Raw genomic sequence first — 57671 nt, 5'->3', positions numbered from 1 at the left:
GGAGACAGACGCCGAGGCTACGGCGTAGGTCTCACTGCATCACGGCCATCGCGAGTGCCCGGCGGGCTCGCAGCTGCGCGCGCTCGGCGCGGCGCTGGAGCCTGCGGGCGCTGAGCAGGCGGGAGACCGCCCGCTCGCCGTCGGCCTCGCGAAGGCGTTCCTGATATTGCGCTCTGGCCAGTGCTTCTGGCATGAGTTGCATTTCGAGCTTCCTGTTCTGGCGCTCGTCGATGGCGCCGATTTCGGTGTGTGCGTACGGATAGTCGCTGGACGGGTTCATCGGGGACATGGCCGGGACCTGCTTCTTGGGGTCGTGCGCTGATGGGCGGGCGATGGTGCCGTGGCTGTTCATGCCACGACCGGGTTCTTCCGCGGACGACCGCGCGGCCGCTTCCGCGGCACCACGACGCCCTGGATGAACAGCTCGCCGCCCCAGACGCCCCACGGCTCACGCCGGTCCTTGGCGCCGGCCAGGCAGGCCTCACGCACCGGGCAGGTCTGGCAGAGCGACTTGGCGTACTCGACGTCGGCCGGCGACTCGGCGAAGAAGACCTCCGGGTCGTAGCTCCGGCAAGGGACGAGGTCGCCGAGGCGCTCGATGCGCTCGTCGAGCTCGGTAAGAGCAGTCAGCTGGGTCAAGGGGACCTCCGGGTCGGTGGGTTGTGAAGGCGGGCCTGCGGGCGGGAGGGGCTGCTCGTGCACTGGGGTGGACACGTGGTGCCTTCCTGTCTTCTGGTTCATCGGTCTCGGGTCGTGCTGGTCGGGCTGTTGGCCCAAATCAAAAGGGCCGCGGATCCCGGTGACGGGTTCCGCGGCCCTGGAAGGTGCCGGCGTGATCTTGGCGATCAGGCTGGATCTTTCCAGGGTTCGAGGCCGCGGTAGGCCCGCATCTTCAGGTGCTGCTTCGTCATGGCAGTCGTCGTACCGGAGGCAAAGCCGCCGATGACCCACGCCTGCTCTCGGAGGCCGGCACCCGTGGTCGCGAAGGCATAGGCCTGGGGGGCCTGCGCCGCTGCTGCTACGAGTGCCTTGGTCGGTCGGTCATTACGGATCGCACGGGAAGCGTCGACGCCGGAGAGCCCATTGCTGGACAGACCGGTGGCGCGAACCGAGGACTCCGCACTGACCAGGGCCGGGACGGCAAGCAGGCAGGAGGCGGCGGCACCGCGACCGTTGAGTTTCACGTTGATCGTCGACACTGGGCTCGCCTCCTTTCTGGATAGTCGTCTCGGTCCTGACCGGCTTGCGCCGGTCAAGGGGTCTAGTACAACACGGAACCGGGTGGCCCGGGAAGAGCTGCCCGCTTCCGTGCTCGGAAGGCTATGAGCCTTCCGAGGCGGCGCGCAAACTATTTTTCGCGGGATTTTCCCGCATCAGCCCTCGCCATCTTCCTCGGATGGCTCCTGACCTGCACAGATGGCGAGAACATCGTCGCCAAATCGGTTGAGTTTTCGTTGCCCCACACCCGAAATGCCGGACAATTCCGACGCGTTGGCGGGGCAGTTCTCGGCGATCGCCAGCAGCGTCTTGTCCGTGAAGACGCAGTACGCGGGCTGCCCGATCCGCCGCGCCACCGCCGTCCGCCAGTCGTGCAGCCGCTCGTACAGCCCCTCGTCCAGCTCGGCCGGGCAGTCCTCGCAGCGCATCAGCTTGATCTCGCCCGCCTGGGTGAGCGTCCGCCCGCACACCCGGCAGCGCACCTGCCGCCGCTGCCGCGGCGCCGCGGGCCGCTCGCGACCGGCACGGGCGCCGCCCGCCGTCCCCCGCTCGATGCCGCCCTGCCCGCCCGCGAAGCCACCACCGGGCCGCGCCCCCGCGGACCCGGGCCGCAGCCCGTCCAGGAACCGGCTGGGCCGCCGCGACGCCCGCCCCCCGGGCGAGCGCGCCACCGCCCACGACAGGCACAGGTGCTGCCGCGCCCGGGTCACCCCGACGTACAGCAGCCGCCGCTCCTCCTCCACCTGCTCATCGGTCTTGGCGTACGTGATCGGCAGCATGCCCTCGGTCAGTCCGACCAGGAAGACGGCGTCCCACTCCAGCCCCTTCGCCGCATGCAGCGAGGCGAGCGTGACGCCCTCCACGGTCGGCGCGTGCTGCGCCGCGGCCCGCTCGGCGAGCTCGGCCACGAAGTCGGCCAGCGACGCCGACGGCCGAGCCGCGCCGAAGTCTTCGGAGAGCCGCACCAGCGCGGCCAGAGACTCCCACCGCTCCCGTACGGCCCCGGAGCCGGCCGGCGGCTCCGGGTTCCAGCCGCCGCCCTTCATGCCGCCGAGCACCGCCCGCACCTGCGCCGGCAGGTCCGCCGCCCCGTCGAGCAGCGCGTCATTGCCGCCGGCCTTGGCGGCACCGCGCAGCTCGACGCCCGCCTGCCGCACCTCCGGCCGCTCGAAGAAGCGCTCGGCGCCGCGCAGCTGGTACGGGACGCCGTGGTCCGCGAGGGCCTGCTCGTAGACCTCGGACTGGGCGTTGATGCGGTACAGCACCGCGATCTCGCTCGCCGGCACCCCGGAGTCGAGCAGCTTGCGGATCCGCCGGGCGGTGCCGTCGGCCTCCTCGGGCTCGTCCCCGTACTCGACATAGGCGGGCGCCGGGCCGGGCTCGCGCTGCGCGACCAGCTCCAGGCGGTGGGCGGCGGCGCGGCCGCCGGCCTGGTTCAGCAGCCCGTTGGCGAGGTGGACGACCTGGGGCGTGGAGCGGTAGTCGCGGACCAGCTTCACGACGGTGGCCTGCGGGTGCCGGTTGCGGAAGTCCAGCAGGTGATCGGGGGTGGCCCCGGTGAAGGAGTAGATCGTCTGGCTGGCGTCGCCGACCACGCACAGCCCGTCCCGGTCGCCGAGCCACAGCTCCAGCAGCCGCTGCTGCAGCGGGCTGACGTCCTGGTATTCGTCCACCACGAAGTGCTGGTACTGCTGCTGCACCTGTTCCGCGATGTCCGGCCGGTCGCTCAGCACGCCGACCGTCAGCAGCAGCACATCCTCGAAGTCGATCATCGTGCGCTCGCGCTTGAGCTGCTCGTACGCCCGGTAGATCCCGGTCAGCTCGGCGGCGTCCCGCGGCGCCTCCCGGCCGGCTTTGAGAGCCGCCGCCGCGTAGTCCTCGGGCACGGTCTGGGTGACCTTCGCCCACTCGATCTCGCCCGCCGCGTCGCGCAGCTCGCCGCGGTCGAGCCGCAGGCCCTCCCTGGCCGCGGCCTCCGCCACCACCTGGATCTTGCGGTCCAGCAGCCGCGGCAGCTCGCCGCCGACGGCCTTCGGCCAGAAGTACTGCAGCTGCCGCAGCGCCGCCGAGTGGAAGGTCCGCGCCTGCACCCCGGCCGCGCCGAGCTGCCGCAGCCGCCCGCGCATCTCCCCCGCGGCCCGGTTGGTGAAGGTCACCGCGAGCACGCTGGCCGGCTGCATGATCCCGGCCCGCACCCCGTACGCGATCCGGTGCGTGATCGCCCGGGTCTTGCCCGTACCGGCGCCGGCCAGCACGCACACCGGGCCGTGCAGCGCCGTGGCCACCTCGCGCTGCTCCGGGTCGAGGCCGTCCAGGACGGCGTCGGCGGAGTCGGGAGCCTCGGGGAAGAGGGTGGCGGACGGGGGCTGCGGTGCGGATGTCACCCCGCCATGCTGCCAGGTCCCCGGCCGGGAATGGCGGGCCCTCCGGATACGTTCTTCCACTGCAATCACGCACGGCGACTTTGAGGAGAGCGTGGACCCATGGCGGGCACTGTGACGATGTACAGCACCACCTGGTGCGGCTACTGCCGCCGGCTGAAGAGCCAGATGGACCGCGAGGGCATCGCCTACACCGAGATCAACATCGAGCAGGACCCGGAGTCCGCCTCGTACGTCGAGAGCGTCAACGACGGCAACCAGCTGGTCCCGACCGTCGTGGTCGTCCCGGAGGCCGGCGGCGAGCAGCGCGCGATGGGCAACCCGCCGCTGAAGTGGATCAAGGAGTCGCTGGCGGCGTAAGACAGGCTCTAAAGCCCACGCTTCGGCAGCGGGCTGCCGTACCAGCGCTCGATCAGGCGGGCCGCAATCGAGATCCCGTAGGGAGGCAGCACCTCCCCGGACTCGAAGGCGGCCCGCAGCTCGTCCCGGGAGAACCAGCGGGCCTCGGAGATCTCGTCCCCGTCCACCTGGATCTCGGTGGTCTTCGCCCGCGCCGTGAAGCCGAGCATCAGGCTCGACGGGAACGGCCACGGCTGGCTGGCCAGGTACTCCACCTCGCCGACCTCGACGCCGACCTCCTCGAAGACCTCGCGCCGCACCGCCGCCTCGATCGACTCCCCCGGCTCCACAAAGCCGGCCAGCGTCGAGAAGCGCCCGTCCGGCCAGTGCACCTGCCGGCCCAGCAGCACCCGGTCGTCCTCGTCCGTGACCGTCATGATCACGGCGGGGTCGGTACGCGGATAGTGCTCGCCCCCGCAGGCCGGGCAGCGCCGGATGTGCCCGGCGGCGGCGATCTGCGTGCGCTCCCCGCAGCGGGAGCAGAAGCGGTGGCTGCGCTGCCAGTTCTCCAGCGCGACCGCGTGCACCATCAGCGCCGCGTCCCGGTCGCCGAGCAGCATCCCGGCCTCGCGCAGCCCGGCCGGGCGCGCGGAGGCGTCCATGCGCCCCGGGAGGCTGTCCTTCTGCAGCGCGAAATAGCGCACCCCGTCCTCGTCCGTGCCGAGGAAATAGCGGTGCTGCTCGGTGAAGGGCGCCTCGAAGGACGGGATCATGACCAGCTCGGTCCGCCCGTCCGGGGTGTCGTCGATCAGCACCTGCCCGCCGGAGACCACGAAGACGCGGGTGGTCGGATGGCTCCAGGCCGCCCCCAGCCAGGCCTCGTCGAGGCGGTGGTGGGCGGCGCGGTCGATGCCGTTCGCCCCGGTCAGCGGCGGCACGAGCGCACCCTGCGTCGGTACGGTGGTCACTCCTGGACTCCCTCTCCCCCTGCGGTACGCACGTCGGCCAGCTCGCCCCAGAGGTGGGCGGCGGCCTCGGCACCCTTCATCAGCAAGTCGGTCTCCACCTTCTCATTCGGCGCATGCCAGCCGTCCGACGGCACGGAGATCCCGAGGAACAGCACCGGCGCACCGAGCGCGTCCTGGATGTCCGCGGCGGGCCCGGACCCGCCCTCCCGCGTGAAGCGGATCTTCGCCCCGTCGAAGGCCCGGCTCATGGCCCGTACCAGCGCCTGCAGCGCGGGGTCGTCGAGCGGGGTCAGACAGGGTCTGGTGGCGCCCAGGAAGGCGAGCTCGTGCCGGATTCCGTCCGGGATACGGGCCGCCACCCACGCGCGGACGGCCTCCTGCACCTTCTCCGGGTCCTGTCCCGCGACGAGCCGGAAGGAGAGCTTGAGCTGGGCGGTGGCGGGGACGATGGTCTTGCCGCCGGGGCCCTGGTAGCCGCCGCCGATGCCGTTGACCTCGGCGGTCGGCCGGGCCCAGATGCGCTCCAGCGTGGAATAGCCGGCCTCGCCGCCGGTGCCGTGCGAGTGCGCGGTGCGCAGCCAGCTGTCCTCGTCGAAGGGCAGCTCGGCGAAGAGCTCGCGCTCGCGGTCGGTGAGCGTGACGACGCCGTCGTAGAAGCCGGGGATGGCGACGCGGCCGTCCGCGTCGTGCAGTCCTGCGGCGAGGCGGGCGGCTTCGGTGGCGGGGTTGGGGACGGCGCCGCCGAAGGATCCGGAGTGGATGTCCTGGTCGGGCCCGTAGAGATCGATCTGGCAGTCGGTGAGGCCGCGCATGCCGGTGCAGACGGTCGGGGTGTCGGCGGCCCACATCCCCGTATCGGAGACGATCACGACATCGGCGGCGAGCCGGTCGGCGTGCTCGCGCAGCAGCGCGGGGAAGTTCGGCGAGCCGGACTCCTCCTCGCCCTCGATGAGCAGCTTGAGGTGCACGGCGGGGGCGCTGCGCCCGGTGGCATGCAGGTGGGCTTTCACGCCCAGGGTGTGGAAGAGCACCTGCCCCTTGTCGTCGGCGGCGCCCCGCCCGTAGAGGCGAGCGCCGTCCTCGCTGGGGGTGGCCTCGAAGGGCTCGGTGTGCCAGCCGTCGGCGCGATCGGCGGGCTGCACGTCGTGGTGCCCGTAAACGAGAACGGTGGGCGCTCCGGCGCCCGCGTCGGCGGGCCACTCGGCGAACACGGCGGGCAGCCCCGCACTCTCCCACACCTCGGCGACGGGAAACCCGGTGTTCTTGAGCCTCGCCACCAGCCACTCAGCACTCCGCCGGACGTCCCCGGCGTGCTCAGGATCGGCGGAGACGGACGGGATCCGGATCCACTCGGCAAGCTCGCCGAGGAACCCGTCGCGATGGGCGGAGACGTAAGCCCGGACGTCATTGTCCGGCGCGGGGGTGGTGCTCATGGTCTTCAAGCGTAATCGCTGCTGGAAGTGGCTTGATTATCACCAGCCGGTGCCCCATTCACCCGTTCGGAGCAAACCTCCCTTTCGCCGTAGAACTCGTCGTTCTACACTGCCATCATGGAGCGCATCCCGGTACGTGAGTTGAATCAGAACACCAGCGCCGTGCTGGCCCGGGTGCAGCACGGTGAGACCTTGGAGGTCACCGTGAGCGGCACGCCCGTAGCGCGGCTCGTCCCTATCACCCCGGCCCAGTCGATGGTCGACCGGATGGTCGCCGAGGGCCGTGCCCTCGCCCCCACCTCGTACGGCCCCGTCCCGATGCCCCCAGCGCTCGGCGACCCGGAGATTGATTCCGCCGCGGCCCTGGTGGACATCCGGGATGAGGAAAGCCGGTGATCTACCTCGACTCCGCGGCGATCGTGAAAATGGTCCGCCGTGAGCCATGTACTGAAGAGCTCGTGGAGTGGCTCAACGCGCGCCCGGATGATCCGCTGGTCGCCTCGGCTCTGGTAGACGTCGAGGTGCCCCGGGCACTGCGGCGCGCGGCGCCACGGTCGCTGGCCGGAGTTCCCAGCACGCTGGCACGCCTCTACCGAGTCGAGATCGACGCCGCTGTACGAGCCACAGCGGCCGCGTATACGGAACCGATGCTCAGGTCCCTGGACTCCGTCCACCTGGCCACGGCACACCTGCTCGCCGACCAGCCCGGCTCCGAGTCACTGACCTTCGTCACGTACGACAAGCGACTGCTGGCGGCGGCAGCGGACATCGGTCTGGTAACTGCAGCGCCTGGGGCCTGAGGTCAGCGGCCTGTCGCACCGTCGATGTGTTCGCGGAGGATGTCCGCGTGGCCCGCGTGCCGGGCGGTTTCCTCGATCATGTGGACGAGGATCCAGCGCATGGAGGCGGGGGCCATGCCCGGGCGGACGGAGCGGGTGCCGGGGGTGTCGAGGTCGGGGGCCTTGGCGATGACCTCGTTGGCGCGGGTGGTCGCGGTGCGGTAGGCGGCTACGAGATCTTCCGCGGTCTCCTCGGCCTTGACCGGGGCGTTGTGGTCGACCTGGTCGTCGCCCTCGCCCGCGTAGCCCCAGACGAACCAGTTGTGCTCGACTCCGGTGAGGTGCTTCACCAGGCCCAGGAGGCTGGTCCCGGACGGCACCCCGGCGGCCCTGGCCTCGGCGTCGGGGGCGCCCAGGGCCTTGCGGGCCACGGCCTCGCGGAGGTAGTCGAGGAAGCCGACGAGGGTGGTGCGCTCGTCGGCGTTACCGGCGGGTGGGGCTATGTCGCCGGTGGGGCGGTTGGCGTCGTCGTCCGTGCGATCAGCCGTGGGCGTGTTCGTCATGCGGGGACAGTAGCTGCTCCAATTCCGTGCGGCCCAGGAGGTTTTCCGGGTGCACGACCTCGCCCGTGCGGACGTAGACGAAGGCCGCCCGGACCCGCTCCAGCGGTACGTCCATCAGCTCCGCCCACGCCAGCCGGTAGATCGCCAGCTGGAGAGGGTCGGCGGTGCGGGATCTGGTGGTCTTCCAGTCGATGACCTCGTAGTGGCCGTCGTTCTCGTAGACCGCGTCGATACGGCCCCTGATCACCCGGCCGGCGAGGGTGAGCTGGAAGGGGGCCTCGATCCGGTACGGGGTGCGGTTTGCGTACGGGGTCTGGTCGAAGGCCGCCTTGAGCGCTGCCAGGTCGCGTTCGTCCGCGATCTCCGCTGCCTCGGTGGCGTCTGCGTCCTCCTCCACGCCGTCCTCGTCCGGGCCCGGCAGCGGGAGCGGCTGCGCGTCGAAGCGGGACTCCACCCAGGCGTGGAAGCGCGAGCCGCGGCGGGCCGAGGGCGCGGGCGCCTTGGGCATGGGCCGCGCCAGCTCCTGCGCGAAGCCGTCCGGGTCGGCGGCGAGGTGCATCAGCTGGGATGCGGTCAAGGTCGCCGGGAGCGGCACGTCGTGGACGGAGCGGCGCGCGGCGCGCAACTCCGCTTCGAGGGCCTCGATGTCGCGGTCCCAGGAGGTGAGGATGCGCTGGTGTTCGGCGGGGAGGGAGGACGGATCGTTGTACGGGGCGGGCTCGGTGTCGTGCGGTGCCTCGTGTTCCGGCTGCGGGCCGGGCTGTGGGTCCTCTCCCGGATCCGGCTCGTAGTCCGGCAGCGGTGGCTCGTCCAGGTCCTCCTCCGGCAGTGGCGGCTCATCCGGCAGCGGCACCTCCTCCGCCTCCGCGCCCGCATCCCCCGGATGCGCCCGCGCCCGCTCCAGCTCCGCCAGGTGCCGCTCCACCGCCGCCGCGGCCTCCCGCCGCCGCGCCGTCGCCGCCGGGTCCAGGGGCATCGGCCACTGCGCCGCCTCCTCCGCCGCGCGCAGCGCCGGGTTCTCCGCGTCCTCCTCCGGGGCGTCCGCCCACGCCTCGACCTCGCCCCACGTGCCCGCCTCGCAGTGCTCCCGCAGCGCCTCCAGGAAGCCGGACGGGCCCCGCGGGCGCTTCTGCGTCGGGCCCCACCAATGCCCCGATCCGAGCAGCAGCTTCCGCGGGCGGGTGAAGGTCACGTAGCCCAGGCGGAGCTCCTCCACCGCCTGGTGGTCGCGCAGCGCTGTCTTGAAGGCCTTGACGCCCTGGCGCGACCAGTCGGCCACCTCCGGCAGCGTCGCCGCGTCGCCGCGCAGGCCGTGCGGGAGGACCTTGGCCTGGGAGGCGTACGACTCGCGGGCATCGGTGTTCGGGAAGTGCGACGACACCAGGCCGGGGACGACAACCACATCCCACTCCAGGCCCTTCGACTTGTGCGCCGTCAGGACCTTCACCGTGTCGGAGCCGTCCCCCGGCAGCGCGTTGTCCAGGCCCTTCTCGTATTGCGCGGCCGTCCGCAGAAAGCCCAGGAAGGCCAGCAGCGTCGCGTCCCCGTCCAGCGAGGCGAAGTTCGCGGCGACGTCCAGGAAGTTGCCGAGCGTCTCGCGGCGCCGCGCCGCCAGCGCGTGCGGGGACGCCGACAGCTCCACCTCCAGGCCGGTCACCGCCAGGATCCGGTGGAGTACGTCCATCAGCGGATCCGCCAGCGAACGCCGCAGATCGCGCAGCTCAGCCGCCAGCCGCGCGAAGCGCACCCGCGCCTCCGGCGAGAACGGCAGCTCGTCCCCGGGGTCCGACCCCGCGTCCAGGAAGGTGTCCAGCGCGTCCGCCAGCGACGCCACCTCCGCCGGATCCACCCCCTCGACCGCCGCCGCCAGCCGCCGGTCGAGATCTTCCGCGTCCCGGGCCCCGGCGACGTACACCATGTGCCGCGCCCGCCGCCCGAGCAGCGCCAGATCACGCGCGCCGATGCGCCAGCGCGGGCCGGTGAGCAGGCGCACCAGGGACGCGTTCGCGGACGGGTCCTGCAGCACCTCGCACATCGCGACCAGGTCGGCGACCTCCGGCAGGTCGAGCAGCCCGGACAGGCCGACCACCTCGACCGGCACGTCCCGGCGCACCAGCGCGGCCTGGATCTCGCCGAAGTGCCCGGCGGTACGGCACAGGACGGCGATCTCGCCGGGCGGCGTGCCCGTACGCACCAAATGCGCGATGTGGCCGGCGAGCCAGTCCAGCTCCTCCGCGTGCGTCTCCAGCAGCGCGCAGCGTACGAAGCCGTCCGACTCCGCGCCGGGGGCCGGGCGGAGCGCCTCGACGCCGGCGTGGCGGTCGCGGAGCGGGGCCGCGAGGTCGTTCGCGAGGGACAGCAGGCGGCCGCCGCTGCGGCGGTTCTCGCTGAGCGCGTAGCGGGTGGCGGGGCGGCCGTCGGCGTACGGGAAGTGGCGGGGGAAGTCGTCGAGGTTGGCGACCGAGGCGCCGCGCCAGCCGTAGATCGCCTGGCAGGGGTCGCCGACCGCGGTGACGGCGTGCCCGGCGCCGAAGAGCGCCGCGAGCATGCGCCGCTGCGCGACGGAGGTGTCCTGGTATTCGTCCAGGAGCACCACGTTGAACTCCTGGCGCAGCAAGCGCCCCACCGCGCCGTGCCCCTCCGCGAGCCGCGCCGACAGCGCGATCTGGTCGCCGAAGTCGATCAGGTCGCGGCGCTGCTTCTCCTCGCGGTACGCGCGCACCAGCTGCAGCAGCTCGCCGCGGCCCTGGGCCGCCTTGGGGACTTTGCGGAGGTCGTCGTTGGTGAGCTTGACCCGGTCGAGCTCGCGCAGCAGCTCGGCGTCGTAACGCTTGAGCTCGTCCAGCCCGACGAGGTGCTCGCTCAGCTCGGCCTCCAGCGCCAGCAGGTCGCTGACCAGCATCGCCAGGGACTTGGTCAGCGCCGCGAAGGGGCCGGGGGCGGCGCGCAGCACCTTCGCGGCGAGCTGGTAGCGGGTGGCGTCGGCGAGCAGGCGGGCGCCTGGCTCAAGCCCTATGCGCAGGCCGTGGTCGGTGAGCAGCTGGCCCGCGAAGGCGTGGTACGTGGCGATGCGGGGCTCGTCGGCGGCCGCGTCGTCGGATACGTCCGGTACGTGCCCGGGCTCCTGCTCGGCGTCCAGCACGCCGGCCTTGCGCAGCGCCGAGCGGACGCGGTCGGTGAGCTCGCCCGCGGCCTTGTTCGTGAACGTAAGGCCGAGAACCTCCCCCGGGGCGACCTGCCCCGTGCCCACCAGCCAGACCACCCGGGCCGCCATCACCGTGGTCTTGCCGGAGCCCGCCCCCGCGACGATCACCTGCGGCGCGAGCGGGGCGGTGATGCAGGCGACCTGCTCAGGGGTGAACGGGATCCCGAGCAGCTCTTTGAGCGCATCGGGATGGGTGAGACGAGCGGGCACCCAAGCGAGGGTAGCGGCGCCCGCCGACACTCCGTGCGGGGACGGGTGAGGGCGGGCGCCGACCAAGCCTCAAGGCGTACGATGCGCTGCCGCGCGGACTCAGCGCAGCTTCGACGCGTCGAGCACGTCGCTCGTGGCCGGGGCCTTGGCCTTCACCGGCTCGTTGAAGTCGGAGAAGGTCGCGGTGCCGGGCTCGTCGCCCTTCGTCACCAGCTTCAGGACGTACGGCTTGCCCTCCGTGGCGACCTGGAGGGTGGTCGTCTCGTCCTTCTTCTTCTCCTTGATGGCGATGGTCTTGGTGCCGTCCACCGTGCCCTCTTCGCCCTTGGAGAGCTTGGCGTCCTTCGACTTCTTCATGCTCTTCTGGAACTGGGCCAGGTCGCAGGCGGACGTGAAGCTGTCGTCGCCGGGCTCCATCTTCATCCAGCGGTCGCCGAGCAGATTGACGATGGCGTCGGCCTGGGAGGCGCTGCCGGCGTTGTCCGTCCAGAACTGCTTGTCGGCCTTGATGTAGCTGTCCTCGCCGATCTTGAGGATCTGGGCGGTGCCGGTGCCCATGGAGATGGTGCCGGTGCACTTGCCCGCGCCCTTCTCCATCGACATCTTCATCGTCATCGGCTTGCCGTTCTGCGTCATCTTCGCGTCGAACGACATGGACTTCGCCGACTTCATCGCCTTGCGCGCCGACTCCTGGATCTGGTCGGCCGACTTGCTGGCAAGACCGTCGTCGTCGCCACCCCCGGAACAGCCTGCGAGAACGACGGTCGCAGCCGCGCCGATCGCCGCGGTCGCCAGGACGTGCTTCCTCAGAGACACGATCTTTACTCCTTGTTTACGCGTTGAAGACGGCCCATACCATCACACAAGGCGATGGCGCCGTTAATCGGAGGGCGTGCCTGGCCATCCCGTGCGCCACCCCCGCCGGACGCTCACTCGATGATCTGCCGGCCCTCCGGCTGAGCGCTGCACGAGCCGCGGAAGGCGCAGGTGGCGCAGTGGTCGCCGGGGGTGGGGCGGAAGCGCTCGTCGAGTACCCGCGCCGCGGCGGTGGCAAGCAGCTCGCCGACCCAGGCGTCCTCGGGCGGGTCCTGGCGTTGTACGGCCGGTACGGCGTCGCCGCCCTCGCGCTTGGGGGCGGGGAGGCGGAGGTGGACGAGTTCGGCGCCGCCGAGGGGCGGGGGCTCGCCGGCCGCGCTGCCCTCTCCGCCGATGATGTCGTCGGCCGCCCCCGCCCTGATCGCCTCCTGGTAGACGGCGAGTTGGGGGTTCGACTCGATCTCGGCGCCGGACGGCTTTGTCTTGCCGGTCTTGAAGTCGACCACGTACGCCCGGCCCTCGGCGTCCTCCTCGACCCGGTCGAGGCTGCCGCGGATGCGCACCTCGTACTCGCCGGCCTTCAAGGTCACGTCGAAGGGGTGCTCCGAGCCGACGACGGCGCGGCCGCCACGCTCCATGACATGCCAGCGCAGAAAGCGTTCGAGGGCTTCGCGGGCGGTCTGGCGCTCCTGGTCGCTCTTCCAGGGGGCGTCAAAGGCGAGGCCGTCCCAGACGGTGTCGAGGCGCTCCATGAGGACGTCGAGGTCGGCGGGGGTACGACCCTGCGCGACCTCGTCGGCGAGGGCGTGGACGACGAGGCCGAAGCCCTGGGCGGTGGAGGAGGGCTGCTCGGCCTTCACCTCGCGGCCCAGGAACCACTGCAGGGAGCACTTGTTGACCAGCAGGTCCAGCGCGCTGCCGGAGAGGGCTACGGGGGCGTCGCGGTCGCGGACGGGGATCTCGTTGGCGGTCGGCTCGGCGAGGCCCCACCAGCGGCTGGGGTGGGCGGCGGGGACCAGGGGCTGGCCGTCGTCGGTGAGTGCGGCCAGGCGGGCGAGACGGTGGGCGGCGGCCGCGCGGAGGGCCGGGTCGGCGGCTGGGTCGACCGTGGTGGCGCGGAGTTCGGCCACGAGGGCGGTGACCGAGAGCGGGCGGTGGGGGCGGGTGCGGATGTCTTTCGGTTCAATGCCGAGTTCGCCCAGGAAGCGGGAGGGCTGGTCGCCGTCTTCGGCCGGGGCCTGTACGGCGGTGGCGATGAGGCGGTCGCGGGCCCGGGTGGCCGCCACGTAGAAGAGCCTGCGCTCTTCGGCCAGGAGGGCGCCCGGGGTGAGGGGGTCCTCCAGGCGGTCGGGGCCGATGCGGTCCGCCTCGAGGAGCGAGCCGCGGCGGCGGAGGTCCGGCCAGAGGCCTTCCTGGACCTGGGCGATGACCACCAGCTTCCACTGGAGGCCCTTCGCGCGGTGGGCGGTCATCAGGCGTACGGCGTCGGGGCGGATGGCGCGGCGGGTCAGGACGTCGGCGGCGATGTCCTGGGCGTCGATTTCTTCGAGGAAGTTGAGGGCGCCGCGGCCGCCGGTGCGCTCTTCGGCGCGGGCGGCGGTTTCGAAGAGGGCGCAGATGGCGTCGAGGTCGCGGTCGGCGTTGCGGCCCGCGGGGCCGCCTCGGCGGGCGGCGCGCTGCAGCCTTGCCGGCCAGGGTGTGCCGTCCCAGAGCTGCCAGAGGGCGTCTTCGGCGGTGCCGCCGTGGGCGAGTGTCGTACGGGCCTTGGCCAGGAGGGTGCCGAGGCGTTGGGCGCCGCGGGCGTATGCCGGGTCGTGGGCGGCGAGTCTCGATGGCTCCGCGAGGGCCTCTGCGAGGAGCTGGTCGGAGGGGGGTGGGACCTGTGCGCCTGCGGTGCGGGCCTCCTCGCGGAGGGCTCGGCCGAGGCGGCGGAGGTCGGTGGCGTCGAGGCCGCCCAGGGGGGAGGTGAGGAGGGTGATCGCGGTTTCGGGGGTGAGCGCGGCTGGTCCTTCGTGTGGACCGGGGTCGGGGTTCCGCGACACCACCGAAAAACCGCTCTGGTCGGCCGCCGCCGGGCTCTGGGGTTTTTCGGCGGCGTCGCTCCACCCCGCCCCCTCGTCAGCGCTGGCGGGTGCGGTCAGCGCGCCCTCGGCCGCCGCGCGCAGCGCCAATAGGAGCGGGGCCACCGCCGGCTCGTGGCGGAGTGCCACGTCGGCGCCCGAGGTCTCCAGCGGGACGCCTGCGGCCGTTAGTGCCCGGCGGACCGACGGGATTGTGCGGCCGCCGGCTCGTACGAGGACTGCCATCTCGCTCCACGGGACCCCGTCCTCCAGGTGGGCTCGGCGGAGGATGTCGGCCACGCCTGCCAGTTCCGCGCTGGCGGTGGGGTACGTGTAGGCCTCGGCCGAGCCACCCTCCCGGATCGGGGCGAGTGACCGGTGGGCCCGTACCGACTCCGCCGGGAGCCGCGGGAGCGGCAGGCGCTTCGCCACCTCGCGGCTTGCCGCCAGCAGGTCCGCGCCCGAGCGGCGGGATGTCGTGAGTACGGCCACCGGAGCCGGGGTGCCGTCCGTGCGGACGAAGTCGTGGGGGAAGCCGAGGATGCCGTTCACGTCCGCGCCGCGGAAGGCGTAGATGGACTGGTCGGGGTCGCCGAAGGCGATCAGGGTGCGGCCGTGGCCGGCGATTGCGCGGAGGAGGCGGAGCTGGGCGGCGTCGGTGTCCTGGTATTCGTCTACGAAGACGGCGTCGTAGGCCGAGGCCAGTTGTGCCGCGACGGCGGCATCGCGCTCGGCCAGGAGGACCGCGCGGTGGACCAGTTCCGCGTAGTCGAGTACGCCCTGGGCGTCCAGGACGTCCAGGTATTCGGCGAGGAAGCCTGCCGCCGCCGACCAGTCCGGGCGGCCCGTCTTCGCCGCGAAGTCGGCGAGGGCCTGCGGGCCCAGGCCCAGTTCGCGGCTGCGGGCTAGCACGGCCCTTACCTCGTCGGCGAAGCCGCGGGTCGTCAGGCAGGCGCGCAGGTCGTCGGGCCAGCGGACCGTCGCGCGGGCCGCGGTCTCCAGCTCGGCCTCGCCCGCCAGCAGTTCGCGTACGAACAGGTCCTGCTCGGGGCCGGAGAGGAGGCGGAGGGGTTCGGTGAAGAGGTCGGCGTCGGTGTGGGCGCGGACCAGGGCGTAGCAGTACGAGTGGAAGGTGGTGGCCTGGGGGGCGCGGGCGGCGCCGATGCGGGCCGCCATCCGGTCACGGAGCTCCACCGCCGCCTTGCGGCTGAAGGTGAGGACGAGGATGCGGGCCGGGTCGGCGCCGCGGCGGATGCGTTCGGCGACCGCCTCCACGAGGGTCGTGGTCTTGCCCGTGCCCGGGCCCGCCAGGACCAGCAGGGGGCCCGCGCCATGGTCAACCACCGAGCGCTGCGACGCGTCCAAGGCAGGAGGAAGCACCGGTCCGGGGGCGGTGCGGACCAGGCGGTAGGGGGCCGTAGCTGCGGAGGGAGTGCTCACGTGGTTCGCCGGGTCGGTCGTGTGCGTGGAGTGGGTCGGGGCGAGGGTCGGGACACGGGGTGCGCGGGGCGGATGCCGAACGCTACTCCGTACGAGCCGGGGTCCGCGTCCAATGGTGGGGAGTGGCGGAAGCTGTCAGATGTGAGAGCCCTCACTGCCCTCGCCCGGCTCGCCGTCCCACCGGGCCCGCCGCATGTCGAGCCGCGGTATGTGCCCCTCGGCGGCGCGGCCCGCGGCGCGCAGCGGGGTGCCCTCCTCGCGGTAGTGGGCGAGAGCGCGCAGCTCCGAGCCGGGCAGCAGGCGGCCGTCGGCCCGTACGACACGCCACCAGGGCGCCGCCCCGCCGTACAGCGCCATCACCCGGCCCACCTGGCGGGGCCCGCCCTCGCCGATCAGCTCGGCGATGTCGCCGTACGTGGCCACCCGCCCCGGCGGGATGGTCTCGGCGGCGGTCAGCACCAGGTCGGCGTACTCGGGCAGCTCGATTTCGGTTCCGTGCTCGGCATCCACGCCGCTATCGTGCCGCACCGCTCCGACAGCACCGCCTAACGATTGGGCCCCGGATGCACTCATGTGTCACCCGCTCGTGCCACCATCTTCCGGTCGGTCAGACTTGATAAGAGACATACGCGACGACAAGAACGCTGCGGACGGCGCGAACGCCGCGCACGACGGAAGGGCCAGTACGGACGGCATGCGGAGCACCGGAGCCGATGCGCAGCCGCCCGAGGCGGAGCTCGCCACGGGGGAGGAGGGCGCGTCGGCGGCCAGCGCTGCCCAGCCGTCCGCGCAAGACTCTCCCGGCCAAGCGGAGCCCTCGGCCCACGAGCCCGCCACCACCGTCCGCGTCGCCGACGCCGTGGAGGGTGACGAGCCGCTGCTGCCCGCGCGGGTGCACCGGCCCTCCGACCTGATCCGGATGCTGCTCGGGCTGCTCGCCATCGCCGTGCTGCTGGCGCTCGCCGCGGTGGCGCAGCGGACCACGCAGGGCATCAGCGACGACATCAATCGCGCCGACGTCCCGGTGTGGATCAGCGTCGGCGGCTTCATCGCCTCCGTCGCCGTGCTCGCCCTCCCGGTGATCTTCGCGGTCGAGCGGCTGGTCAAACGGGACGGTCTGCGCATCGCCGACGGTGTCCTCGCGGCCGTGCTGGCCCATGGCGTATCGCTCGCGATCGCCCTGTGGGTGGCCGAGGCCGCGCCCGACTCGATCCTGCACGCGCTCACCAAGGCCGCGCCGAGCGGCGACGGCCAGACCGACCCCGTGCACGGCTACATCGCGCCCGTCGTGGCGTACATGACCGCCGTAGGCATGACCCGCCGCCCCGGCTGGCGGGTGCTGATGTGGGGGATCGTCGGGCTCGATGTGGTGGCGGTGCTGGTCGGCGGCTATACGACGCCGTTCGCGATCACGCTCACCGTCCTGATCGGCTGGACCGTCGCGTACGGGACGATGTACGCGGTCGGCTCCCCCACCGTCCGCCCCACCGGCCGCAACCTCCTCGCGGGCCTGCGCCGCATCGGCTTCCGCCCGGTCAGCGCGCTGCTGCCGGAGGAGCCGATCACCGGCGCCGCGCCCGTGGACGCGGAGAACGCCGACCGCGGCCGCCGCTACCTGGTCACCCGCGAGGACGGCGCCCCCCTGGACGTCACGGTCGTCGACCGCGAGCACCAGGCGCAGGGCTTCTTCTACCGCGCCTGGCGCCGCCTCTCGCTGCGCGGCATCTACCAGCGCCGCAGCCTGCAGTCGCTGCGCCAGGCCCTGGAGCAGGAGGCGCTGCTGGCGTACGCGGCCATCGCCGCCGGCGCGAACGCACCGAAGCTGGTCGCCACCTCCGAGCTCGGCCCCGACGCCGTGATGCTCGTGTACGAGCACCTCGGCGGCCGTCCCCTCGACCAGCTCGCGGACGAGGAGATCACCGACGAGCTGATGCGCGACACCTGGCGCCAGGTGGCCGCGCTGCAGTCCCGGCGGATCTGCCACCGGCGGCTGGACGGTGACGCGATTCTGGTGGATCGTTCCGGCACCGTCTTCATCACCGACCTGCGCGGCGGCGAGATCGCGGCGGGCGACCTGGTGCTGCGCATGGACATCGCCCAGCTGGTCACCACCCTGGCGCTGCGGGTGGGCGCGGAGCGGGCGGTGACGGCGGCGGTGCAGGTGCTCGGCCCGGACGCGGTCGCCGACAGCCTGCCGCTGCTGCAGTCGATCGCGCTGACCCGGTCGGCGCGGGTGGAGCTGCGGCGGCGTTCGCGGGAGCGGTCGGAGCGGCAGCGCGAGGCGGTGCTCGAGGCCTCGAAGGCCCGTAAGGAGATCAAGGCCAAGGAGCATGGCCGCAAGGCGCTCAAGGCCGAGAAGAAGGCGATCGAGGACGCGCTGGAGGAGACCCGCGAGGAGGATCTGCTCACCCAGATCCGCCACCAGGTGCTGCGCATAAGGCCGCAGGCGGCGGTGGAGCCGGCCCGCCTGGAGCGGATCAAGCCACGCACTCTGGTCACGGTCATCGCGGGGGTCTTCGCGGCGTACTTCCTGCTGTCGCAGCTGACCCACGCCAACCTCGGCACGATCGTCAGCGAGGCGAAGTGGCACTGGGCGGCGCTGGCGCTGGTCTTCTCGGCGCTGACGTATCCGGCGACGGCGCTCGGGCTGCTCGGCTTCGTACCGGAGAAGGTGTCGTACGTACGCACCGTGCTGGCGCAGGTCGCCGGCTCGTTCGTGAAGCTGGTGGCGCCCGCGGCGGTGGGCGGCGTCGCCCTGAACACCCGCTTCCTGCAGCGGTCGGGCGTGCGGCCGGGGCTGGCGGTCGCGAGCGTCGGCGCCTCGCAGCTCTTCGGGCTCGGCTGCCATGTGCTGCTGCTGATGAGCTTCGGCTACGTGACCGGCACCGAGCGGACGCCGTCGCTGTCCCCGTCCCGTACGGTCATCGGCGGGCTGCTGGCGGCGGCGGTGCTGGTGCTGATCGTCACCGCCGTACCGTTCCTGCGGAAGTTTGTGTCAACGCGGGTGCGATCGCTGTTCGCGGGTGTCGTGCCGCGGATGCTGGACGTGGTCCAGCGCCCGCAGAAGCTGATGTCGGGCATCGGCGGCATGGTGCTGATGACGCTGGCCTTTGTGCTGTGCCTGGACGCGTCGGTACGGGCCTTCGGCGGCGAGCTGTCCTTCGCGAATGTCGCGGTGGTCTTCCTGGCCGGGAACGCGCTGGGCTCGGCGGCGCCGACGCCGGGTGGTGTGGGGGCGGTCGAGCTCGCGCTCACGGCGGGTTTGACGGCGGCGGGCTTGCCGTCGGACACGGCGCTGTCGGCGGTGCTGCTGTTCCGCCTGCTGACGTTCTGGCTGCCGGTGCTGCCGGGCTGGCTGAGCTTCTCGCACTTGACGCGCAAGGGCGCGATCTAGCTTTCGGGCGCGTCGTGCCCACCCACCCGTTGCTGTGTGCCGGCGCTGCCGGACGCCGCCCCGTACTCCCTCATCGAAGCGGCCGCCGCCTAAGTCCGCTTGGCGGCCCGCGTGAAGTCCCCCCGTCCCACCCGGGCCGCGAGCGACTCCTCGGCCAGGCTGCCGTAGCCCGTCGCCGCCCACAGGCTGCGGTCCTTCGGCAGCTCGAAGTACGGGACCGGGCCGTCGTCGCGGCGCACCGTCAGCACCTCCGGCGGCACCTTCTCCGCCACCGCCGCCGCGCAGGCCGCGCACGCCGCCACGGCCAGCTCCTCGCGGCGGCCCAGGGGCCGCCAGCCCAGCCGCCGCACCGCCCGGCCGTGCAGCGGGTGGAAGAAGCACAGTGGCAGGCCTGGGCGCGGATGGCCGGGTGCCGTGGCCTCGCGGAGCGCGTCGCGGCCCTCGGCTACCAGCGCCAGCACCCCGGCCAGGTCGGCGAGGTCGCGGGCGCCGTCGAGGACCGTGCCCGCGGCGGCGTACGCGTCCAGCGCGCGGGTCAGCGCGGCGGCGCGCGCCTTTGTGCCGTCCGCCGCCTGTACCGCCTCGCCGAGCGCGATGACCTCGGCCTCCGCGTACCGCCGCAGCTCGGCCTCGTCCGCCTCCCGCGCCGCCGCGAAGACCTGCCGCGGGAAGGCGAAGGGCGAGGCGGCATGCGCGGCGAGCCCGCCCCTCCGTCGTACGGTCAACAGCCCTGCCCCGCCCAGCAGCAGGACGGCCCCCGCCCCGATCCCGCCGCCGTAGAACCACGGGGCGAGGCCGGACTCCTTGGCGTCCGACCCGCCGACCGGCTCGTCGTCGTCCCCGAGATCAGCCGTCGCCCGCTCGTACACCCGTCGCCCGTCGCCCTCCTCGATCAGCTCGACCGCCTTGTCCAGCCGGTCCGCGAGCCCCGCCTCGCGCATCCGCTCCAGGTGCCCGACCGCGCCCGCCGCATCCTCGGCCTGCTGCCAGTCCTCGGGCCACTCGTACGCGCGCAGCCAGACATCCATGCCGTCCAGCGTCACCACGATCAGGTCCCCGCCGCCCAGCCGCCGCCGCACATCCTCCGCGAACTTCTCCGAGTCGCCGTCGTACGCATCGCCCAGCACCAGCGGCGCGATCGCCACCTTGATGGGCAGCTTGGTCTTCTTGATCTGCCGCGCCAGCCGCCGCTGCCGCGCCTCGGGTACGGCGTCCGCCAGGCTCGGATCGATGGAGACCGGCGACTCCCGCAGCGCCTTGGCCGCGCGCTCGGCGGCGGGGGCAGGGGCGGGGGCATCCGCGTACGCACCCGGCGCGCACACCACCGGCAGCAGGACCAGCACGGCGGCGGCCAGCCACCGCCCGACTCGCATCCGTTCAGCGGACACCGGCATGCTCCCTCACTCGTCGGATCAGCGCGGACACCCCGTCGTGGGCGGCGGACAGCGGCGCCTCGACGTCGTCCTGGTACTGCCGGCCCGGCAGGGCCAGGGCCAGCGTGTGCGCGTGTTCCGGGTGCTCGCGGGCGTAGCCCCGGCAGGTGGCGCACAGCGGCACCGTCCGCAGCGGGCCGCCTGCCTCGATACGGGCCCGCTCCCGCCCCGCGGCCGGGCCGTGCAGCGGGTTGAGGCGGCAGTGTTTCCCGTGGTCGCGCGGGTCGTTCGCGGCCAGCGCCTGCCGCCCGGCCTGCGCCAGCACTATCGCCGCGGCCAGATCGGCGGGAGCCACGCCCGCGTCGACCCGGCCGTCGGCGTCGCGGTCGACGAGCAGCGTGGCCGCGTCCAGGCAGTCCCACACCCGGGTACGCAGCGGCCCGCGCGGCTCGGCCGCCTCGAACTCCCGGCCGAGCCCGTCGATTTCCGCCCCCGCCAGCCGCCGCAGCACATGCGCCCGCGGCTCGGGGTCGCCGAGCACGCCGCTCGGGTAGTGCGGCGGGGGCGGCACGTAACCCGCGATCATCTCGGCGAGCGGATCGGCCGGCCGCCGCCGTCGCCCGCGCGAGAAGACCAGCACCCCGCCGAAGACGAGCGCCGCGGCCCCGGCCCCGTACGCCACCGAGACCGGGAACGGCCCCGCGTACACGGACGCGAGCGCCGTCACCTGCTGCGGGTCGTCGGGCTTGTCCGGCGGGTACGGGAGCGTGTCCGGGCGGGTGCGGCGCGGGAGGCCGTCGATACGCGTCAGCAGTGCGCCGAGGCGCTTGCCGAACTGCGGCTTCATGTCGTCCTCGGGCTGCGCGATGCGCTCGGGGAGCTCCTGCAGCGGCGAACTGGCCACCTTGCCGCCGTAGTTAATGGCCCGCAGCTCGCCGGACATGATGGTGCCGCCGTTGGCGTCGCCCACCACATAGATGCCGTCCTTGCCGAGCTCGCGATGGAGGAGGTGGGCAAGGTATTCGGGATCGGCCTCGGACTCGTCCTCGTAGCCCATCGGCACCATCGCCACATACACCGGCACGTCGGAGCGCCCAAGCCGCCGCAGCAGCCCCGCCCGCTCGGCCCCGGTCAGCAGCCGCCGCGTCTCCTCGTCCTCGTACAGCGGCGCCTTCCGCAGCCCCGCCGCCACCCGCTCGGCGCGGGCGCGCAGCTCCGCGGCGGTGGCGGCGGGCTCGCCGCGGGAGCGGGTGTCGCCGAAGGCCAGCCCCACCAGGCCCGCGAGCAGCGCGCCGGTGACCACGGCGACGATCGCGGGGGCGGGGCGCGGCACGTACCACCGCGGGGCGGGCCGCCGCCGCGCCATCGGCAGCAGCAGGATCAGCAGCGGCAGGAAGCCGACCAGCACGCCGGAGAGCACGGACTGCACCTCCCTCTCCTCCGGGGAGGTGTGCAGATCGCGGTCGCGCTTCCGGGACCGCGGCTCGTCGCCGGTGAGGGCCTCCTCGGCGCGTTCGGCGACATCATCGGGATCGTCATCGAGCAGCTCGGTGAAGCGGCGCGCGACGTCCAGCGGCCCGGCATCGTCGGCGATGCCGGCGGAGGCCGCCGTCATGGCGTCGTCGGCGGGCGCAGCCACCCCGAAGGCCTCGGCGTCGTCGTCCATCGTGTCGGGCCCGAGCTGCACGTATACGCCGTCGCGGCCGAGCTCGCGGTGGACGGCGGCGAGCAGATCCAGGTCGCCGCCGAAGGAGCCGGCGATGACATAGACCGGATGGTCGGCCCGCTTCATGATCTTCTTGAGGGCCGGCCGTACGGACCGGGGCAGCACCCGCGGCGCCTGATCGCTGACGTACACGGGATCCCGCCGCAGCTGCTCGGCAAGGTACGCGGCCGCCGGCCGCACATCCCCGTCCGCCGCCCCGGCGGACACCCCACCGGACACCGCCAGCCATCCGGCCGCCGCCACCAGCACCACACATATCCGCCGCCGCCACCCGCGGCCCCCCTGATTCACCACGGCGAGCACCCTATCGACCGTCGGATCACACAAGCCGCCCGGGCAACTACCAGTCACATCCACCAAAGCACCTTGCAGATGCAAGGCCCACCCGCATATCTTGCCGCACATGCGGTCCTACACCATCGGCCAAGCCGCCCGCCTCCTCGGCGTCAGCCCCGACACCGTCCGCCGCTGGGCGGACGCCGAGCGCTTCGCGACCCGTCGCGACGGGGCGGGGAAGCGGCTGGTCGAGGGCGCCGACCTGGCCGCGTTCGCGGTGGCGCTGGCGGCGGAGGGCCACGAGGACGACGACGGGCAGCAGCACACCTCGGTCCGCAATGCCTTCCCCGGGATCATCACCGCCGTGAAGCTCGGCGACGTGGCCGCGCAGGTGGAGATCCAGGCCGGCCCGCATCGCCTCGTATCGCTGCTCACCCGGGAGGCCGTCGAGGAGCTCGGGCTGGCCGTCGGTATGGAGGCCGTGGCCCGGGTGAAGTCCACGAACGTCCACATCGACCGCGCCTGATGACCGGAGCCCCCGCCATGATCCGCAAAGCCCTCCCGGCCGCCCTCGCCGCCGCCCTCGCCCTCCCGCTGGCCGCCTGCGGCGACGACTCCGGCGCGCAGTCGAAGGACGGCGACACGACCCTCACGGTCCTCGCCGCCTCCTCCCTCACCGACGTCTTCGCCGAGGCCGGCAAGGCGTACGAGAAGGCCCACCCCGGCACGAAGGTGCGCTTCTCGTTCGCCGGCTCGCAGGAGCTGGCCGCGCAGGTGCGGCAGGGGGTGCCCGCGGATGTGCTGGTCACCGCCGACACTAAGACCATGACCGGCCTGAAGTCGGAGACGGCGACACCCCCGTCCGTCATCGCCAAGAACCGCCTCACGATCGCCACCACCCCCGGCAACCCGAAGCACATCAAGTCCCTCAAGGACCTGACGAAGCCGGACCTGAAGGTGGTCCTGGCCGCGGACGAGGTCCCGGTCGGCCGCTACAGCAAGCAGATCCTGGACGACCAGAAGCTGAAGGTGAAGCCGGCCTCCGAGGAGCCGAACGTCCGCGCCGTCCTCAGCAAGGTCCAGCTGCGCGAGGCGGACGCGGGGATCGTTTACGTAACGGATGCCGCGGTCGCGAAGGCGAAGACGGACACGGTGGCGATCCCGGCGGCGCAGAATGCGATCGCGTCGTACCCGGCGGCGTCTTTGAAGTCGTCCGAGCACGCGGACGCCGCGGCGGACTTCGCGAAGTGGCTGCGCGGCGCGAAGGCGCAGACGCTGCTGCGGCAGGCCGGATTCGACAAGCCGTGAGGCGCCTTCCCCCGGCGCCGCTCGCCGTCCCCGCACTGCTGGCGGTCGCGTTCCTGGCGCTGCCGCTGGCCGGGATCCTGGCGCGGGTGTCGTGGGCGGACCTGCCGTCCCGCCTCACTGACCCGGACGTGACGCAGGCGCTCGGGCTGTCGCTGCTGGTGTCGGGGTGGGCGCTGGTCCTGTCGCTGGTCCTGGGCGTGCCGCTGGCGTGGCTGCTGGCCCGCGCGGATTTCCGCGGGAAGGCCGCGGTGCGGGTGCTGGTGATGCTGCCGATGGTGCTGCCGCCCACCGTCGCCGGGGTGGCGCTGCTGCAGGGTTACGGTCGTCGCGGGGTGCTCGGCGGACTGCTGGAGTCGGTCTTCGGGGTGACGCTGCCGTTCAGCACGACGGGGGCGGTGGTCGCGGCGGCGTTCGTGTCGATGCCGTTTCTGGTGATCAGCCTGGAGGGGGCGCTCAACGGGCTGCATGTCCGGTACGAGGAGACGGCGGCGTCGCTGGGCGCGAGTCCGCTGCGCGTGTTCGCGACGATCACGATGCCCATGGTCGCGCCGGGGCTGATCGCGGGCGCCGCGCTGTGCTGGGCCCGGGCCCTGGGCGAGTTCGGCGCGACGATCACCTTCGCGGGGAATCTCCCCGGCGTCACGCAGACGCTGCCGCTGAAGGTGTACCTGCTCCTGCAGGATGACCCCGAGGGCGCGACCGCACTGTCGCTGCTGCTGCTGGCTATCGCGGCTCTGGTGCTGGTCGCCCTGCGAGGTCGTTGGCTGCCCGCGGGTGGAGACTCGGCTGTACCCACCCACCCGCCCGTTGCTGACAGCGACAGGGAAGAGGGGGTAGCTGGGCTGCCGAGGCCGGCGGCGCTGACGAGGGGGCAGGGTGGAGCGACGCCGCCGAAAAAACCCAGCACCGAGAACAAGCCGACCACCACGTTTTTTCGGTGGTGTCGCGGAACCCTGGCACCGGCCCCCGCGCCCGGGTCCGCCGAGCCCACACCCGCCCCGCCCGCACCCCTCCGCACCACCGTCACCGGCGCCACCACCGCCGACCTCGACCTCCCCCCGGCGACGACCGTCGCCATCGTCGGGCCCAACGGCGCCGGCAAGACCACCCTCCTCCGCGCCCTCCTCGGCCTCACCCCGCGCGCCCGCGCCGACCACCTCACCCTCGGCGACCTCGACGCCGCCGCCCTGCCGCCCCACCGCCGCCGCATCTCCTGGGTCCCCCAGGACGGCGCCCTCTTCCCCCACCTCACCGCCCTCGCCAACACCGCCTACGGCCTCCGCACCCAGGGCGTACCCAAGGCCGAGGCGCGCCACGAGGCGCAGACATGGCTCGACCGGCTCGGCGTCGGGCACCTCGCCCAGCGCAAGCCCGGCGCCCTCTCCGGCGGCCAGGCCCAGCGCGTCGCGCTCGCGCGGGCGCTCGCCGCCCGGCCCCGGCTGCTGCTCCTCGACGAGCCGCTCGCCGCCCTCGACCAGACCACCCGCGCCCACGTCCGCCACACCCTCCGCACGCACCTGCGCGACTTCCCCGGCGTCTGCCTCATCGTTACGCACGACCCGGTCGAGGCGGTCTCCCTCGCCGACCAGGTCCTCGTCCTGGAGGACGGCCGCACCATCCAGCAGGCGCCCCCGACGGAACTCACCCGCCACCCCCGCTCCCCCTGGGTAGCCCGCATGCTCGGCCGCAACGCCTGGCCGGGGACGGTCGCCGGGAACGGCGACGGCACCGACACCGGCACGGCCCTCGCCATCACCGGCACCGGCACCGAGACCGGCGGCACCATCATCACCGCGGACCAGAACCAGCCCGCCGCAGGCGAAGGCACCCCCGCCCTGGCCGTAGCCGCCCCCGAAGCCGTCTCCCTCCACCGCCACCGCCCCACCGACGCCAGCCCCCGCAACGTCTGGCCCGGCACCGTCCGCGAACTCACCACCCAGGGCAGCCGCCTCCGCGTCCTGATCTCCGGCTCCCCCGACGTCGTCGCCGAGGTAACCCCGGCGGCCGCGGCCGAACTCGGCCTCGCCGAAGGCGCGGAGATCTGGGTGAGCATCAAGGCGACAGAGATCAGCCTCATCCCCCTCTGACGCCCCGTCACTCGTACGCCCTCCCCAGCGCGCGCCCACCCCCACCCCACCCGACGATGGCAAGCACGCCATCGACTCGGGGAGCCACCGTGCAACGGACCGTCCGCGCCCGCCTGCTCATCGCCGTCACCGTCCTCTCCGCCGTGGCCGGCGGCTGCGCCAACTCCTCCAGCGACAAGGACGGCGGCCAGGACTCCGGCGCCGACATCAAGCCCGCCGAGCTCACCTGGAAGTCCTGCGAGGCGGGCGGCCAGACCGCCCCCAGCGGCCAGGGCGGCGGGGAGATCAAGTGGGAGTGCGCCAAGCTCCCCGTCCCCGTCGACTACGACAAGCCCGACGGCGACAAGATCGACCTCGCGCTGATCCGCACCCGAGCCACCGGAAAGAAGGACCGGATCGGCTCCCTCATCTACAACTTCGGCGGCCCCGGCGGCTCCGGCGTCGACACCCTCCCCGCCGCGGCCCCGCAGTACGACAACCTCCGCACCCGCTATGACCTGGTCAGCTTCGACCCCCGCGGGGTGGGGAAGAGCGAGGGCGTGCGCTGCCTGGGCGACAAGCAGCTGGATACGTACTTCGCGGCGGACAACACCCCGAACAGCGAGGCCGAGGAGAAGGCGTACTTCGACAACATCAGGAAGTTCAACAGCGGCTGCGAGGACAACGCCGGCAAGATCCTCCCGCACATCGGCACCGAAAACGCCGCGCGCGACATCGACCTCCTCCGCAAGGCCGTCGGCGACGACAAGACGTACTACTTCGGCACCTCGTACGGCACCGAGCTCGGCGGCGTGTACGCGCACCAGTTCCAGAAGAAGGTCGGGCGCGCCGTCTTCGACGCGCCCGTCGACCCGACCCAGGACTCCCTCGGCCGGTCGCTCGGACAGACCAAGGGCTTCCAGCTGGCGCTGGAGAACTTCACCAAGGACTGCGCGGCCAAGGGCGAGGAGTGCCCGCTGGGCGAGGACCCCGAGGAGGGGGAGAAGAAGATCGCCGATCTGCTCGCCCAGCTCGACAAGAAGCCGATGCCCGCCGCCCCCGGGCGCAAGCTCACCGAGTCGTTCGCCAGCGCCGGCATCGCCCAGGCGCTGTACTCGAAGGACTTCTGGCCGATCCTCCGCGAGGGTCTGGAGGAGGCGCTGGTCGACGACAGCGGCCGGACCCTCCTCGCCCTCGGCGACCTGCTCAACGGGCGCGAGCGCGACGGCCACTACAGCACCATGCAGTCGTCGTTCGTGGCCATCGGCTGCGCCGACTCCAGCGAGCGGCCGGACGCGGGTGAGATCAAGGACAAGCTGCCGGAGTTCAAGAAGGCGTCGCCGGTGTTCGGGGAGTTCATGGCCTGGTCGATGGGGTCGTGCACGGACTGGCCGGTGAAGGGCGCGTGGAAAAAGCCGGACGTGAGTGCCAAGGACTCGGCGCCGATCGTGGTGGTCGGTACGACGAACGACCCGGCGACGCCGTTCGCGGGCACGAAGCACATGGTGGACGCGCTGGGCGTCGGCCATCAGATCACTAACAAGGGAGAAGGCCACGGTGCGTACGGCCCCTCCAACCCGTGCGTGACCAGGGCGGTGGACGCGTACCTCCTCGAAGGGCGCACCCCCAAGGACGGCAAGACCTGCGGTTAGCATCGACGCAACGACGTACCTGAATCGAGCTATGGGGGGAACGTCCATGCGAAACCTGGCGTCGAAGGCGGCCACCGGGGCGAAAGCCAGGCGGTCCGCCACCGCCGGCATAGCGGGCGCCCTCACCGCCGCGCTGCTGCTGCTCACCGGCTGCAGCGGCGGCGACGGCGGCTCCGGGGACGACGACGGCGGCAAGCGCGGCAAGGGCGGCGGCAATGCCTCAGGACCCGCCCCCGCCTCCGGCGAGCTCGACCTCCCCACCTCGGTCCTGAAGCAGCGCATCGCCTGGGACCGCTGCGCCGGTCCCACCGTCAACCAGGGCCGCCAGCCCGGCGCCGAGGGCCCGCCGAAGGCCCTCGCAGGCACGGACTGGGAGTGCACCAAGGTCAAGGTCCCGCTGGATTACGACAACCCCAAGGGCAAGACCATCGACATCGCCCTGATCCGCGCAAAGGCGAAGGAACAGGGCAAGCAGCGCATCGGCTCGCTCCTCTTCAACTTCGGCGGCCCCGGCGGCTCGGGCATCACCACCATGCCGCAGGCCGCCAACCCCGACTACAAGAAGCTGAACACCCGCTACGACCTGGTCAGCTTCGACCCGCGCGGCGTCGGCGAGAGCGCCACGGTCAAGTGCCGCCGCGACGCCGACATAGACGCCTCCAGGGGCGTCGACGGCACGCCGGACGACCGCACCGAGTTCGCAAAGGCCGAGGCCGACCAGAAGGACTTCACGGCCGGCTGCAAGGAGCGCTCCGGCGACCGGCTGCGGCACATGACCACGACCAACACCGCCCGCGACATGGACGTGATCCGGCAGCTGCTCGGCGACGAGAAGCTGCACTACTTCGGCATCTCGTACGGCACCCAGCTCGGCGGCGTGTACGCGCACCTCTTCCCCAAGCGGGTCGGCCGCGCGGTCCTCGACGCGGTCGTGGACCCGACCAAGAGCGAGGTGCAGGGCAGCCTGGCGCAGGCGAAGGGCTTCCAGCTGGCGCTCGGCAACTACATGAAGGACTGCGCCAAGCAGGCCAAGTGCCCGACCGGCAAGGGCGGCGCGGCCGGCACCAAGGTCATCACCGACCTGCTGGCGAAGCTCGACAAGCAGCCGATGAAGACCCAACTCGGCCGCGACCTCACCCAGGGCGACGCCCTGACCGGCATCGCCTCGCTGCTGTACAGCAAGGACACCTGGAAGTACCTCACCCAGTCGCTGCAGAAGGCCGAGCAGGGCGACGGCTCGTATCTGCTGCTCTTCGCGGACGTCTACACGGGCCGCGACCAGCAGGGCAAGTACAGCAACGAGAACGAGGCGCACGCCGCCATCGCCTGCGCCGACACCACCGAGCGCTACGACGCCGACGACGTCAAGAAGCAGCTGCCGGCCTTCAAGAAGGCCTCCCCGATCTTCGGCGAGATGCTCGCCTACGGCCTGCTCAGCTGCTCCGACTGGCCCGCCAAGGGCGAGTCGAAGACCCCCGAGGTCAGCGCCCCCGGCGCCGCCAAGATGCTGGTCATCGGCAACACCGGCGACCCGGCCACCCCGTACGAGGGCGCCGCCCGCATGGCCGACAAGATCGGCGACGCGGCGGTGCAGATGACGTACGAGGGCGAGGGCCACGGCGCGTACGGCCAGGGCGACTGCGTGACGTCGGCGGTCGACGACTACCTGCTCGACGGCAAGGTCCCCGACGACGGGAAGCGCTGCTCGTAACGCCGCTATGCTCCCCGCGAGGCCACCGGCCGAGGGGGGGCAGACGGTTGAGCGCCGAGGAGGAGTTGTCGTCCGCGCCCCGCGGCGGGCCATGGCGGCTGCGCGGGCGCGGGCTGCGGCTGGTCGCGGCCGCGGTGGCCGGGGCGCTCGTGGGGGCCGCCGCCGTGGCGTGGCAGCAGCGGGCGGGGCCGTTCGCCGGGGACGCCGAAGCGCGGCTGTGCTGGGGTTCGTTGAGCCGCCAGGACCTGGCGCCGCTGATGCGGGAGCCGGACGGTGTCCAGGCCGTGGATGTCCCGGTGCGTGAGGACCGGGTCGGCCACGACGGGCCGACCGGCAGCTGCCATCTCACCGGACTCGACGGCGCCGCCGGCGAGTGGGCGATCACCGTGCAGGTGCACCGGCTCGACGGCCGCTACGGCAGCGGCGGGCGCTGGGCGGACGAGTTCCTGGCCGGGCGCCTCACGCCGCTCGGCGGCGGCCTCTCCGGGATGGCTTCCGACGGCCGCGCCTGGCTGACGTTCCCGGACGACTGCCGCGCCCCGGACGCGGGCCTCGCCCTGGGGCCGACGGTGGTGGACATCGCCGACTCCCGGCCCATCAGCGGGGACGAGTCCGACCGGCGGCGGCGGGACGCCCTCACCCGCCTGCTCATCAAGGTCACCAACAAGGTCACCGCCGCTCTCGGGTGCTCCGGACGCCTCGCCGACCCCGTCCCGCACATGGCCGCCCCGCCGCGCTACGACACGCACGAGCGACGGGACGCGCTGTGCGGCGTCAGCGGCGTCGCGCTGGCGGGCGGGCGCAAACCGACGGCCTACCCGATCCGCACCCCCGGCACCTGGCCGGTCCGCACCTGCGACCGCGACCTGTCGCTCGGCAGCCCGTCGCTGCGGCTGATGACGGTCGAGGACCCGCGGCTGGTGCGGATCTTCTACGGGCCGGAGTACGTCGGCGCCCGGGTGGATTCCGGCAACGACTCCGGCTTCGGCGGCATCGGCTCCAACCAGGCCTGGTTCCGGGCGCGTTGCGAGACCGGCGAGGCGCTGTTCCTCGTCCGCTCGAACGGGACGGGCCACCGGCCCGGCGACGTACGCGCCCTCTTCCCTCAATACGCCGAAGCGGAGGCGGACCGCATCGGCTGCGGTCCCCTCCGCCTCACGCTGCCGTGACGACGCTCGTCAGTAGACGGGCTTCTCCGGCTCGATCTGGTTCACCCAGCCGATCACGCCGCCGCCGACGTGCACCGCGTCCGCGAAGCCCGCGGACTTGAGCACCGCCAGCACCTCCGCCGAGCGCACACCGGTCTTGCAGTTCAGGACGATCTTCTTGTCCTGCGGCAGGTCCTGGAGGGCCTGGCCCATCAGGAACTCGTTCTTCGGGATCAGCCGGGAGCCCGGGATCGCGACGATCTCGTACTCGTTCGGCTCGCGGACGTCGATGAGGTCGATGTTCTCGCCCTCGTCGATCCACTCCTTGAGCTGCTTCGGCGTGATCGTGGAGCCGAGCGCGGCCTCCTGGGCCTCGTCCGATACGACGCCGCAGAAGGCCTCGTAGTCGATCAGCTCGGTGACCGTCGGGTTCTCGCCGCAGACCGCGCACTCCGGGTCCTTGCGGACCTTGACCTGGCGGTACTGCATCTCCAGGGCGTCGTAGATCATCAGGCGGCCGACCAGCGGATCGCCGATGCCGGCGAGAAGCTTGATGGCCTCGTTGACCTGGATCGAGCCGATCGAGGCGCAGAGGACACCGAGCACGCCGCCCTCGGCGCAGGACGGGACCATGCCGGGGGGCGGGGGCTCCGGGTACAGGCAGCGGTAGCAGGGACCGTGCTCGGACCAGAAGACCGACGCCTGGCCGTCGAAGCGGTAGATCGAGCCCCAGACGTACGGCTTGTTCAGCAGCACGCAGGCGTCGTTGACCAGGTAACGGGTGGCGAAGTTGTCCGTGCCGTCGACGATCAGGTCGTAGTCGGCGAAGATCTCCATCACATTCGAGGAGTCGAGACGCTCCTCGTGGATGTTCACCGTGACGTACGGGTTGATGCCGAGGACCGTGTCCTTCGCGGACTCGGCCTTCGAGCGGCCGATGTCCGCCTGGCTGTGAATGATCTGGCGCTGCAGGTTCGACTCGTCGACCTCGTCGAACTCGACGATGCCGAGCGTGCCGACGCCCGCGGCCGCCAGGTACATCAGGGCCGGCGAGCCGAGCCCGCCGGCGCCCACGGCGAGCACCTTGGCGTTCTTCAGCCGCTTCTGCCCGTCCATCCCGACATCGGGAATGATCAGGTGGCGCGAATACCTGCGGACCTCGTCAACGGTGAGCTCAGCTGCTGGCTCGACCAGGGGTGGCAGCGACACAGGGACGACTCCGTAGCTACAGGAAGCATGGTTGTTCTGCCTGTAACACTGCCACGCCCCTTCTCATTCCGAGACACCCTGTCCGATACGCGAGACGATTTCGTCCCAGTAACCGGGCAGCGCCTCCCAACTGCGGCGATCGGTGAAGAACACCGAGGCCGCACCCTGCCAGCGGGCAATACGCATCGCCTCGGTCAGATGCATACGCGGAATGCCATGCACCAGGTGGCAGAACTTCTCCGCCGGATAGTCCGCCGTCCACTCCGCCACCTGCGACCAGCGGTACTCCGTCCACGGCCCGGCAAAGGTGACCAGCTGATCGGCCGCCTCGGCGTAGCCGGGATACGGATGGGTGCCGTGCCCGAGCACGATGTGCGCGGCGCTCCCCGCGTCGGCCAGCGCACCGAGCGTCGTGGTCGTCCGCCGTACGTCCTGCAGCAGCGACCGCTCCGTCGGGCACCGGTCGAGATAGAAGCCGTCGACCTTGTACCACTCCAGGAAGCGGTGCGCGTCCGTGATCAGCTCCCCGAAGGGGCGCCGGGACCAGCGCAGATCGAGCTGCCCGAGCACCCGCACCCCGGCCGCGCGTAACCGGCCCGCGGCCTCCAGGCAGTGCGGGTCGGGGCGGGCTCCGGGGCCGTTGGCGACATTCAGCACCGCCCAGTGCACCGCGCTCCCGGCGCGGGTGAGCTCGCCCCACTCCATGGGCGCGACCAGAGGGTGCGCATAGCCCGGCACGCCGAGGCCGAGGCGGATGTCGCCGGGGCCGGGGCGCTGGGGCGCGTGCAGCGGTGCGAGCGACTTGCCGTATTTCTCGCTGTCGAGCCTATTCAGATACGGCACGCCGCCTCCATCCAGATATCCGCAAGAGATTCCTCGATTCCGATACGAGGCCGCCAGCCGAGGCGGTCCCGAGCTGTTCTGACATCCGCCTGCTGCCACGATCCGCAGCCGTCCGGATAGGGGTACGCGGCCGCGGCGGACACCGCCGCAGTCGATTCGGCGCCGAGAGCGCCGCTGATTGGTGAGGCCGGCTGCGGGATCGCCCCGCGGCCGACGCCGCCGTCGAGTTCGTGCAGCTGGCCGCCGTAGCCCGCGACCCTGGCGAGGGTGGCCGCCGCGTCACGCAGCCGTACGGCACGGCCGCTGCCGATGTTCACCGCGCCCTGGGCCGCGGACAGCGAGGCCGCGTGCACGGCCCTGGCCACGTCCCGTACGTCGATGAAGTCCCGCTGCGCGCCGAGCCCGCTGAGCTTCAGCTCGCCATCACCCGCTTGCATCGCCCGGCGCAGCGCCTCGGCGAGCCGGCCGAGCGGCGAGCCCGCCGGGGTGCCGGGCCCGATGGGCGAGAAGACCCGCAGCACGATCGCGTCGAGACCGGAGGAGAGCACCAGCTCGGTCGCGGACAGCTTGCTCACCCCGTACGGGCCGCCGGGCCGCGGCAGCGCGTCCTCGGCGGTGGAGGAGCCGGGCTGGCTCGGCCCGTACTCGGCGGCGCAGCCGAGCTGGACGAGCCGGGCGCTGATGGACGACCGCCGCATGGCCTCGCAGATCGTGGCGACCGCGACCGTGTTGTGCCGGATCAGGTCGCGGGCGCTGCCGCGGGTGGCGCCCGCGCAGTTGATCACCACGCCGGGGTGGACGGCGTCCAGGAAGCGGGTGAGCGCGCCCGGGCTGCCGGAGGCGAGGTCGAAGCGGACGTCCGCGTCGTCGCCGCGGCCGAGCGTGGTGAGCTGGACGGCGGGGTCGGCGAGCAGCCGGTCCGCGACATAGCGGCCGAGGAATCCGTTGGCGCCGAGCAGGAGAACCCTCATCGGTCACCTCCAGCGGCCGGGGACGCAGCTGCGGGTGGTGCGGGCGGTACTGGGGTGTGCATGGTGTTTTGCTCCTTGCGGTGGGCCGAGGCCCTGGTCAGTGCCGGGACGGCGCTCGCCAGCAGCGCCAGCGCGGCCGCGCCGCAGGTCACGGCGGTCACCGAGGTGACCCCGTACGCGGCGGTGAGTAGCTCGACCGGGCGGCCGAGCAGGCCCAGCCCGGGGAGCCGGGCGGAGACGGTGAGCAGCACCGCCACGACCTGCGCTGTCGCCGCCGCGTGGAGGGCGGCGGCAGCGCGGCGCGGCTCGCCGTGCACGGCGAGCAGGCGGGCGAGAAAGAGCAGCGCGCCGAACGCGAGCGCCGCGGTGGTCGCGGCGGTGGCGGACGGGGCGGCGTCGGGGTGGGGCACGTGCCCCGCGCCGGTGAGGAAGCGGGCGAGCGCGCCGTCGCTGAGGTGCTGGGCGGTGATTTCCAGGGCGAGGAGGGCGGCAAGCGCCAGGCAGAGCACGCCGGCGAGGAGCGGGCGCACCCGCGCCCCGTACTCCTCAAGATCCCGGGCGCCGGGGAGCGCGCGGCGCGCGCGGTCGGCGAAGAAGCGGGCGCACCAGGCGGCGACGGGCACTGACGCGGCGAGCGCGAGGGCCGCTGCCGCGGTGACCGGGGGGACGCTGGGCGCGCGGTCGGCGCCGGTGGCGCCGGACATGGCTTCCCCGAGCAGCCAGTCGCCGTAGAGGAGATAGCCGGTCAGCCAGAGCACGGGGGCGATGGCTTTGGGTGTGGGGCTGCCGGGCGGAGGGCTGAGCGGGCCGGTGCGTACGACGAGGTGCAGCACGGCGATGGTGAGCAGCGCTCCGGCGGCCGCCGCGGCGGCCTGGGCGGCGGGGGCGGGGAGGCGCGCGGCCGCGGCGGTCGTCGCCAGGGCGACGGCGAAGGGGAGGGTGTGGGTGGCCGGGTGGGTGGAACGGATGCCGGTGCGGGTGCCGCTGCGAGTGCCGCTGCCGCGGGGGTTGTCCGCTGCGGTGTCGTGGGGGTCGTGATCGCCGGTGCCGCCGGGCCTGGCGCCGCTGCCGCGGGAGTTGCGGCGGGAGTCGCTGCCGCGGGTGCGGGCGTGCATTTCCTCGGCGAGGGAGAAGATGTCGCGATGGCGGAGGCGGGCGGCGTCGCGTTCGGTGACGCCCCGGGCTTCGAGGCCGGCGGCGATGTCGAGGGGGTCTACGGCGCGGGCGCAGAGGTCGCGGTGGTGGTACATGAGCGCGCGCACGGGGTCGGCGGGCCCGCGACGCGCCTTGCGGCGGGCTTTGCCCTTCCGCGCCTCCGGCGCATTGACGCCCACCCGCCCACCCGTTGCCCGGCTGCGCCCGGCCTGGCGAGTCTGGTCCCGAACTGAGCGATCAGCAGCCTCGCCGGCCGCGGCCGGCCCATCCCCACCGGCATCACCGCCAGCAGCCTTCGCGGCCCCAGCCGCCCCACCGAAGGCCTCGGCCAGGCTGTCCATAAGGGAGCCGTCCGAGAGACCGCCGTCCAGGTCGGCTTCCTGGTCCTGGTCCTGGGCTCCGTCCCACTCCCGGTCCCGGTCTCCGTCCCGGTCCCGGTCCGCGTCCGAGCCGCCATCGCGGCCGCGTTCGCCGCCCGCTTCCCGGTCCTGGTCCAGGTCCAGGTCGGAGGCGTTCGCCTGCGGGTCGTTCGCCTGCGGGTCGTCCACCGCGGAATCGCCCACGGCGGCGTCCTCCGCCGCTGCGTCGCCCACCCCGGTACGCTCCACCGCGCTGTCGTCCACCGCGCTGTCGTCCTCATCCGGCCCGCCGGCGCCCCGCGCCGACTCCTCCGCCCGAGGGCTCCGCTCCCCCACGTCCCCGAAGGCCTCCAGGAAAGCCTCCGCCAGCGACGGTGGTACGGGCGGCTGGGGCGCGCGCACGCGCGCCGTCTCCCGGGCCGGGGGCCGGAGTTCGGTGCTCTCGGCCTCGGTGTCGGTGCCGTCGGCTGCGGCGCTGCCCATCCCGCTCCGGCTCCCGTTCCCGCTCACTTCGCTCACAGCTCCTCGTCCTCGCCAGCGCCCCCGGCGCTCGTCCGCGCCCCCGCGCCCACCGGTTCAGGTATGCGGGTCCGCTCCGTGGCGGCCGCCGCGGCGCCCCGGTCCGTACGGGACCAGCTCGGCCGCCGCGGCCCGCGCGACGCCGAGCGCCCCGGGAGCCAGGCCGCGAAGCGGCCATTGCGGCGGGACTCCGGCGTACGCCCCCCGGCCCAGCGGCCGGGCACCGACGCCTCCGCCGGGTGGGCGAAGGGCTGGATGTCGCCGAAGGCGGCGCCGCGGGCCGCGGGGGTGCGGACCGGGCAGTGCGACATCAGCTCGAGGTAGATGCCGCGGAAGGCGTCGATGTTCTGCTCGACAGTGAAGAGTTCGAGGGCGCGGGCGCGCGCCGCGGCGCCCAGCCGCGCCCGCCGGGCCGGGTCGCGGAGCATCGCGAGGCAAGCCTCCGCCAGCGCCCGCGGATTGCGCGGCGGCACCACCAACCCCGTACCGCCGATGATTTCGCGCACCGCCCCGACGTCCGTCGAGACGGTCGCCCGCCCGGAGAACATGCCCTCCGCCAGCCCCGCGGGAAAACCTTCCACCACACTCGACAGCACCAGCACGCTCCCGGCGGCATACGCGGCCGCCAGATCCGGCACCTCGGGCCCGCCGATCTCCTCGAACGACACCGGACTGTCCCCGACCGCGTGCTTGTGCACCGCCTCGTCGGGGAAGAGCTGCGCGGCGAAGGCGCGGCAGTGCGCGAGGTATTCGGGGGCGCCCGCGGCGCGCCCGACCGTGCCGATGATGCGCAGCTGCGCTTCCGGCTCTTCCTTACGGACCTCGGCGAAGGCGTGCAGCAGCGCGACCAGGTCCTTGCCCGGCTCGATCCGGCCCACCCACACGAGGGTCTTGTCCTCGGGGCACAACTCCCCCTCGCCCGCCGCCGCGAAGCGCCCGGCCCGCATCCCGGGATACACCGTGCGCTGCCGCGCCGGATCCGCGCCCAGGCGCTGCTGCCAGCGGCGGGCGTGGGTGTTGCCGGGGGTGAGCAGCGCGGCCTGGGCGTACACCTCGGCGGCCAGGTGCCGCTGGAAGGCGGCGAGCAGGGCCCGTACGGGAGCAGGGGAGGCGAGGTCCTGGGCGAGGTAGTGGCGGCGGAGCCGGACGCCGTACTCCGTCACCAGCAGCGGGGTGCCGAAGAAGTGCTTGGCGAGCAGCCCCGGCAGCGCGGCGGGCCCGCCCGACAGCGCATGGCAGAGGTCGACGCCCGCGAGGCCCCCGGCCGGATCGCCCTCGTCGCCGTACCACCCGGCGGCCAGCGGCCGCAGCGCCCGCTCCAACTGGTCGGTGACCGCCAGCAGATCGGTGACCTGCGCGGACTGCGCGGCGGCGGAGGCGCCGGGGGCATGGCAGGCGGTCTGCAGGATGCGTACGGCGTCTTCCGAGCGCAGCGCGCGGGCGAGACCCGCGCCGTGGTCGCGGGCGAGCCGGGCGAGGCCGTACAGCCCCTCGGTGAAGGCGGCGAAACGGTCCTCCTCGCCTTCGGCGCCCGTGATCGCCGTCGCCAGGGCGGTGAAGTGGCCGGCGAAGCGCTGTCGTTCGCGGCGGCCGAAGCCGCCGCGGTCGGCGGCGCCCCATAACGGAATCGCGTACACCTCGGTGAGGTGGTCGGGCAGCGGCGCCAGGCCCGCGGCCTCGAAGGCGGGGGTGGGAGTCAGGCAGTACGCCTCGAACTCGTGGTCCGTGAGCCCGCGCACGAGCCGGTCGCACCACACCCGCCCCTCACCCGCGGCATACGGGTAACCACTCTCCGCGAGTAGTCCGATCCGCACTTGACACCCCCTGCTCGGCTGGCCCCGGTCTCGGTCTGAACTGTCTGAACTGCCGCTCGGGCGGCTGGTGACAGGACGCTATGCGGGGGCAGGGGTGGTGCGGCGGACGGTTGTCCGTCGCACCACCGGAAGGGGTGAAAGGGCGTAACTTTCCGGCACCGGGGGCGTTGGCCACACATCCGGGCGGGGCGGCTCAAGCTGCGCTTATGCGGACCCTAAGCGACCCTCAAGCCAGAGTTTTCTTTCGTCGTCTGTGCAGACGGCACCAAGTCTCTGCGAGCGGCCCGGCGTTCGGCCGCGCGGCTTGGATCGAGTACGGGCACGGCTGCCAGCAGCGCCTGTGTATAGGGGTGCTGCGGGTCGTCGTACACCGCCTCCACCGGGCCCTCCTCCACGATCGCGCCTTCGCGCATGACCAGGACGCGGTCGCTCACCTGCCGTACGACGGCGAGGTCGTGGGCGATGAAGAGGAGCGCGAGGCCGAGTTCGCGGCGGAGGTCGGCGAGGAGGTCGATCACCTGGGCCTGGGTGGTGACGTCCAGCGCGGAGACGGGCTCGTCGCAGACGAGGACGCGCGGTTCGGGGGCGAGGGCGCGGGCGATGCCGACGCGCTGGCGCTGGCCGCCGGAGAATTCGTGCGGATAGCGGTCGTACGCGGCGGGGTCGAGGCCGACGCGGCCCAGGAGGTCGCGTACGCGTCCGCGGATCTGGGCGTCGGTGCCGTCGCCTGCGGCGCGGAGGGGGTCGGCGATGGATTCGCCGATGGATCGGCGGGGGTTAAGGGATGAGACCGGGTCCTGGAAGACCATCTGCCGCTGGGGGCTGATGGCGGTGGCGGGGCGCCCGTCGTAGCGGAGGGTGCCGGCGGTGGGCTCGAGGAGCCCGACGAGCATCCGCCCGAGGGTGGTCTTTCCGCTCCCGGACTCGCCGACGATCCCGATGGCCTCGCCGTCGTGAGCCCTGAGACTGACGCCGTCCACGGCGACGGTCCGATTCCGCCGCGCTCCGAACTCGCGCCGCAGCCGGCTCGCTTCGAGCAGGGGGCCCTTTCGGCGCTCCGCGCCGGGGGCTGCACCCACCCACCCACCCGCTGAACTCGCGGCGGCAGGAGGCTGACCGGGGGCCTCCCCCGCGCCGCTCACGCCATCGACCTCCGCGATTTCAACGGTCGGGCGAGCGGGAAACCCCTGCTGCGCCCCCGCCGCAAGCCCCGCAACACCCCCCTCCGCGAGCTCAGCAGGCGGGTGGGCGGGAAGACCCTGCGCCCCCGCCGCACGGCCCGCGCCACCCCCCTCCGCGACCTCAGCGGGCGGGTGGGTGGGAAGGGGCTCGAGGCGGGGGACCGCTGCCAGCAGCGAGCGCGTGTAGGGCTCGGTCGGTGCGACCAGCACCTCCCCCGTACCGCCGCGCTCCACCACGCGGCCGCCGTGCATCACCAGGACCTCGTCCACACTGCCCGCCACCACCCCCAAGTCATGCGTGACCAGCACCAGCCCCAGCCCCTCTGCCACCCGCAACTCGTGCAGCAGATCCAGAATCTGCGCCTGCACCGTCACATCCAGCGCCGTCGTCGGCTCGTCCGCGACGAGCAAGCGCGGCTCGCACGCCAGCGCCATCGCGATCAGCGCCCGCTGCCGCATCCCGCCGCTGAACTCATGCGGGCGAGACCGCGCCCGCCGCGCCGCCGACGGGATGCCGACCCGGTCGAGCACCTCCACCGCCCGCGCCCGCGCCGCCCGCCGCGAGGCATCGCGCCGATGGACCCGGTACACCTCGGCGATCTGGTCGCCGATCGCGTAGTACGGATCCAGCGCGGACAGCGGGTCCTGGAACACCATCGCCACCACCCCACCCCGCAGCGCCCGCAGTTCCCCCTCCGACGCCGCGCCCACATCCGTGCCGCCGACCGTCACCGTCCCCGACACCCGCGCACCAGTCCCCCGGTGCAGCCCCAGCAGCGCAGCCGCCACCGTCGACTTCCCGGACCCGGACTCCCCGACGATCCCCAGCGCCCCGCCGGGCGCCAGCCCGAACGACACCCCGTCCACCGCCCGTACGGGATCACTCCCCGTCACCGGAAAGTCGACCGTCAGGTCCGCGACCTCCACCAAAGACAAACCCGAAGACAAATCCGAAGCCACAGTCGAAGACGTCATCGCAGCGTCACCCTCCGGTCCGCAAGCGCATACAACAGATCGGCGAGCACATTCGCCACCACCACCGCCGCCCCCACGACGAGCACAACACCCACCACGACCGGCAGATCCACCTTCCTGATCCCATCGATCAGCGTCTTGCCGATCCCGGGGATCCCGAACAGCGACTCGGTCAGCACCGCGCCGCCCACCATCCCCCCGACATCCACCGCCGCCAGCGCGATCACCGGCGCGACCGCGCCCCGCAGCGCATGCCGTACGACGATGACCCGCTCACTCACCCCGTACGCGCGGAAGGTCCGGATGTGATCCTCCGCCAGCGTCTCGAGCGTCGCCGCCCGCGTGAGCCGCGCATAGCCGGCGGCCTGGAACAGCCCGAGCGTCAGCCACGGCAGCAGCAGATTCCACGCCCACTGCGTCGGATCGTCCGTGAAGGGCACGTACGACGGGAACGGCAGCCATCTCAGATACGCGCACACCGCCATCATCAGCAGCAGCCCGAGGATGAAGACCGGCGTCGCCGTCCCCGCCAGCGTCAGCCCCGTCAGCACCCGCTCCGTCACGCCACCACGCCGCAGCGCCGACAGCACCCCCGTCCCGATGCCGATCACCAGCATCAGCACGGCCGCCCCACCCGCCAGCGCCGCGGTCGCCGGAAAGCGCTCCAGGATCAGCTGAGTGACCTGCTGGTCGCTCTGGTACGACAACCCCAGGCAAGGCGCGTCGCAGTGCAGCACCGACGCGCCCGCCGAGTAGTCGCGCCCTGCGAAGACCCCCTTCAGGAAGTCCCCGTACTGCACGAACACCGAGTCATTCAGCCCCAACTGCCCCCGCACCTGCGCGATCTGCGTCGGATTGCAGCGCGGCCCGCACGCAAGCTTCGCCGGGTCGCCGGGAACCAGGTAGAAGAGCGCGTACACCAGCACCGACAAGAGAAACAGCACCAGCACCGCCCCGACCAAGCGGCGCAGCAGATAACGGGTCACCGTCCCGACCCACCCTTCCGAGTCCCCACCCGCAGCCGCCCCGCCTCACGCGGGTCGAGGGCCGTGCGCAGCGCGTCGCCGAGCACCGTGAAAGCGAGCACCGTCACGAACAGCAGCGCCGACGGCAGCAGCACGTACATCGGATCCGCCCGGAACCACGTCTGTGCGCTCGCCAGCATCTGCCCCCACGCGGGCGTCGGGGGCTTCACGCCCACGCCCAGGAAGGACAGCGATGCCTCGATGACGATGTTGATGCCGATGAGCAGTGCGCCGTACGTCGTCAGCGGCGCCGCCAGCGACGGCAGCAGCTCGCGCCGGGCCAGCCGCAGCCGCCCGGAGCCGCCGAGCCGGGCCGCGGCCACGTAGTCGAGGTTCTTCAGCGTCAGCGTCTGCGCCCGTACGATCCGCGAGGTGCCGCCCCAGTGCAGGAAGCCGATCACGAGGATCAGCAGCAGCGGGCGCGGGAAGCCCTCGGGCACGATCGCGGTCAGCGCCATGGCGATGACCAGCATCGGCAGCGCCAGCATCACGTCGGTGGCGCGGCTGAGCAGGGTCTCCAGGAAGCGGTTCCCGAGCGCCGCCGCCAGGCCGATCGCGGTGCCGATGGCGAGGTTGAGGGCGGTCGCGCCGAGGGCGACCAGCAGCGTCGTCCGGGCGCCGTAGAGGAGGCGCACGAACAGGTCGCGCCCCGTGCCCGGCTCCACCCCCAGCCAGTGGTCCGCGCTGACCCCGCCGAAGGAGCCGTGCGGGACGCCGCCGCGGGCGGAGTCGATGAGCGAGTCGTGGTACGTGTTCGCGTCCTGGCCCTCCAGCGCCGCGAGCAGCGGGGCGGCGAGGGCGAGGAGGACGAGGAGCGCGAGGACCGCGGCGGCGGCTACGGCCGAGGGCCGGGCGCGCAGCCGGCGCCTGATGTCTGCTGCCATGAACGCATGCCCTACTTGACCGCGACCTGGGAGATGTCGAGGACGCCGGTCCAGTTGCTGATCACGACGTTCTTGATGTCCTTGCCGTAGAGGCGCTTGTAGACCGGGTGGAAGAGCGGGACGTCGAGGGCCTCGGCGCCGATCTTCTTGTCCAGGGCGCCCCAGCGCACCGCGGCCTCCTTGAGGTCGGTCAGCTTGTTGATCTCGTCGATCTCCTTGTTGACCGCCGGGTCGTCGAGCTGGGCGTGGTTGTAGTTGGAGCCGTTCTTGACGATCTGCCGGCCGTCGAAGATCGGGGCCAGGAAGGGGCCGCCGGACGGCCAGTCGGCGCCCCAGCGGGAGATGTAGAAGCCGGGGGCGTTCTTGGCGGAGGTGTAGAGCTCGGAGTACTTGTTGGACTCGTAGCCCTTGAGCTTCAGCGTGATGCCCGCCTTCTTCAGCCCCTCCTGCACGGCGGTGGCGATCTTCGGGCCCTGCTCCAGATTGCGCTCGTCGGTGTCGTGGGCGAGCGTGATCGTCAGGCCCTTGCCGTAACCGGCCTTCTTCAGCAGCGCCTTCGCCTTCGCCGCATTGCCCGTCTTGCCCGCCGGGAAGTGGTCGTACTTCGAGTAGCCGAAGACCTTCTGGTTCGGCAGGAAGGTGGTGGCGGGCTCGGCGAGCGCGGAGCCGCCGGCGGCGTTGATGACCGAGGTGCGGTTGATGGCGTACGAGATCGCCTGGCGGACCTCGGGCTTGTCGAAGGGCTTCACCTTCGGGTTGAAGGCGAGGTAGGTGGTGTAGCCGAAGTGGCCGGTGCCGACGCGGTCGGAGAGCTGCTTGTCGCCGCCGATCTGGGCGAGCTCGGCCGGGCCGAGGTTGGTGTCGGTGGTGACGGCGCGCGCGTCGGCGCCGGTGCCGGTGGACAGCCGCTGGTTGATGACGGCCGAGTCGAGGCCGGACTTGACGTCGATCCGGTCCGGGTAGGCCTTGCGCTCCGGGTCGGTCTTCGCCGACCAGTGCTTGTTGCGCTCCAGGACGATGTGCTCGCCGTCGCCCTCGTTCTTGGCGACCTTGTACGGGCCGGACGAGACCGGGTGGTTCTCGTACTTGGTGCCCTTGTCCTTGGACTCGGGGACGGGGGTCGTCTGCGTCTGGGTGGCCAGCAGCGGGAACTCGCCCTCGGGCTTGTTGAGGTGGAAGACGATCGTCTTCTTGTCGGGCGTCTCGATCGAGTCGAGGCCCTTTTTGTCCTTGTACGGGCCCTCGTACTTGTCGCCGCCGATGAGCCAGTCCCGCAGATACGGGGCGCCGCCGCTCAGCTCCGCGGCGAAGGACCGCTCGATGCCGTACTTGATGTCGGCGGAGGTGATCGGCGAGCCGTCCTCGTACTTCAGGCCGTCCTTGAGCTTGTACGTCCACACGGTGGCGTTCTTGGACGGCTTGCCGAGGTCGGTGGCCAGGTCGGGGACGGGCTTGGCGCCGGCGGCGCCGTTCTCGCGGTTGCGGGTGGTGAGGGTGCGGAAGACCAGCGAGGGGACGTTGCCGCCGCCGGAGGTGTAGAGGCGGGCTGGGTCGAAGTCGCCCTGGCCCTCGGTGTTCAGGACGGTGAGCGTGCCGCCCTTCTGCGGCTTGCCGCCGCTGGCGGCGGAGCCGTCGCCGCCGTCCTCGGGGCCGGCGCAGGCGGCGGCGCCGAGGACGGCGAGGCCGGTGATGACCAGGGTCAATCTGCGGGATATTCGGCCGAGTTGATGGGAACGACGCATGTCGAAGATCGCCTTTCGCGGCAGGAGATACGAGCGGACTCGTACGCGAAGGCGGCGGCAGGGGACGCGAGGCCGCCTCCGCGGAAGTGAGAGAAGAAGTGCGCGGAGTGCAGGAAGAAGCGGCCTCAGCGACAGAAGATGTCGGCGACTGCGTGCGCGGTCACGCCAATGAGCGCCAGCTCAAAGCCGGCTGCGGCGGGACGCGGTCGCGGTGACATGCGGAGACAATGACCGATCACGGGCCGACCTGGCAAAGCCGTATCGGATAGCGAGATGAGCCGTCTCGCTATCCAGGATCAGCCGCGCTTCGGATACGGCCACGCATTCGGCTTGCACGTCGCGCCGTCCGTGCTCAGGAACTTGGTCTGCTGCATCATCACCGGCGCCGGCGCCCCGTCCTTGGGGCAGCCCACGTGCCCGTGCCCGAGCCGGTGCCCCACCTCGTGGTTGATCAGCATCTGCCGGTACGCGTGAATGTCGTCGCCGTACGTCTTCGCGCCCTGCGCCCACCGGTACGCGTTGATCATCACGCGCGTCGTGGACGCGGAGTCGCAGGAGACGTTCTGCTCCGCCGTGTCCAGCCCCGACCTGGCGCACCACTTCGCGGTGGTCCCGGGGCTGGCCAGCGTAATCACGAACTTCGCCTTGCCCGACGAGACCCGCTCGAAGGTGCGCTCGCCGTTGCCGCCCCAACTCCGCTTGTCGTTCAGCGTCTTGTGCACGGCGTCGGCGAAGAGCCGCGCGTCGAGGCCCATGCCCTCCTCGACGTCGACGCGATAGCGGATCACGGTGCCCTTGCCGGGGGCCTTCGCCGCGCCCGGCACGGTCTTGAGGTGGCCGCCGCCCTGCAGGTCGGCGGCGAGCGGGTAGGTCTGGCCCATCTTCTGGTCGTACGGCACCGCTGCCTGATGCGCGGGCTCGGTCGGCGTCACCCGGCCGTCGGAGCGGGAGGCGTCCTCGCCCACGGGCCGCTCCGCCTTGCCGGCCTGCGCCTGCGGCTCACCACCGTCGTCGCCGGTGGCCTGCACGGCTATCGCGGCGCCGAGCGCGACGGTCACGGCCGCGGCGGCGATGCCGGTGACGTAACGGCCGCGATTGCGGGGCTTGGGGCCTTCCAGGCGGTCGAGCAGCGGCGGCTCGTCGTCGTCGGGCGCGAGGGCCGGGCGGCGGCCGAGCTCCTCGGCCCGCTGCGGCCAGTTCGACCAGTCGTCGCGCGGGCGGCGCAGCGGCATGGTCGCGGCGGGGCCGTAGCCCGGATCGGGTACGGGTCCGCGCGGCGGCGCGGTCCGCGAGGGCCGGCGCGGCGGGTCGTAGCCGGGGTCGTCAAAGGCGGCGACGTAATCCGAGCGCGGCCCGGGTATGGGCCCGGCGTAGCCGCCATGCCCGCCGGCGAACCAGTCGTCGTCGGGGTGCGCGGGGTGCCCGCCGCGCACGGGGCGCTGGGGGCCGGTGTCGTAGACGGCGTGCGAGCCGGTGTCGTACGGCGCACCGGGGCGCCCCCCGCGGTCGCCCAGCGCAGTCTCGCCGCGCAGCGGATCGCGGGCGCGGGGTATGCCGCCGCCGGCGTCGTCGGCGCCTGAGGAGCCGTCGCCGGACCCCTTCTGCCGCCGTCTCGTGCCCGCACTGTGCCTGCCCACGTCCTAGCTCAACTCCCCACCCGGGTACCGGTGCCGCTGTGGCCTTCCGCCTCCGTCAGCGTCTCACCGATCTCTTCCGTTTCTGTATAGGACTCCGCCCCGGCCTCGTCGAGCAGCTCGCCGAAAGCCCGCGCGACTATGGCCGGATATTCCATCATCGCGACATGCCCGGCCTCGGGCAGGAACAGCAGCCGGGAGTCGGGGAAGGTGCGCGCGGCCTTGCGCGCCATCCGCGGCGCGACCAGCTGATCGCGGCCGCCGTACACGAGCAGCGTGGGCGCCAGCACCCGCTGCGCCTGCCGCCAGAGGCTGTGCTGCCCGGTGAGGGTGTACGAGCTGACGACGCCGCGGGCGGAGCGCTCCATGGCGTCCCAGTGGTACGGGAGGGTCTTGCGGTACTCGGCCTCGCGCAGCGAGGACTCGTACACCTCGGAGGTGACCCGCCGGGTGTCCCCGTAGCAGAGATGCAGCACACCGTTGACGTACTGCGTGACGGTCCACTGGCTCGTATAGCGCGCCCACAGCCCGGCGATGCCGGGGAGCGCGAGCAGCGCGGTGGGCACGGCGGTGCGCTGCGGGCGGCGCTCGGGGAGCGCGGGCGAGACGAGCGTGAGCGTACGCACCAGGTCGGGGCGGAGGGCGGCGACGCGGGTGGTGACGGCGCCGCCCATGGAATTGCCGAAGAGGTGTACGGGGCCGCGGCCGCTGTGCTCGAGATAGCTGATAACGGCGCGGGCGTGCCCGGCGAGCGAATAGTCGCCGTCGTCGGGCGGCGGGGAGTGGCCGAAGCCCGGCAGGTCGAGGGCCTCGCCGTCGACACGGTCGGCGAGCTGGTCGGCGAGGGCGGTCCAGTTGTACGAGGAGCCGCCGAGGCCGTGCACGTACAGCGCGGGCGGCAGCCCGTCGGTGGCGGGCAGGCGGCGGCGGATCTGCAGGGTGTAGCCGGGCAGGGCGACCTTGCGCTCGGCCGTGGTGCCGGTCTGCTCGCCCGCGGGCCGGGCGGGGGGCACCTCGGGCACGCCCGCGGCCGGGCCGCTGGGGGACGTGTCCGCTACGGGGGGCTCGGTCGACGGCATGGGGCAATGTTACGCAACGGTCACGCGATGGCTCGTGTGTTCGGCATCACAGGTCACCTCGCGGCTTTTGACGGGCTCTCTTACGCTCGTATGGAGGACACCCTGCAGCCAGAGAGGGGAGGAGATCATGCCTGCATTCCCGGAAAAATCCCAGTCCGCAGACCCGCAGGAACCTGACACCTTCGACGACTCCCTCGACCTCGACGCCGAGGCCGGCCGGGAGCGCCCCTTCGAGGTCCCCGAGGCGGATTCCGCCGAGCAGCACACCGACCTGCAGCAGCGCGGGGACTCCCCGGCGGCCGAGCGCGGCGACCAGGCGAACCCCGCCGATGTGGCGGAACAGGCGCGTGTGGTGGCGATGAATGAGGACGAATACCGTGACTCAGGCGGCTCGGGTGGCGAAGGGGACGCAGAGTAGCGCTGGGACTCCTGCGGCGTAAACGAGTTCGAATTACCCGTGATCTCGGCTTCCCTAGTCGTCGGCCCTCGTGAAATCCTGCGCCTTGCATGGGCACGTCTGGTTACTCAAAAGTACGATGGCGTGACGCGACGATCCCCGTCGCGTGGGAGCACAACCCGGGAGGCAACGCGGTGGCAGCCATCGAGCAGAGCGAGGCACGACCGCGGAGCGCCCGCCTGCCCCGCCGGGCGCGGCGGAACCAGCTCCTGGGCGCCGCCCAGGAAGTCTTCGTGGCGCAGGGCTACCACTCGGCCGCCATGGACGACATCGCGGACCGCGCCGGGGTCAGCAAGCCGGTGCTCTACCAGCACTTCCCCGGCAAGCTCGAGCTCTACCTGGCGCTGCTGGACCAGCACTGCGACGCGCTGCTGGCGGCCGTACGGGAGGCGCTGGCCTCGACAACGGACAACAAGCAGCGGGTGGCGGCCACCATGTCCGCGTACTTCACCTTCGTCGAGGACGAGGGCGGCGCCTTCCGCCTGGTCTTCGAGTCCGACCTCACCAACGAGCCCGCGGTGCGCCAGCGCGTCGACCAGGTCAGCCTGGACTGCGCGAAGGCGGTCAGCGAGGTCATCGCCGAGGACACGGACCTGCCGGAGAACGAGGCGATGCTGCTGGGCGTGGGCCTGTGCGGCATGGCGCAGATCACCGCGCGCTACTGGCTGGGCTCCGGGCAGAAGATCCCGCGGGACGCGGCGGCGAAGCTGATGAGCTCGCTGTCGTGGCGGGGCATCGCGGGCTTCCCGATGCACGGGCCCGAACAACACTGACGTGTTCGCTGCGGGCGTGACGGTTGCCGACCACCTGCAGCCCGGCCCGGGTTACTGTGTGCAGCGTATTCAGCACCACGCAGCACTACGCACTCTCGGAGGGACATGTCCGTGGAGGTCAAGATCGGCGTGCAGCACGCGCCCCGCGAGATCGCTCTGGAGAGCGGGCAGTCCGCCGAGGACGTCGAGAAGACGGTCGCCGAGGCACTCAGCGGCAAGACCGAACTCCTGACCCTGGTCGACGACCGGGGCCGCAAGGTCATCGTGCCGGCGGACCGGATCGCTTACGTGGAGATCGGCGCGCCGGCGGCGCGCAAGGTGGGCTTCGGAGCGATCTGAGCCGGCGCTCGGCTTGGCAGCGGCGGTGCCGCCCGGTTTTGTTGACCGGGGGCACCGCCGCTTCCGTTTGTCCGGCGAGCGGGCGGGGTAAATCGGGAGCGGTCCGATTTGCCCCACACTTGCAGGGAGGCGCCATGCTCCTCGAAGCGATGATCGCGGCGGTCCTCGGCCTGGCCGCATCCCTCGCCGCCCTCCGCCGACGCCCTGCGCGCTTCCGCCACCGGCGGCTGACGCTCGCCACGGGGCCCGCTGGCGCGGTGCTCGGCGCGGTCCTGTTCGACACGGCCACGGGCGGCGGCCCGCTCTGGGCGACATCGCTCAGCGCGCTCGCCTTCGCAGCCGCCTTGCTCTCGTTGCTGGTAACCGAGGGCGTAAGAGCCCCGCGCCCCATCCGCGCCCGCTAGCCATTACCGGTCCGCACCTGCCCTCCCGCCAGGCACCCCCGCCACCCCTGTCCGCGACAGCAACGGGTGGGCGGGTGGGAGGACCTACGCCGCCAAGCCCAGCGCAGCCATCCGCTTCGTGTGCGCCTCAGTGATCCGCGAGAACATCTTCCCGACCTCCGCCAGGTCAAAGCCCTCCGCGACACCCCCCACCAGCATCATCGACAGCGCATCCCGATCAGCCACCACCCGCTGCGCCTGACTCAGCGCCTCCCCCATCAGCCGCCGCGCCCACAGCGCAAGCCGCCCCCCGACCCGCGGATCGGCCTCGATCGCCGCCCGTACCTTCTCCACCGCGAAGGACGCGTGCCCTGTGTCATCGAGCACACCGAGCACCAGCGCGCGCGTATCGGAGTCCAGGCGGGCCGCCACCTCGCGGTAGAAATCCGCCGCGATCGAGTCGCCCACATAGGCCTTGACCAGGCCCTCCAGCCAGTCGGACGGCGCCGTCTGGCGGTGGAATTCGTCCAGTGCCGCGGCGAACGGGTCCATCGCCGCCACCGGATCCTCGTCGATCTCCCGCAGCCGCGCCCGCAACTGCTCGAAGTGCTGGAACTCGGCGGAGGCCATCGCGGCCAGCTCCGCCTTGTCCGCAAGCCCCGGCGCGAGCTTCGCGTCCTCGGCCAGCCGCTCGAAGGCGGCCAGCTCGCCGTACGCGAGCGCACCCAGCAGGTCGACCACCGCGGCGCGGTACTGCGGATCCGCGGCGGCCCCGGCCCAGTCCTGGGCGGCAATGCCGGTGGCCTCGGAAGCGGAGTCGGAAGCAGGGTCAGAAGGCGATGTAGGCGTTCCCATGAGCCGCAGAATAGCCGCCCTCCGGCCCAGGGGAAGCCCCAGGTCAGCCCGGGACCGCCGACTACTTCCGGACGGATCACACCACACAGGTGCGCGGATCCGGGGTACAGTGATATAGCGCCCGCCGCATACGTACTCGTGTAGACGGCCCAGTGCCAGTACGTGCAGGTATGCGGGGGTGCACGCATGAGGATGCCCGGTCGGTGGCCCGATCGGCTCCACCCGACCGCTCCGATGTGCGGCGTACCGGCGCTTAAGAAAGTCGCCGTATGCGCCCCGCACACGAAGGAGAACCGCTCGCGGCTCGAGCAGCGACGAGGGCGTGGTCCCGCACCTAGGAGTGCGGTGCGTACCGCTCGTACGGACGACGACCCCCTCCGCCGCCCGCCGCGACCAACCAAATGAGGCAGTCCTGACTACGTTCAGAGAACTCGGGATCCTTCCCGAGACCGCCGAGGCCCTGGAGGCCGTCGGCATTACGTCCCCGTTCCCCATCCAGGAGATGACCCTCCCGGTCGCTCTCGCCGGCGCCGATGTGATCGGCCAGGCGAAGACCGGCACCGGCAAGACGCTGGGCTTCGGCCTGCCGCTGCTGGAGAAGGTCACCGTCCCCGCCGACGTCGAGTCGGGCCGGGCGAAGCCCGGTGACCTGACCGACGCGCCGCAGGCGCTCGTGGTCGTCCCCACCCGCGAGCTCTGCCAGCAGGTCACCAACGACCTGCTGACCGCCGGCAAGGTCCGTAACGTCCGGGTTTCCGCCATCTACGGCGGCCGTTCGTACGAGCCGCAGGTCGAGGCGCTGAAGAAGGGCGTCGACGTCGTCGTCGGCACCCCGGGCCGGCTGCTCGACCTGGCGGGCCAGAAGAAGCTGCGGCTTTCGCAGGTCAAGGCGCTCGTCCTCGACGAGGCCGACGAGATGCTCGACCTGGGCTTCCTGCCCGACGTCGAGAAGATCATCAACATGCTGCCGACCCGCCGCCAGACGATGCTGTTCTCGGCCACCATGCCGGGCGCGGTCATCTCGCTCGCGCGGCGCTACATGTCGCAGCCCACCCACATCCGCGCCGCCGCGCCCGACGACCACGGGCACACGGTCGCGAACACCAAGCAGCACGTCTTCCGCGCCCACTCCATGGACAAGCCGGAAATGGTCGCGCGCATACTGCAGGCCGAGGGCCGCGGGCTTTCGATGATCTTCTGCCGTACGAAGCGCACGGCCGCCGACATCTCCGAGCAGCTCTCGAAGCGCGGCTTCGCCGCGGGTGCGGTGCACGGCGACCTGGGCCAGGGGGCCCGGGAGCAGGCGCTGCGGGCGTTCCGTAACGGCAAGGTCGATGTGCTCGTGTGCACCGATGTCGCCGCGCGGGGTATTGACGTCGAGGGTGTGACCCACGTCATCAACTACCAGTCGCCCGAGGATGAGAAAACGTACCTGCACCGGATCGGCCGCACCGGCCGCGCCGGGGCGTCGGGCACCGCCGTCACGCTCGTGGACTGGGACGACGTCCCGCGCTGGAAGCTGATCAACAAGGCGCTCGAGCTGGACTTCGACGAGCCGGAGGAGACGTACTCGACGTCGGCTCACCTCTACGAGTCGCTCGGGATTCCCGAGGGCACGAAGGGGATTCTGCCGCGGTCGGAGCGGACTCGCGCCGGGCTCGGGGCGGAGGAGATCGAGGATCTCGGTGAGACGGGTGGCCGCCATGGCGGCCGGTCCGGCGATCGGAAGTCTTCCTCCCGTGGTGCGGCCGCGCCCAAGGACGAGGAGCGGAAGCCCCGGCGGCAGCGGTCGCGTACGCGGACGCGGGGTGGTCAGCCTGTTGCCGCCTCCGGTGAGGGGTCGGCGCCTGCTGCGCAGGAGGCTGCGGACGCTCCGCGGAAGCCGCGGCGGCGTCGTCGTACGCGTGGTGGCGGCTCGAAGGCCGCTTCCGGTGAGTAAGTAGATAGTTGTTCCCACCCACCCGCCCGTTGCTGAGTGCAGCAGGGGCGGGTGGGTTGGTTTTTGGGGATGCTGGCGGCGGCCGGGTTCTCGGCTACGGGCGGCGGGTGTTCTCGCCTACGGGCTGCCGTTGCTCTCGCCTACATACGCCGGCCGTCCTCGTCCGTCGGCGGGTCCAGCAGGGCATGGAGGCCCACCAGTGCCGTTACGAGCCGCGGGTCCCAGCCTTCCTCGTGGACCTGGTACTCGTCGGCGACGCCGCGATACGTGAGGTGGGCGCGGTGGCCGCCCTCGCGCCAGATCAGGCGGCGCGGGGTGCCGACCCAAGCGGCGTCGTCCAGGAGCATCGCGGGGACGGCACCGATGAGGACGTTGACCGGCAGGTAGGCCAGCCACACCGCCCACCACAGCAGCCGTCCGCGGTAGGCGCGGACCGCCGGGCCGGTGGCCGGCTGGATGTCCCAGATCGCTCGGCGGAAGCGGCGGCGGCGTCGGGTGATCCGGCCCAGCAGGGCGCCGTGCTCATCGTCGATGCGGTGCACCGAATGCCGCTTGCCGTCCCGTTCCGTCGTCGCGTGCACGATCGGCTTGAAGTCGATGTCCTCGATCCGGAAGTCGCTCCCCGGATCGAGGGTCCGCACCAGCCAGCCGATGGTGTCGGCGCTCCCCGACCCGTTGTCGCGGCTCACCTTGTGCGGTGGGCCGTTCTGCACCTGCACCAGGCTGTACGTCCAATGGCTGCGCGACATGTGCAGCACCCTAAGGCCCGCGCTACGACCCCGGGTTCGCCGCCCAGAAGTCCGCCAGCGCAGCCGCGGTCTCCGCCGGGCGCTCCGCGTTCGGGGAGTGTTCCGCGCCGGTGATCACCGTGCGGTGGGCGGTGAGGCGCTCGGCCATGTCGTCCAGGAGGTGTACCGGCCATGCGTAGTCCACGGCGCCCGAGATCACGTGCTTCGGGAGCGGGGTGGTCGCGAGTTCCGCGACGCGGTCCGGGGCCGTTGCCAACTGGCGGGCTGTGGCGAGGAGTTGCGCGCGCTGTGTGGTGTGCCAGCGGCGGCGGAGAAAGTCGCCGATCGTGTCCGGGGTGCGGTCGTCCGCGGCCTCCGGGGGGTCGAGGGCGCGCATGGCCTGCCAGATGTCGGCCATCGGCATCGTGCGCAGCGCGTCCGTGAGCAGCTTCAGCCGCTGCTGCTGGCCCTCGGCCACGGCGGCCGGGCCCGAGCTCAGGAGCGTGAGCGAGGCGAAGGGGGACGGGGACTCGGACGGGTCCAGGAGCACCGCGGTGCGGGCGATGTGGCCGCCGAGGGAGTGGCCGAGGAGGTGCAGCGGGCCGGGCCCGGCGTCCCGTACCGCCGCCGCCTGCGCCCGCACGTCGCGGGCCAGGGCCTCCTGCGCGTACGCCGCCTCGTCGTCCTCCGGGCCCGGCGTCTCGTACTGGCCGCGGCCGTCCACCGCCACCGCCCGGTAGCCGGCCGCGGCGAGCGGTTCCAGCAGCGCGATGAAGTCTTCCTTGCTCCCCGTGAAGCCGGGGATGAGCAGCACGGTCCCCAGGCGGCCCGTACCGGCGTCGAGGGCCGCGAAGGTGCCGCGGGAGGTCGCGAGACGGGTGGCGGTGGCCCCGGCGGGCAGGTCGAGGAAGGGCGGCTTGCTCATACGGGGAGGCTACAAGGGCCCGCTTGCCACCGCGGTACGGCTACAGCCCCCGCGCCCCCGGCCCGAAGCGCTCCCCCAGCCGGTCGCCCGTATTCGCCAGCGCGCAGGCATCGATGGACAGGCAGCCGCAGCCGATGCACAGCGTGAGGTTGTCGCGGAGGCGTTCCAGGCGCTGGATGCGGTCGTTGAGTTCGTCGCGCCAGTTCTCGGACAGACGGGCCCAGTCGTCGCGGGTCGGGGTGCGCTCCTCCGGCAGCAGGGACAGCGCCTCGCGGATGTCCGCGAGGGGGATGCCGACTCGCTGGGCGGCGCGGATGAAGGCCACCCGGCGGAGCGTGTCGCGGCTGTAGCGGCGCTGGTTGCCGCTGGTCCTGCGGCTGCTGATCAGCCCCTCCCGCTCGTAGAACCGCAGGGCGGAGTGCGGGACGCCGCTGCGGTCGGCGAGCTCGCCGATGGTGGCTTCCGTGGCCTCCGGGGAGAGGTGGTGCTGGATCATGCGCTCCAGGCTAACTCAGGACCTCAACCGCGGTTTAGCTTCTTACAGCGGCTTCTTACGCCAGCTCCCTCCGGAGATACGCCGCCGTCCGGCTCCCCTCCGCCTCCGCCACCTCCGCCGGCGTCCCGGCCGCCACGATCCGCCCGCCCTCCGCGCCGCCGCCAGGCCCCAGGTCGAGCACCCGGTCCGCCCCCGCGACCACCCCCATGTCGTGCTCCACGACAACGACCGAATTCCCCGCGTCGACCAGCCCGTGCAGCTGCCGCAGCAGCACCTGCGTGTCCGCCGGGTGCAGCCCGGTCGTCGGCTCGTCAAGCAGGTACAGCGTGTGCCCGCGATGCGCCCGCTGCAGCTCCGCCGCGAGCTTGATCCGCTGCGCCTCGCCGCCGGAGAGCTCGGTGGCGGGCTGGCCGAGCCGCAGATAGCCGAGGCCGACGTCCCGCAGGGTGCGCAGCGACCGCACCGCCGGCCGTACGTCCGCCAGGAAGTCGGCCGCCGCGTCGACCGTCAGGTCGAGCACATCCGCGATGGTGGCGCCGCGGTAGCGGACCGACAGGGTCTGAGCGTTGTAGCGGGTGCCGCCGCACTCCTCGCAGGGCTTGTACGTGCCCGGCAGGAAGAGCAGCTCGACCGAGACGAAGCCCTCGCCCTGGCAGACGGGGCAGCGGCCCGCGGCGACGTTGAACGAGAAGCGGGAGGCGGTGAAGCCGCGCGCCTTCGCCTCGTCGGTGGCCGCGAAGACCTTGCGTACGGTGTCGAAGAGGCCGGTGTAGGTGGCCAGGTTGGAGCGGGGCGTACGGCCGATGGGCTTCTGGTCGACCTGGACGAGGCGGTCGACGGCCTGCTCGGCCCCGGCCGCGATCTCGCCCACCAGCGTCGACTTCCCCGAGCCCGACACCCCGGTCACCGCGGTGAAGACCCCGAGCGGCACGTCCACATCCAGATCCCGCAGATTGTGCCGAGTGATCCCCCGCAGCCGCAGCCACTCCGCCGGCTCCCGCCCGGCCGCACGCTGCCGCTCGCTGACCTGCTCGCCCTCGAAGAGGAAGCCGCGCGTCCGCGACTCCGCAACCTCCGCCAGCCCCGCCACCGGCCCGCTGTAGAGCACCTCCCCGCCGTGCTCCCCCGCCCGCGGCCCGACGTCCACGATCCAGTCGGCCCGCCGTACGACATCCATGTCGTGCTCGACCACGAAGAGCGAGTTGCCCGCCTCCCGCAGCCGCCCCAGCACGCCCAGCAGCGCCTCCCCGTCGGCGGGGTGCAGCCCGGCGGACGGCTCGTCCAGTACGTACACGACCCCGAAAAGACCCGACCGCAGCTGAGTGGCGAGCCGCAGCCGCTGCAGCTCGCCGGTGGAGAGGGTCGGGGTGGCGCGGTCCATGCTCAGGTAGCCGAGGCCCAGCTCGGCGAGCACCTCGATGCGGGCGACGAGGTCGCGGGCGAGGAGGGTGGCCGCCTCGTCGTCGGGGCCCGCGGCCGGTTTACGGAGGAGGTCGGCGAGGGCGGCGACGGGGAGTGCCGCGAGGTGGGCGATGTCACGCCCTGCGAAGCGGACGGCGAGGGCGGCGCGGCCGAGACGCCGGGCGCCGCACTCCGGGCAGTCGGCGCTGACCAGGAAGGATTCGGCGCGGCGGCGCAGCGGCTCGCTCTTGGAGTCGGCGAAGGTGTGCAGGACGTAGCGCTTGGCGCTCTGGTACGTGCCCTGGTACGGGCGGTGGATGCGGTGGGCCTCGCGCTGCGGGTGGACGGTGACGACGGGCTGCTCGTCAGTGAAGAGGATCCAGTCGCGGTCGGCCTGCGGCAGCTCGCGCCAGGGGCGGTCGAGGTCGTAACCGAGGGCGCCGAGGATGTCGCGGAGGTTCTTGCCCTGCCAGGCGCCGGGCCAGGCGGCGATGGCGCCGTCGCGGATGGACAGCGACGGATCGGGGACCAGCGACCCCTCGGTCGCCTCGTGGACGCGGCCGAGGCCGTGGCAGGTGGGGCAGGCGCCGACGGCCGTATTCGGGGAGAAGGCGTCGGAGTCGAGGCGGTCGGCGCCCGGCGGGTACTCCCCCGCGCGGGAGAAGAGCATGCGGAGGGAGTTGGAGAGGGTGGTGAGGGTGCCGACCGAGGAGCGGGAGGTGGGCGCGCCGCGCTGCTGCTGGAGGGCGACGGCGGGTGGCAGGCCGCTGATCTCCTCGACCCGCGGTGCACCCACCTGGTGGATCAGGCGGCGGGCATACGGGGCGACGCTCTCGAAGTAGCGGCGCTGCGCCTCGGCGTAGATCGTGCCGAAGGCGAGGGAGGACTTGCCGGAGCCGGAAACGCCGGTGAAGGCGACCAGGGCGTCGCGCGGGATGTCGGCGTCGACGGCCTTGAGGTTGTGCTCGCGGGCGCCGCGGACCCGGACGAATCGGTCATGCATGCCGTCGATTGTCGCAGGTTGTCGCAGGTCAGGCCGCCGAGATCATCCTCGACGAGAAAGTTTCTTTAGCGTAGGGAATGATTGGTGGCGCCATCTTGTTGTGAACGGAGGAAAACCGATCACGCTGGATCTAGACGAAGGGAGAAGTCGATGGACTTCGAGATCGTGCGCCTGGACGACATAGACGGCCGTGCCGTTGGTTCCACCGTCGTGGACGCCGCCTCCGTCGAACGCATCGTCCAGAAAGCGGCCGAGACAGGTCAGCGTCTGTACATCCGTCCGGCCGAGGAGGACCGCTTCGCGGCATGACCGCTAGGCGGCCTCGATGAAACCAGTGACGCCGTTCGCAATCTGCTGAACGGCGATCGCAGCCAGCAGCATGCCCGCCAGCCGGGTCACGAGCACGACCCCGCCCTCCTTGATCACCTTGATGATCAGCAGCGAATAGCGCATCGTCAGCCACAGCACGAGATGCATGGCGACGATCGCCGCCCAGACCGCGGCCAACTGGTTCGCGCCGTCCGCGTGCTGCACCGCGAGGATGACGGTGACGATCGCTCCGGGTCCGGCGAGCAGGGGCATCCCGAGGGGTACGAGGGCGGCGTTGACGTCTTTCGTCTGCGTCGGCTCCTCGGCCTTCCCGGTGAGCAGATCGAGCGAGATCAGCAGGAGCAGCAGCCCGCCCGCGATCATCAGCGCGGGGACGGAGACATGCAGATAGTCGAGGATCTGCTGACCGCCGACCGCGAAGACGGCGATCACGCCGAACGCGACCGCGACGGCCTGGAGAGCCATCTTGCGCTGGACCTTCAGGGGTCGGCCTGAGGTGAGCGCCAGGAAGATGGGCGTGGTGCCGGGCGGGTCCATGATCACGAAGAGGGTGACGAAGACCGACCCGAAGAGGGCGAGGTCAAACACACCCAAAAGCCTAAAGCCTTATTGATCTACTCTTTACACCCGCGCCGTACGGTCGCGGGTTTTTAGCTGTTCCGGACCGGCTCCGCGCCCGTGGCGCGATCGACGATCTCCTCGTAGACCTGCGGGTCCGTGGTGTTCTCGCCGAGGGCGATCACCTTGCGGCTGCCGTGATAGTCGCTGGAACCGGTGGCCAGCAGCCCGAGGTCGCCGGCCAGGCCGCGGAGCCGCTTACGGATATCGGCGTCGTGATCCATGTGATCAACCTCAATCCCGTCGAGCCCGGCCTCGGCGAGCCCGGCGATGGCCCCGACCGGCACGACGCGGCCGCGGGTCACGGCCTGCGGGTGCGCGAAGACCGTGACCCCGCCAGCGGCCTTGACCAGCTGGATCGCCTTGTACGGGTCGAGCTCGTGCTTGTGCGCGTACGCCCGGCCGCCATTGCCGATCCACTCATCGGTGAACGCGTCGCCGACTTCACCGATGGCTCCCGCCTCGACCATGGCGGTGGCGACATGCGGGCGGCCTACGGCGCCGTCCCCGGCGATCTCCTGAACCCGGGTCCAGGTGATGGGCACGCCGAGGCCGATGAGCTTGTCCGTCATGACCTGGGCGCGGCGGATGCGGTCGTTGCGGATGAGGTCGCGTTCGCGCTTCAGGTTCGGCTCGTCGGGGTCGAAGAGGTACGCGAGCATGTGCAGGCCGATGCCCTCGGGCTCCAGGCGGCAGGAGAGCTCGGCGCCAGTGACGAGGGTCAGGCCATCGGGGAGGGCGGCGATGGCTTCGGCGTAGCCGCCGGTGGTGTCGTGGTCGGTCAGCGCGACGACGTCCAGCCCGGCGGCCTTGGCGTTGGCGACCAGTTCGGCGGGAGTGTCGGTGCCGTCGGACGCGGTGGAGTGGGTGTGGAGGTCGATGCGCACGCCTTGCACCTTACGGTGCGGGTGCGCGGGGGCTTGCGTGGGTCCGCTGCGCGAGGGACTCCATGCGAACCCATTGTCCGATTTGCGCGATTAAGTACGTTTGCGTGTGTTAAATCGGAGGCTCCGGGCCCTCCGAGAGCAAAGAGCCACCTGCGCCTATGAAGCACCCCGAGCGAGGCCACCGCCGCCGTCGCGCCTTGTCAGGCGCGGTCGCGGCGGCGGTGCTGGGGGTGGGGCCGGTGGTGGTCTTGGCCGGCGGGATGGGTGGGGGGCTGGCGGCGGAGGGCGGCGGGCGGCTGGGGTCGGACGGCAGCGTTGCCGCCTTCGACGGCGGGGCGAGGGAGTCGGAAGGTCGTGCCGTCTTCGCCGGCCGAGCGCGTACCTCAGAGGGCCGCGCTGGCGCCGCCTTCTCGGCGCGGGCTTTGCGGGGCTTCACCGACTCGGCCAGCCGGGCGCGCACCTCGGACGGCCTCGCGGACTACGTCTTCCCGGCGCGGGCTTCGCGGGGCTTCACCGACTCCGCCGGCCAGGCGGCATCGGAGGGTGCCGCCGAGGGGCCCGGTGGCGAGTCGGATGACGGGCCGGGGGCGCAGGCTGCGGAGGGGGCGGCCGAGGGGCCCGGTGGTGAGTCGGACGACGGGCCCGGCGCGCATGCCGCCGAGGCGCCCGCTGGGCCGAGGCCGCCCGCGCCGGAGGCGGTGCAGCGGCCTGAGCCCGCGCCCGTACCGAAGCCGGAGCCCAGGCCTGAGCCGACCCGGCCGGAACCGCCCACGCCTGTCCGCCCCGAGCCGCCGGGGCCCGGCGAGCCGCCGCCCGCGCCGCCGGAGGCCGAGCCGGGGCCGGGGGCGCCTGACGCACCGGATGCGGCGGAAGCGCCTGCGCCCGGGGCTGCCGGTGCGGGTGCCGGGGCCGCCGGTGACGGAGGCGCGGCAGCCGAGGGCGGTGGTGCCGCGGGCGGCGCAGGTGCGGGTGCTGCCGGAGGCGGTGCTGCGGGTGGCGGGGCGGGGGCGGCCGGAGGCGGCGGTGCCGGGGGCGGAGGAGGCGCTGGAGCCGGCGGTGGCGGTGGCGGCGGCGCAGCCAG

General features: G+C 72.5%; 50 protein-coding genes (2 of these 50 cut by a window edge). 18 read left to right on the top strand and 32 right to left on the bottom strand.

Annotated elements, in window-relative coordinates; translation table 11 throughout:
* A protein-coding gene (locus ACNNMR_RS29235; protein WP_420000517.1) for an ABC1 kinase family protein crosses the window boundary here: on the top strand, nt 1-28 show its end. It extends 1376 nt beyond the left edge of the window; only the last 28 of its 1404 coding nucleotides appear in the window; its start codon lies off the left edge, out of view; its stop codon occupies nt 26-28.
* Between the two features lie 3 nt (nt 29-31).
* Here ACNNMR_RS29235 and ACNNMR_RS29230 read toward each other — a convergent pair whose 3' ends face one another.
* From ACNNMR_RS29230 to ACNNMR_RS29215, 4 genes are all read right to left on the bottom strand, one after another.
* On the bottom strand, nt 32-352 hold the full coding sequence (locus ACNNMR_RS29230) for a hypothetical protein (protein WP_419997667.1): 321 nt from the start codon (nt 350-352) through the stop codon (nt 32-34).
* Nucleotides 349-741, bottom strand: a complete 393-nt coding sequence (locus tag ACNNMR_RS29225; RefSeq protein ID WP_419997666.1) for a WhiB family transcriptional regulator — start codon at nt 739-741, stop codon at nt 349-351. The genes ACNNMR_RS29230 and ACNNMR_RS29225 overlap by 4 nt, the downstream gene beginning before the upstream one ends.
* 104 nt (nt 742-845) lie before the next feature.
* On the bottom strand, nt 846-1199 hold the full coding sequence (locus tag ACNNMR_RS29220) for a hypothetical protein (RefSeq protein WP_419997665.1): 354 nt from the start codon (nt 1197-1199) through the stop codon (nt 846-848).
* A gap of 174 nt (nt 1200-1373) precedes the next feature.
* Nucleotides 1374-3602, bottom strand: coding sequence for an ATP-dependent DNA helicase UvrD2 (locus ACNNMR_RS29215; RefSeq protein WP_419997664.1), 2229 nt, complete (start codon nt 3600-3602; stop codon nt 1374-1376).
* A 99-nt stretch (nt 3603-3701) separates the two neighbouring features.
* Here ACNNMR_RS29215 and ACNNMR_RS29210 point away from each other — a divergent pair, with 99 nt between their 5' ends.
* Nucleotides 3702-3959 (top strand): glutaredoxin domain-containing protein, encoded by a 258-nt coding sequence (locus ACNNMR_RS29210; RefSeq protein ID WP_419997663.1) that lies wholly within the window; start codon nt 3702-3704, stop codon nt 3957-3959.
* Between the two features lie 8 nt (nt 3960-3967).
* Here the strand turns inward: ACNNMR_RS29210 and nudC are convergent, their stop codons facing one another.
* Together nudC and ACNNMR_RS29200 are read right to left on the bottom strand one after the other, a co-directional pair.
* A complete protein-coding gene (gene nudC, locus ACNNMR_RS29205; RefSeq protein WP_419997662.1) occupies nt 3968-4906 on the bottom strand; it encodes an NAD(+) diphosphatase in 939 nt (312 codons plus the stop codon).
* Nucleotides 4903-6339, bottom strand: coding sequence for a dipeptidase (locus tag ACNNMR_RS29200; protein WP_419997661.1), 1437 nt, complete (start codon nt 6337-6339; stop codon nt 4903-4905). The genes nudC and ACNNMR_RS29200 overlap by 4 nt, the downstream gene beginning before the upstream one ends.
* 117 nt (nt 6340-6456) lie before the next feature.
* Between ACNNMR_RS29200 and ACNNMR_RS29195 the strand changes: the two genes are divergently transcribed.
* Both ACNNMR_RS29195 and ACNNMR_RS29190 read left to right on the top strand, forming a co-directional pair.
* Nucleotides 6457-6735 (top strand): type II toxin-antitoxin system Phd/YefM family antitoxin, encoded by a 279-nt coding sequence (locus ACNNMR_RS29195; protein WP_419997660.1) that lies wholly within the window; start codon nt 6457-6459, stop codon nt 6733-6735.
* A complete protein-coding gene (locus ACNNMR_RS29190; RefSeq protein ID WP_419997659.1) occupies nt 6732-7139 on the top strand; it encodes a type II toxin-antitoxin system VapC family toxin in 408 nt (135 codons plus the stop codon). Before ACNNMR_RS29195 ends, ACNNMR_RS29190 begins: the two co-directional genes overlap by 4 nt.
* Nucleotides 7140-7141: 2 nt before the next feature.
* Here the strand turns inward: ACNNMR_RS29190 and ACNNMR_RS29185 are convergent, their stop codons facing one another.
* The 5 genes from ACNNMR_RS29185 to ACNNMR_RS29165 form a co-directional block, all read right to left on the bottom strand.
* Nucleotides 7142-7681, bottom strand: coding sequence for a DinB family protein (locus tag ACNNMR_RS29185; RefSeq protein WP_419997658.1), 540 nt, complete (start codon nt 7679-7681; stop codon nt 7142-7144).
* Nucleotides 7659-11096, bottom strand: a complete 3438-nt coding sequence (locus tag ACNNMR_RS29180) for a UvrD-helicase domain-containing protein (protein ID WP_419997657.1) — start codon at nt 11094-11096, stop codon at nt 7659-7661. Before ACNNMR_RS29180 ends, ACNNMR_RS29185 begins: the two co-directional genes overlap by 23 nt.
* A 99-nt stretch (nt 11097-11195) precedes the next feature.
* Nucleotides 11196-11912, bottom strand: coding sequence for a hypothetical protein (locus tag ACNNMR_RS29175; protein ID WP_419997656.1), 717 nt, complete (start codon nt 11910-11912; stop codon nt 11196-11198).
* 113 nt (nt 11913-12025) lie between these two features.
* Nucleotides 12026-15412, bottom strand: a complete 3387-nt coding sequence (locus tag ACNNMR_RS29170; protein ID WP_419997655.1) for an ATP-dependent helicase — start codon at nt 15410-15412, stop codon at nt 12026-12028.
* A gap of 135 nt (nt 15413-15547) precedes the next feature.
* A complete protein-coding gene (locus ACNNMR_RS29165; protein WP_419997654.1) occupies nt 15548-15922 on the bottom strand; it encodes an MGMT family protein in 375 nt (124 codons plus the stop codon).
* A 184-nt stretch (nt 15923-16106) separates the two neighbouring features.
* Here ACNNMR_RS29165 and ACNNMR_RS29160 point away from each other — a divergent pair, with 184 nt between their 5' ends.
* Nucleotides 16107-18806 carry a flippase-like domain-containing protein gene (locus ACNNMR_RS29160; protein WP_419997653.1) on the top strand — a complete coding sequence of 900 codons (2700 nt, stop codon included), beginning with the start codon at nt 16107-16109 and terminating at the stop codon, nt 18804-18806.
* Between the two features lie 89 nt (nt 18807-18895).
* On the opposite strand, the gene ACNNMR_RS29155 is transcribed toward ACNNMR_RS29160, so the two are convergent.
* Nucleotides 18896-20194 carry a hypothetical protein gene (locus ACNNMR_RS29155; protein WP_419997652.1) on the bottom strand — a complete coding sequence of 433 codons (1299 nt, stop codon included), beginning with the start codon at nt 20192-20194 and terminating at the stop codon, nt 18896-18898.
* Nucleotides 20184-22199: a hypothetical protein gene (locus tag ACNNMR_RS29150; RefSeq protein ID WP_419997651.1), complete on the bottom strand. Its 2016-nt coding sequence runs from the start codon at nt 22197-22199 to the stop codon at nt 20184-20186. The genes ACNNMR_RS29155 and ACNNMR_RS29150 overlap by 11 nt, the downstream gene beginning before the upstream one ends.
* A 109-nt stretch (nt 22200-22308) precedes the next feature.
* Between ACNNMR_RS29150 and ACNNMR_RS29145 the strand changes: the two genes are divergently transcribed.
* The 6 genes from ACNNMR_RS29145 to ACNNMR_RS29120 are packed head-to-tail and all read left to right on the top strand — an operon-like array spanning nt 22309 to nt 30087.
* On the top strand, nt 22309-22707 hold the full coding sequence (locus tag ACNNMR_RS29145; RefSeq protein WP_419997650.1) for a TOBE domain-containing protein: 399 nt from the start codon (nt 22309-22311) through the stop codon (nt 22705-22707).
* A 17-nt stretch (nt 22708-22724) separates the two neighbouring features.
* Nucleotides 22725-23489, top strand: coding sequence for a molybdate ABC transporter substrate-binding protein (modA, locus tag ACNNMR_RS29140; RefSeq protein ID WP_419997649.1), 765 nt, complete (start codon nt 22725-22727; stop codon nt 23487-23489).
* Nucleotides 23486-25576 carry an ABC transporter permease gene (locus tag ACNNMR_RS29135; protein ID WP_419997648.1) on the top strand — a complete coding sequence of 697 codons (2091 nt, stop codon included), beginning with the start codon at nt 23486-23488 and terminating at the stop codon, nt 25574-25576. The genes modA and ACNNMR_RS29135 overlap by 4 nt, the downstream gene beginning before the upstream one ends.
* Before the next feature lie 56 nt (nt 25577-25632).
* A complete protein-coding gene (locus ACNNMR_RS29130) occupies nt 25633-27207 on the top strand; it encodes an alpha/beta hydrolase (protein WP_419997647.1) in 1575 nt (524 codons plus the stop codon).
* Nucleotides 27208-27253: 46 nt separating this feature from the next.
* The gene (locus ACNNMR_RS29125; protein ID WP_419997646.1) at nt 27254-28918 is read left to right on the top strand and encodes an alpha/beta hydrolase; all 1665 of its coding nucleotides are present in this window, start codon (nt 27254-27256) and stop codon (nt 28916-28918) included.
* A 47-nt stretch (nt 28919-28965) separates the two neighbouring features.
* The gene (locus ACNNMR_RS29120; protein ID WP_419997645.1) at nt 28966-30087 is read left to right on the top strand and encodes a hypothetical protein; all 1122 of its coding nucleotides are present in this window, start codon (nt 28966-28968) and stop codon (nt 30085-30087) included.
* Between the two features lie 9 nt (nt 30088-30096).
* Here the strand turns inward: ACNNMR_RS29120 and moeZ are convergent, their stop codons facing one another.
* From moeZ to ACNNMR_RS29060, 12 genes are all read right to left on the bottom strand, one after another.
* Entirely contained in the window at nt 30097-31275 is a 1179-nt protein-coding gene (gene moeZ, locus ACNNMR_RS29115; RefSeq protein ID WP_419997644.1) for an adenylyltransferase/sulfurtransferase MoeZ, read from the bottom strand.
* Nucleotides 31276-31338: 63 nt separating this feature from the next.
* A complete protein-coding gene (locus tag ACNNMR_RS29110) occupies nt 31339-32064 on the bottom strand; it encodes a spherulation-specific family 4 protein (protein ID WP_420000516.1) in 726 nt (241 codons plus the stop codon).
* A gap of 41 nt (nt 32065-32105) precedes the next feature.
* The gene (locus ACNNMR_RS29105; protein ID WP_419997643.1) at nt 32106-33089 is read right to left on the bottom strand and encodes an NAD-dependent epimerase/dehydratase family protein; all 984 of its coding nucleotides are present in this window, start codon (nt 33087-33089) and stop codon (nt 32106-32108) included.
* Nucleotides 33086-35086 carry a hypothetical protein gene (locus ACNNMR_RS29100; protein ID WP_419997642.1) on the bottom strand — a complete coding sequence of 667 codons (2001 nt, stop codon included), beginning with the start codon at nt 35084-35086 and terminating at the stop codon, nt 33086-33088. The genes ACNNMR_RS29105 and ACNNMR_RS29100 overlap by 4 nt, the downstream gene beginning before the upstream one ends.
* A gap of 32 nt (nt 35087-35118) precedes the next feature.
* Complete coding sequence (locus tag ACNNMR_RS29095; protein WP_419997641.1) at nt 35119-36936, bottom strand: DUF3492 domain-containing protein; 1818 nt, start codon at nt 36934-36936, stop codon at nt 35119-35121.
* A gap of 215 nt (nt 36937-37151) precedes the next feature.
* Complete coding sequence (locus ACNNMR_RS29090; RefSeq protein WP_419997640.1) at nt 37152-39092, bottom strand: dipeptide ABC transporter ATP-binding protein; 1941 nt, start codon at nt 39090-39092, stop codon at nt 37152-37154.
* Nucleotides 39089-40078 (bottom strand): ABC transporter permease, encoded by a 990-nt coding sequence (locus tag ACNNMR_RS29085; RefSeq protein WP_419997639.1) that lies wholly within the window; start codon nt 40076-40078, stop codon nt 39089-39091. The genes ACNNMR_RS29090 and ACNNMR_RS29085 overlap by 4 nt, the downstream gene beginning before the upstream one ends.
* Nucleotides 40075-41001, bottom strand: coding sequence for an ABC transporter permease (locus ACNNMR_RS29080; RefSeq protein ID WP_419997638.1), 927 nt, complete (start codon nt 40999-41001; stop codon nt 40075-40077). The genes ACNNMR_RS29085 and ACNNMR_RS29080 overlap by 4 nt, the downstream gene beginning before the upstream one ends.
* Before the next feature lie 11 nt (nt 41002-41012).
* Entirely contained in the window at nt 41013-42743 is a 1731-nt protein-coding gene (locus ACNNMR_RS29075) for an ABC transporter substrate-binding protein (protein WP_419997637.1), read from the bottom strand.
* Nucleotides 42744-42868: 125 nt separating this feature from the next.
* Nucleotides 42869-42961 carry an Ms4533A family Cys-rich leader peptide gene (locus tag ACNNMR_RS29070; protein ID WP_419997636.1) on the bottom strand — a complete coding sequence of 31 codons (93 nt, stop codon included), beginning with the start codon at nt 42959-42961 and terminating at the stop codon, nt 42869-42871.
* Between the two features lie 78 nt (nt 42962-43039).
* Complete coding sequence (locus tag ACNNMR_RS29065; RefSeq protein ID WP_419997635.1) at nt 43040-44380, bottom strand: DUF3152 domain-containing protein; 1341 nt, start codon at nt 44378-44380, stop codon at nt 43040-43042.
* Nucleotides 44381-44388: 8 nt separating this feature from the next.
* Nucleotides 44389-45456 carry an alpha/beta fold hydrolase gene (locus tag ACNNMR_RS29060; RefSeq protein ID WP_419997634.1) on the bottom strand — a complete coding sequence of 356 codons (1068 nt, stop codon included), beginning with the start codon at nt 45454-45456 and terminating at the stop codon, nt 44389-44391.
* 127 nt (nt 45457-45583) lie between these two features.
* Between ACNNMR_RS29060 and ACNNMR_RS29055 the strand changes: the two genes are divergently transcribed.
* From ACNNMR_RS29055 to ACNNMR_RS29040, 4 genes are all read left to right on the top strand, one after another.
* A complete protein-coding gene (locus tag ACNNMR_RS29055; protein ID WP_419997633.1) occupies nt 45584-45874 on the top strand; it encodes a hypothetical protein in 291 nt (96 codons plus the stop codon).
* A gap of 173 nt (nt 45875-46047) precedes the next feature.
* Complete coding sequence (locus ACNNMR_RS29050; RefSeq protein WP_419997632.1) at nt 46048-46686, top strand: TetR/AcrR family transcriptional regulator; 639 nt, start codon at nt 46048-46050, stop codon at nt 46684-46686.
* A gap of 111 nt (nt 46687-46797) precedes the next feature.
* Entirely contained in the window at nt 46798-47025 is a 228-nt protein-coding gene (locus ACNNMR_RS29045; protein ID WP_419997631.1) for a DUF3107 domain-containing protein, read from the top strand.
* A gap of 134 nt (nt 47026-47159) precedes the next feature.
* On the top strand, nt 47160-47429 hold the full coding sequence (locus tag ACNNMR_RS29040) for a hypothetical protein (RefSeq protein WP_419997630.1): 270 nt from the start codon (nt 47160-47162) through the stop codon (nt 47427-47429).
* Nucleotides 47430-47513: 84 nt separating this feature from the next.
* Here the strand turns inward: ACNNMR_RS29040 and ACNNMR_RS29035 are convergent, their stop codons facing one another.
* Nucleotides 47514-48263, bottom strand: a complete 750-nt coding sequence (locus ACNNMR_RS29035) for a ferritin-like fold-containing protein (RefSeq protein ID WP_419997629.1) — start codon at nt 48261-48263, stop codon at nt 47514-47516.
* Between the two features lie 412 nt (nt 48264-48675).
* Between ACNNMR_RS29035 and ACNNMR_RS29030 the strand changes: the two genes are divergently transcribed.
* Nucleotides 48676-50202 carry a DEAD/DEAH box helicase gene (locus ACNNMR_RS29030; RefSeq protein ID WP_420000515.1) on the top strand — a complete coding sequence of 509 codons (1527 nt, stop codon included), beginning with the start codon at nt 48676-48678 and terminating at the stop codon, nt 50200-50202.
* A gap of 140 nt (nt 50203-50342) precedes the next feature.
* Here ACNNMR_RS29030 and ACNNMR_RS29025 read toward each other — a convergent pair whose 3' ends face one another.
* Genes ACNNMR_RS29025 through ACNNMR_RS29010 form a run of 4 tightly spaced genes read right to left on the bottom strand, consistent with a single transcriptional unit; the run spans nt 50343 to nt 54755 of the window.
* Nucleotides 50343-50951 carry a hypothetical protein gene (locus tag ACNNMR_RS29025; protein ID WP_419997628.1) on the bottom strand — a complete coding sequence of 203 codons (609 nt, stop codon included), beginning with the start codon at nt 50949-50951 and terminating at the stop codon, nt 50343-50345.
* Nucleotides 50952-50973: 22 nt separating this feature from the next.
* Entirely contained in the window at nt 50974-51855 is an 882-nt protein-coding gene (locus tag ACNNMR_RS29020; protein WP_419997627.1) for an alpha/beta fold hydrolase, read from the bottom strand.
* 40 nt (nt 51856-51895) lie between these two features.
* Nucleotides 51896-52351, bottom strand: coding sequence for a redox-sensitive transcriptional activator SoxR (soxR, locus tag ACNNMR_RS29015; protein ID WP_419997626.1), 456 nt, complete (start codon nt 52349-52351; stop codon nt 51896-51898).
* 55 nt (nt 52352-52406) lie between these two features.
* Complete coding sequence (locus ACNNMR_RS29010; RefSeq protein WP_419997625.1) at nt 52407-54755, bottom strand: ATP-binding cassette domain-containing protein; 2349 nt, start codon at nt 54753-54755, stop codon at nt 52407-52409.
* Nucleotides 54756-54905: 150 nt separating this feature from the next.
* Here ACNNMR_RS29010 and ACNNMR_RS29005 point away from each other — a divergent pair, with 150 nt between their 5' ends.
* Nucleotides 54906-55064 carry a hypothetical protein gene (locus tag ACNNMR_RS29005; protein WP_419997624.1) on the top strand — a complete coding sequence of 53 codons (159 nt, stop codon included), beginning with the start codon at nt 54906-54908 and terminating at the stop codon, nt 55062-55064.
* A 3-nt stretch (nt 55065-55067) separates the two neighbouring features.
* Here ACNNMR_RS29005 and ACNNMR_RS29000 read toward each other — a convergent pair whose 3' ends face one another.
* Entirely contained in the window at nt 55068-55673 is a 606-nt protein-coding gene (locus tag ACNNMR_RS29000; RefSeq protein WP_419997623.1) for a MarC family protein, read from the bottom strand.
* Between the two features lie 62 nt (nt 55674-55735).
* Entirely contained in the window at nt 55736-56590 is an 855-nt protein-coding gene (locus ACNNMR_RS28995; RefSeq protein WP_419997622.1) for a PHP domain-containing protein, read from the bottom strand.
* A gap of 158 nt (nt 56591-56748) precedes the next feature.
* On the opposite strand from ACNNMR_RS28995, the gene ACNNMR_RS28990 reads away from it, so the two are divergent.
* Nucleotides 56749-57671, top strand: partial view of a hypothetical protein gene (locus ACNNMR_RS28990; protein ID WP_419997621.1) — the 5' portion only. Its footprint extends 289 nt past the window's final position; only the first 923 of its 1212 coding nucleotides appear in the window; it begins with the start codon at nt 56749-56751; its stop codon lies beyond the right edge, outside the window.

The organism is Streptomyces boninensis (genome assembly GCF_048572725.1).
In the GTDB taxonomy this organism is placed as follows: Bacteria; Actinomycetota; Actinomycetes; order Streptomycetales; family Streptomycetaceae; genus Streptomyces; species Streptomyces boninensis.
The sequence above is the reverse complement of the archived record's forward strand: the minus strand, read 5'-3'. Positions and strand labels throughout refer to the sequence as shown.

Bases quoted from the DNA above. Each gene is read 5' to 3' on its own strand.
- ACNNMR_RS29230 (WP_419997667.1), bottom strand. From the start codon at position 352: ATGAACAGCCACGGCACCATCGCCCGCCCATCAGCGCACGACCCCAAG.
- ACNNMR_RS29105 (WP_419997643.1), bottom strand. From the start codon at position 33,089: ATGAGGGTTCTCCTGCTCGGCGCCAACGGATTCCTCGGCCGCTATGTC.
- ACNNMR_RS29125 (WP_419997646.1), top strand. From the start codon at position 27,254: ATGCGAAACCTGGCGTCGAAGGCGGCCACCGGGGCGAAAGCCAGGCGG.
- ACNNMR_RS29035 (WP_419997629.1), bottom strand. From the start codon at position 48,263: ATGGGAACGCCTACATCGCCTTCTGACCCTGCTTCCGACTCCGCTTCC.
- ACNNMR_RS29075 (WP_419997637.1), bottom strand. From the start codon at position 42,743: ATGCGTCGTTCCCATCAACTCGGCCGAATATCCCGCAGATTGACCCTG.
- ACNNMR_RS29145 (WP_419997650.1), top strand. From the start codon at position 22,309: ATGCGGTCCTACACCATCGGCCAAGCCGCCCGCCTCCTCGGCGTCAGC.
- ACNNMR_RS29020 (WP_419997627.1), bottom strand. From the start codon at position 51,855: ATGAGCAAGCCGCCCTTCCTCGACCTGCCCGCCGGGGCCACCGCCACC.
- ACNNMR_RS29100 (WP_419997642.1), bottom strand. From the start codon at position 35,086: ATGGGCAGCGCCGCAGCCGACGGCACCGACACCGAGGCCGAGAGCACC.
- ACNNMR_RS29040 (WP_419997630.1), top strand. From the start codon at position 47,160: ATGCTCCTCGAAGCGATGATCGCGGCGGTCCTCGGCCTGGCCGCATCC.
- ACNNMR_RS29055 (WP_419997633.1), top strand. From the start codon at position 45,584: ATGCCTGCATTCCCGGAAAAATCCCAGTCCGCAGACCCGCAGGAACCT.
- modA (WP_419997649.1), top strand. From the start codon at position 22,725: ATGATCCGCAAAGCCCTCCCGGCCGCCCTCGCCGCCGCCCTCGCCCTC.
- ACNNMR_RS29185 (WP_419997658.1), bottom strand. From the start codon at position 7,681: ATGACGAACACGCCCACGGCTGATCGCACGGACGACGACGCCAACCGC.
- soxR (WP_419997626.1), bottom strand. From the start codon at position 52,351: ATGATCCAGCACCACCTCTCCCCGGAGGCCACGGAAGCCACCATCGGC.
- ACNNMR_RS29210 (WP_419997663.1), top strand. From the start codon at position 3,702: ATGGCGGGCACTGTGACGATGTACAGCACCACCTGGTGCGGCTACTGC.
- ACNNMR_RS29025 (WP_419997628.1), bottom strand. From the start codon at position 50,951: ATGTCGCGCAGCCATTGGACGTACAGCCTGGTGCAGGTGCAGAACGGC.
- ACNNMR_RS29010 (WP_419997625.1), bottom strand. From the start codon at position 54,755: ATGCATGACCGATTCGTCCGGGTCCGCGGCGCCCGCGAGCACAACCTC.
- ACNNMR_RS29160 (WP_419997653.1), top strand. From the start codon at position 16,107: ATGCGGAGCACCGGAGCCGATGCGCAGCCGCCCGAGGCGGAGCTCGCC.
- ACNNMR_RS29080 (WP_419997638.1), bottom strand. From the start codon at position 41,001: ATGGCAGCAGACATCAGGCGCCGGCTGCGCGCCCGGCCCTCGGCCGTA.
- ACNNMR_RS29130 (WP_419997647.1), top strand. From the start codon at position 25,633: ATGGCAAGCACGCCATCGACTCGGGGAGCCACCGTGCAACGGACCGTC.
- ACNNMR_RS29195 (WP_419997660.1), top strand. From the start codon at position 6,457: ATGGAGCGCATCCCGGTACGTGAGTTGAATCAGAACACCAGCGCCGTG.
- ACNNMR_RS29200 (WP_419997661.1), bottom strand. From the start codon at position 6,339: ATGAGCACCACCCCCGCGCCGGACAATGACGTCCGGGCTTACGTCTCC.
- ACNNMR_RS29090 (WP_419997640.1), bottom strand. From the start codon at position 39,092: ATGACGTCTTCGACTGTGGCTTCGGATTTGTCTTCGGGTTTGTCTTTG.
- ACNNMR_RS29070 (WP_419997636.1), bottom strand. From the start codon at position 42,961: ATGTCACCGCGACCGCGTCCCGCCGCAGCCGGCTTTGAGCTGGCGCTC.
- ACNNMR_RS29225 (WP_419997666.1), bottom strand. From the start codon at position 741: ATGAACCAGAAGACAGGAAGGCACCACGTGTCCACCCCAGTGCACGAG.
- ACNNMR_RS29005 (WP_419997624.1), top strand. From the start codon at position 54,906: ATGGACTTCGAGATCGTGCGCCTGGACGACATAGACGGCCGTGCCGTT.
- ACNNMR_RS29060 (WP_419997634.1), bottom strand. From the start codon at position 45,456: ATGCCGTCGACCGAGCCCCCCGTAGCGGACACGTCCCCCAGCGGCCCG.